Origin of the sequence: Caballeronia hypogeia (genome assembly GCF_001544875.2) — a bacterium.
In the GTDB taxonomy this organism is placed as follows: domain Bacteria; phylum Pseudomonadota; class Gammaproteobacteria; order Burkholderiales; family Burkholderiaceae; genus Caballeronia; species Caballeronia hypogeia.
The window spans coordinates 1-41,929 of the sequence record NZ_FCOA02000047.1 but is presented as its reverse complement, the minus strand read 5'-3'; the positions used below and the strand labels follow the sequence as shown (position 1 = coordinate 41,929).

Here is a 41,929-nt window from a genome sequence, read left to right as displayed (position 1 = left end):
TCGTCGTCATGATTCTGAGTGGCCCAGCCTCTAAGTGTCTCCCTCGTAGGCCTGACGCGAATTGGATCGCGCACGGTCTGACGAGCTAGAACGTCAAAGTGGCTGGTTCAGCACGAAAGAGCACCGGCACAGCGCTACGCGCTGCCGCTGGGTCTGCAAGGGAAACCGTCGGTGAGCAAATGCCGCGCGATGGCGGCGTGAGTAAGAAGCGCGCGCGGACCCGATGGACCCGTCGGCGGCGCGCAGCGCAGCGCCGGAGCTATCAGGCGCTGCACCGGTTCGTTAAACGGTGCGATGTGACAGTGGGTCCGCGATCCAAGCCCGGTTGGGCCTATGAGGGCGACACTTAGGCGAGGGCCATTGGGAAGGAATAAGCATGGCCAAATTGCGTGTGACCGCGGGCCTGAAAAGCTGCTTTCTTTGGTGACTTTCTTTGCAGCCGCAAAGAAAGTTACCCCCGCCCCGGGGAGGGGCAGAGCTAATAGACCGACACGAACGCAGGATTTCACAGAAGCACGAGCAGGCAACGCAAACAAGCAACAAGCGCAAAAGAAACGCTCCCTACCGCACAGACAAGAAAGCCGGCCGCCAAAGGCCAAACAAAGCCGAAAACCGACTCCAAACCGCAACGAAACAAAGGCATAAACTAAGCCCACGCCGGAACGGCAAAAGGCAAAAACCAAGAGGACGGGGCACATGGCAAACGCACTTCCCGACAAGTTGCTCCCGGGCGCACCCTATCCGCTCGGAGCCAACTGGGACGGTCTCGGTGTCAACTTCGCGGTGTTTTCATCGAATGCTCATCGTATCGAGGTATGCCTCTTCGACAGCACCGGCCGCAAGGAACTGATGCGCTTCGATCTCCCCGAGTGCACCGACGAAATCTGGCACGGCTATCTGCCCGGCGCGCATCCCGGCACCGTCTACGGCTTTCGCGCACACGGGCCCTATCAGCCGCAACAGGGGCATCGCTTCAATCCGCATAAGCTCCTGCTCGATCCCTACGCGAAAAAGCTCGTCGGCCCATGGCGCTGGTCCGATGCGCTCTTCGGCTATCGCGTGCATTCGAACCGGCTCGACATGTCGATGGACCGCCGCGACTCCGCGCCCGCCATGCCCAAATGCATCGTCACCGACGATGCCTTCGACTGGTCCCGCGACGTGCGCCCCGACACCCCCTGGGGCGAAACCATCATCTACGAAACGCACGTGCGCGGTGCGTCGATGATGCGCGACGACATCCGCCAGCACGAACGCGGCTCGTTCGCGGCGCTCTCGTCGCCGTGGTTCATCGAGCATTTGCAGAAGCTCGGCATCACCGCCGTCGAGTTCCTGCCCGTGCACGCGTTTCTCAACGACCGCTTTCTCGTCGAGCGCAGCCTCCGAAACTACTGGGGCTATAACACCGCCGCGTTCTTCGCGCCCGAGCCCACCTACCTGTCGACGCATCGGCTCAACGAAATGCGCATCGCCGTGCGGCAACTGCACGCGGCGGGCATCGAAGTGTTTCTCGATGTCGTCTACAACCACACCTGCGAAGGCAACGAGCTCGGCCCCACGGTCTCGTGGCGCGGCCTCGACAATGCGAGCTACTATCGCCTGATTCCCGGCGACGAGCGTCACTACATCAACGAAACCGGCTGCGGCAATACCGTGAACCTGTCGCATCCGCGCGTGCTGCAAATGGTCATGGACTCGCTGCGCTACTGGTCCACCGCGTTCAACATCGACGGCTTCCGTTTCGATCTCGGCGTCACGCTCGGTCGCGAAGGCCACGGTTTCGATCCGGGCTCGGGCTTCTTCGATGCAATTCGCCAGGACCCGATTCTCTCCACGCGCAAGCTGATTTCCGAGCCGTGGGATATCGGGCCGGACGGCTATCAGGTGGGCAATCACCCGCCCGGTTTCGCGGAATGGAACGACAAGTATCGCGATGGCGTGCGCCGCTTCTGGCGCGGCGACGCCGGCATGCGCCCCGATCTCGCCGCGCGTCTCACCGGTTCCGCCGAGTTGTTCAACCGGCGCTTCAGGAAGCCGTGGGCGTCGGTGAACTTCGTCGCGTCACATGACGGCTTCACACTCGCCGATGTCACCGCGTATTCGCACAAGCACAACGAGCAGAATCAGGAAGGCAACAACGACGGCCACAACGAGAACTGCAGCGCGAACTGGGGCGTCGAAGGCGCCACCGACGACGCCGCGATTCTCGAACTCCGCGCGCGTCTCGCCCGCTCCATGATCGCGACGACGCTGCTCTCGCTCGGCACGCCCATGCTCCTCGCGGGCGATGAATTCGGACGCACGCAACAGGGCAACAACAACGCCTATTGCCAGGACAACGAGATTTCCTGGCTCGACTGGAACGATGCGCGCAGTCCCCAAGGCGTCGTGATGACGGAGTTCGTCGCCCGCGTCATTGCATTGCGCAAAAGCTACCCGGTGCTGCGCGAAACGCGCTTTCTTTACGGCGATCGCGAAGTACTGCCGGGCCTCTACGACGTCGGCTGGTTCGACGAACGCGGCAACGCGCTCGCCATCGAAGCATGGCAGGACCCCGAAGGCCGCGCGCTCACGCTGCGGCGCGCCGGCCCGGGAATCGACGGCGAAATCGACGTGCTGCTCCTGATGTTCAACGCCTCGTCGCAACCGCTCACCTTCGCGCCCCCCGCGCCGCACTTGGAATGGAATGTGCTCCTGGATAGCGCGGAGCCCGACTCCGTGACGCGTCCGCTCGTCGGCATCGAGATCGGGGTGGCCGCGCACAGCATCATGGTGCTGCTGGCCGAGCCCACCGGCGAGGCCGACTGGCAGGCGGTATGGATGGCGGGCGCGCATCAGGGGCCGCGACTGCTGACGGCGCTGCCGCCCGACCCCGGCACGATGCCCTCGCATCGTGAGCCCGAAATCGATTCGCCTCACTGACGCACGCACAAGGCGCGTCCCCGATTAATTCGTCGACCCAGCAGCAATACAGGCAGGAAATCATGTCCGAACGTCCGATCGATCCGCACAAGCATCATCATGCGCATTGCCTTCCTTTCGGCGCTCATCTGACGGGCGCCGCGCGCGAACATCCGCGCACGCGTTTTCGTTTCTGGGCGCCCTCGCGCGACGCCGTGCAGGTCGAGGTCCAGCGCGCGGGCGGCCAGCCCGAGCTGATCGACATGCAGGCCACCGGCGACGGCTGGTTCGAAGCCGAAGCCGATGGCGGCGCGGGCACGCTCTATCGCTATCGCCTCGACGAGAAGCTCGCGGTGCCCGACCCCGCGTCACGCTTTCAGCCGCAGGACGTGCATGGCCCGAGCGAAGTCATCGACCCGCGCGCGTATCGCTGGACGCATACCAACTGGCACGGCCGACCGTGGGAAGAGACCGTGCTGTACGAACTGCACGCGGGCGCGATGGGCGGCTTCGCGGGCGTGACAGCGCGCCTGCCCGAGCTCGCGCAGCTGGGCGTCACGGCCATCGAGCTGATGCCGCTCAACGACTTCTCCGGCACGCGCAACTGGGGTTACGACGGCGTGCTGCCGTACGCGCCCGACTCGTCGTATGGCCGCCCCGAAGAGCTGAAGAAGCTCGTCGATACCGCGCACGGGCTCGGCCTGATGGTGTTCCTCGACGTGGTCTACAACCACTTCGGCCCGGATGGCAATTATCTGCACGCCTATGCGGAAAAATTCTTCCGCGAAGGCGTGCACACGCCGTGGGGACCGGCCATCGATTTCGAGCGCCCGCAAGTGCGCGACCTGTTCTTCGACAATGCCCTGTACTGGCTCAACGAATATCGATTCGATGGCCTGCGCCTCGATGCGGTGCATGCGATCGACGACGACGAATGGCTGCGCGAGCTCGCGCATCGCGTGCGTAGTTCCGTCGAGGCGGGCCGTCATGTGCATCTCGTGCTGGAGAACGAGCACAACACGGCGAATCTGCTGGAGACGCACTTCGACGCGCAATGGAACGACGACGCGCACAACACGCTGCACGTGCTGCTCACCGGCGAAGACGAGAGCTACTACGGCGCGTATTGCGACCAGCCCATCGAGAAGCTCGCGCGCGTGCTGAAGGAAGGTTTCGCGTATCAGGGCGATCCGTCGCCGATACACGACGGCAAGCCGCGCGGCGAGACGAGCGCGCATCTGCCGCCGACCAACTTTGTCATGTTTCTGCAGAACCACGATCAGATCGGCAATCGCGCGATGGGCGACCGCCTGCGCTCGCTGACCGACGACGAGTCGCTCTTCGCCGCAACGGGTCTGTTGCTGCTGTCGCCGCAGATCCCGCTGTTGTTCATGGAAGAGCAATACGGCTCGAAGCAGCCGTTCCTGTTCTTCACCGACTATCACGACCAGCTCGCCGATGCGGTGCGCGAAGGACGCCGCAAGGAGTTCGCGAAGTTCTCCGCATTCAGCGATGAAAAGCGCCGCGCGCAGATTCCCGATCCCAACGACAGGAAAACCTTCGAAGTGTCATCGCCGAAGATCGGCGACAAGCAGGACGAACAGGATCGCCTGGAATGGCTGCACTTCTACCGCTCGGCGCTCACGGTGCGCGCGAAGCTCATCACTCCGCGTCTGAAGGGCGCGAAATCCCTCGGCGCGGATGTGCTGGGCGAGAAGGCGCTCGTCGCGCGCTGGAAGCTGGGCGATGGCGAAACGCTCACCGTCGCGCTCAATCTCGATGAGGCGGGCATCGCGCTGAAAGATCAGCCCTCGGGCAAGATCGTCTTCGAGACGCCCGCGCGCGCGCAGGATCGAGCGCGTGACGGCGAACTCGGCGGGCGCACTTTCCTCGCGTGGCTCACCGGCGACGTGAACGAGTATGCGATCGCACACGACGCGCGCTGCTTCGAACCGGCATCGGTCGAAGGGAAAGTGTCGTGAACGCCACTTCCGCCAATACGGGCGCGGCCCGCCCGATGAGCACGATCGAAACACTTGCGCAGCGCGCAGGCTTCGAGGTCGAATGGCAGGACGCGCACAAGAACATGCGGCGCGTGCCTGAAACGACGCTGCGCATTCTGCTCGAAAAGCTCGGCCTGCCGTGCGGTAACGCCACGCAGATCAAACATAGCACCGCTGCGGTCGATGCCGAGTTGAGCGGGCGCAAGCTGCCGCCGCTCATCACCGCCGAAGTGGATCGCGGCATCGCGCTGCCCGTTTCGGCGGCGAAGTCGGGCGCGCGCTATCGCATCGAACTGGAAAGTGGCGAGATCATCGACGGGCGCTTCACGTCGCCCAAGGGCGAGATCGCGCTGCTCTCGCCGATCGCGGAGCCGGGCTATCACACGCTCGTCATCAACGACCATCGCACGACGCTCGCGGTCGCGCCCGCGCGCTGCTTCACCCTCGACGACGCATGGCGCACGCTCGATGAAGACGCGAAACACACGCCGCCGCTGTGGGGCGTCGCGGCGCAGGTGTACGGCTTGCGGCGCAATGGCGACGGCGGCATCGGCGACTTCACCGCGCTCGCGGCCCTCGCGACGCAGACGGCGAAGCGCGGCGGCCACGCCATCGCCATCAGCCCGATGCACGCGATGTTCAGCGCCGAACCGAACAAGTTCAGCCCGTATTCGCCGTCGTCGCGACTTTTTCTCAATGTCGCGCATGTCGATCCGGCCGCCGTGCTCGGCGCGCCCGCCGCGCGCGCCGCGATCGAGAAGGCGGGCGTCGCGAAGCAGCTTGCCGAACTCGAAGGGCTCGCGCTGATCGACTGGCCGCGCGCATCGCAAACGCGTCTCGCGATCCTGCGCGCGCTCTTCGACGTGTTCTCCGAAGATCGCGATTCGCCCTTCGCCAAGGACTTCGCCGCGTTCGTCGACGAAGGCGGACGTCCGCTCGAAGATCACGCGCGCTTCGAAGCATTGCAGGCCGCGCAGATCGCATCGAGCGGCGATGGACACTGGCGCAACTGGCCCGAGGCGTTGCGCGATCCGCGCAGCGATGCGGTGGCCGAATTCGCGCAGGCCAATCGCCGCGAAGTGGATTTTTATCTGTTCACGCAATGGCTCGCGGCAAAGGGCCTCATGCACGCGCAGCACGCGGCGCGCGACGCGGGCATGGCGGTCGGACTTGTCGCCGATCTCGCGGTCGGCTGCGACAGCGCGGGCAGCCACGCATGGTCGTATCGCGAGGAAATGCTGACGGGCGTGTCGGTCGGCGCGCCGCCCGATCTGTTCAATCAGGCGGGGCAATCGTGGGGACTCACGACGTTCTCGCCGCGCGCGATGCGCACGCAGGGCTTCTCGGCGTTCATCGACATGCTGCGCTGCGCGTTCGCGCGCGCGGGCGGCATTCGCATCGATCACATTCTCGGCTTGCGGCGGCTGTGGCTCGTGCCCGAGGGCGAAAGCGCGAAGGACGGCGCGTATCTGCGCTATCCGCTCGACGACATGCTGCGGCTGATCGCGCTCGAATCGTGGCGGCATCGCGCGATCGTGATTGGCGAGGATCTCGGCACCGTGCCGCCGGGCTTTACAGAGCGCTTGCAGGAGCACGGCTTGCTCGGCATCCGGGTGCTGTGGTTCGAGCGCGAGGTGGACGGCCCCGGCTTCAAGCCGCCGCGCGAATGGGACACGGGCGTCACGGCCACGACGACGACGCACGATCTGCCCACCGTCACCGGCTGGTGGCGCGGCGAGGACATCGTGTGGCGCTCGAAGATCGGCCAGACGATGGCGCGCGAAGACGGCCGCGACGCGGTGGAAGTGGCGCTGGAGGAACGCGGCGAAGATCGCGCGCACTTGTGGCGGGCGTTTCAGGACGCGGGCATCGCGCCCGACGACGTGGAGGCGCCCGACATCGAGAACGCGCCCGTTGACGAGGCGCTGGCCTTCGTCGCCGCGACGCCCGCGCCGCTCGTCACGTATCCGCTGGAGGACCTGCTCGCGCTCGCGGAGCAGCCGAACCTGCCCGGCTCCATCGACGAGCATCCGAACTGGCGCAGGCGCATGGCGCGGCCCGTCGACGAACTGTTTCTCGACGACGCGTTCTGCGACCGCCTGCTCGCCGTGGACAGCGCGCGCAAGCGCTCGGCGCAGACCAACGAAACCTTATCGAAACCGAACGAAACACCATGACCGTACCGCGTTCCACGCTCAGGCTCCAGCTTCACAAGGGCTTCACTCTCGACGATGCCGCCGCGCTCGTGGACTACTTCGCGTCGCTCGGCGTGAGTCACGCCTATGTGTCGCCGATCACGACCGCGACCGCCGGCTCCACGCACGGCTACGACGTCGTGGACTATACGAAGGTCGATCCCGAGCTGGGCGGCGAGGACGGCCTGCGCCGCTTCGTCGAAAAGCTGCGCGCGCACGAGATGGGACTGATCGTCGATATCGTGCCGAATCACATGGGCGTGGGCGGCTCGGAGAACGCGTGGTGGCAGGACATCCTCGAATGGGGACGCCACGCGACCCATGCGCGCTTCTTCGACGTCGACTGGCATTCGCCCGATCCGGCATTGCGCGGCAAGGTGCTCGCGCCGTTCCTCGGCGCCTCGTATGGCGACGAGCTGCAGGGCGGCAAGATCAGGCTCGCGTATCGCGCGAATGAAGGGCGCTTCGTCATCGAGTATTACTCGCATGTGTTTCCGGTGTGCCCGGTCGACTACCCCGCCGTGTTTCAGGAAGCGCCCGAGCTGGCGCAGCGCTTCACCGGCCTGACGACGCAGCCCACGGACCAACCGCGCGCCGCCGATGCGCGCACCGCGCTCGTGACCATCGCGCAGACGGAAGGCGGCCAGGCGGCGATCGAAGCGATTCTCGCCGCGCATGCGTCGGATACGCCTTCAGGCCGCGACCGCTTGCATCGCCTGCTGGAGCGGCAGCATTACCGGCTCGCGTGGTGGCGCACCGCCGCCGACGAAGTGAACTGGCGCCGCTTCTTCGACGTGAGCACGCTGGGCGGCGTGCGCGTGGAGCGGCCGGAAGTGTTCGAGGCGTCGCATGCGCTGATTTTCAGGCTCTTCACGGAAGGCCTGATCGATGGCGTGCGCGTCGATCACGTCGACGGGCTCGCCGAACCGCGCGAGTATTGCCAGCGGCTGCGGGCGCGGCTGGAGGAACTATCGGCGCAGCGGCCCGAAGTCTTGCGGCATGGCAATGGCCGCACTTATTTCGTCGTCGAGAAGATTCTGGCGCGCGGCGAGCCGCTACGCCGTGACTGGCAGGTCGACGGCACGACGGGCTACGACTTCATGAACGATGTCGGCGCGTTGCTGCACGATCCGGCAAGCGCCGCGCCGCTCGCGGAGCTATGGGCCGAGATCACCGGCAAGAGCGCGAGCTTCGCCGACGAAGCGCTCGCCGCGCGCCGCAAGATCCTCGCGGAAAATCTCTCGGCGGAACTGGACCGCGTGACGCGCGCGCTGCACCGTATCGCGCGCGATGCGCAGAGCACGCGTGATTTCACGTTCTCGTCGATGAGGCGCGTGGTCGCGGAGCTGGTCGTGCAGTTTCCGGTGTATCGCATCTATCCGGTGGGCGGCGTGCGCAGCCCCGAGGACGAGCGCTTCTTCTCGCAGGCGCTGGACGCCGCGCGCGAGGCGCTGGCGCGCGCGGATCATGTCGTGCTCGATCAGGTCGCGCAATGGCTGGGCGGCAAGCTGGCCGACGAAGCGCCGCAGGCCGAGCGCGGCGAACGCAACGAACGCAACGAACGCAATGAGCGCAACGAGCGCCCCGAGCGCGGTCGCGATCGCGCGGCCGAGCGCAATCGCGACCGCGACCGTGATCGCACTCAGGCGCAGGCGACGCAGAATCCGCCTTCGTCGAGCGCCTCGCAGCGACGCGCGGCGCAGACGCTGTTCTCGCAGCTCACGTCGCCGGTGGCGGCGAAGGCGGTCGAGGATACGGCGTGCTATCGCTATGGGCGGCTCATTTCGCGCAACGAAGTCGGCGCTGATCCGGGCGAGTTCGCGTTGTCCGTCGATGAATTTCACGCGGGCAATCGCGAGCGTTTCGAAGCGTTCCCGCACGCGATGCTCTGCACCGCGACGCACGATCACAAGCGCGGCGAAGACGTTCGCGCGCGCATCGCGGCATTGAGCGAGATTCCAGACGAATGGGCCGCGACCCTCAGACAATGGTCGACCTTGAACACGCCGTTGCGGCGCGGTGCGAGCGGCGGTCCTGCGGAGACGAGCGACGTCAACGACTGGGCGCCGGGCCCGGCCGCGGAGACGATGCTGTATCAGACGCTCGTCGGATGCTGGCCGCCGACCCTCGCTCCGGATGACGAAGCGGGCGTGCATGCGCTCGCCGAACGCGTCGCGCAATGGCAGTTGAAATCGTTGCGCGAAGCGAAATTGCGCACGAGCTGGTTCGCACCCGACGAAGCGTATGAGCAGGCGTGCAGGGACTTCCTGTTCGATATTGTCGCGCCGCAGCGGCGCAATGGCTTCTTGCAGGAGCTGTCGGCGTTCGTCGCGCGCATCGGGCCGCTCGGGGCCATCGACAGCTTTCAGCAGACGCTCTTGCGGCTCACGTCGCCGGGCGTGCCGGATCTGTATCAGGGCACGGAACTGTGGGACTTCAGTCTCGTCGATCCCGACAACCGGCGGCCTGTCGATTACGCGCTTCGTCGCGCGTGGCTCGCGGAAGTGGAGGAGAAAGGGCCGCCATCGGAACAACTCGCGAACTGGCGCGACGGACGCGTGAAGCTCGCGCTCGTGCGGCGGGCGCTGGCCTTGCGCAAGCATTGCGAATCGCTGTTCGCGCAGGGCGAATATCTGCCGCTCGAAGTGCAGGGCGAACAGGCGCGGCATGTGATCGCGTATGCGCGGCATGCGGGCAGCGCGTTCGCCATCGTCATCGCGACGCGGCTCGCCGCGCCGCTGCTGGACCGCGAGCGCGACGTACCGCTCGTCGAGCCGGAACGCTGGGGCGAGACGTGCGTCGTGCTGCCCGAGGCGCTGCATTCGCGCGCGTTGTTCGACTGGCTGAGTCCGAATGCGCCCAAGGCCGAGGGCGAGCGTTTATTCCTGCGCGACGCTCTGGCGGTCATGCCGGTGGCGTTGCTGGTCGAGGAAGGCGTGCCGAAACCTTGAGCGCGTCGGCGTGTGCGGTCACGCCTTGATCACGCGCAGCGGAAACACCACGCGTGAAGCAATCAGGCCCAACGCCCCGCCTAGCAAGGTTTCCCAGGCGCGCGCCGTCAGCAGCGAGACCGAATGAATCCCGCTCGCGGCCAGCGTCACGATCAGCACGAACGCGAACGCCCCGCACGCGATGTCGTAACGCTCCGGCAGCGCCATCGCATAGACGATCATCCCGAACGCGGACAGGGTCCACACGATCAGCGGCCAATGTTCCGCGAGCGGCAGACACACGATTCCGATCGGCACGCCGACGAGCGTTCCATAGATGCGCCGCCGCACGCGCTCGGCCGTGCCGACTGCCGACGTCGCCACGACATACACGCACGCCGTGATGGCCCACGCCGATTCCGCAAGCCCGAACGTGCGATTGAGCGCCACCACGACGAGCGCGCCGCACGCCGCCTGCAGGCCCATCGCGAGCGCGGGAGACACCGCTTCCCGCCCATAAGCCGGCTCGGATGCGAGCGCGGGCAACACGACCGGATGTTCCGCCGGCCCGGACAGCACACGCGGCACGATGGCCGCCAGCATGCCGATCAGCAGCGCGAGCAGGATCGCCCATGAATCGCCGGACGTCAGGTCCATGCCATACGCGAGCAGCTCACCGATATAAAGCTGCGAGCCCACGCCCGCGCCGGTCAGCCCGAAGCGCTTCAGATAGCCTGCGAGAAACGCGCCCGTGACGAGAATGAGCTCGACGCCGCCACGGCCGAAGCCGCGAAAATACGCCTCGAACCATGCAAACAGCAGCGCGCCGAATGCAGCGGCGCAACACAGGATGACGAGATCGCGGCTCGATTCGAAACGCGTCGTGCGCGCCTCCGACACGCTCGCCCACAACGCGAACCCGCCCGCGAGCGCGCCCACGGAGACGCCAAGCGGCACATGTTGCGTCACGTCCTGCAATGCGCCGAGCGCCGCCGCGAGGCCGTACGCGGTCACGAGCCGCAAGCCCTTGATGCGCCGATGCGTGCCCGGATCGACGCGATCGAGCCATGCAAGCGCCGCGCGCGCGTGACGCCCCGCCGCCTGCCCGACGCTCCGCGCCGTGTCCGCGAGTCGCGCGCCCGCGCCGCCCATCTGCTGCTCGTCGTCCATTGCGATCCACCGAAGGAAGCCGGTCTGCAACGCATTCTAGGCGATGGTGCGCGCGCGTTCCCCGCAAAAGCGCGCTGCAAAAAAAACGGGACGCCGCGTGGCGTCCCGTTCTTCCCTGCAAAACGTGTTACTTGCCCGAGCCGCTCGCGCTCACGGGCGCGCCCGGACCGCTCGGCGTCGCGGTGCCGCCGGGCTCGGTCGAGGGACCCGACTTCATCGAATTCTCGTGCATCTTCTTCGAGTGTGAGGACTTGTGCGAAGGCGACTTGTGCGCCGGCTGCGTCGTCGTTTGCGCGTTGTCGCCGGCCTGCATGCCCGTGGTCGAGCTCGGCGGATTGTCCTGCGCGAAGGCGGACGCACAGACCAGAGCGAAAGCGCCGGCAGCGGCGGAAAGGGCGAAACGTTTCATGTCGAAAACTCCTGTTGGCGGTTTGCGAAATGCGATTCGTGCGGCTTGTCTTGCCTGCAGGCCGCCGCGCGTGCATCGCGGCGGCGGCCGGTTCGCATCGATAAAGTCAGCACGCCACATGCCGCGGTCTGACGATTCGCAAACGCCGGGCGCATCAGGTCCTGAACACCGCCACCGCGCTTTTCAGTTCCTCGGCCTGCACGGCGAGCGCCGCGGCAGCGGCCGTCGCCTGCTCGACGAGCGCGGCGTTCTGCTGCGTCACCGCGTCCATCTGCGTGATCGCGACGCCCACCTGCTCGATGCCCTGCGTCTGCTGCGTCGAAGCCGACGAGATCTCGTTCATGATGTCGGACACGCGCGTGACGGAGCTGAGAATCTGCTTCATCGTGTCGCCGGATTGCTGCGCGAGATCCTGCCCCGCCGTCACGTTGGTCACGGATTCGTCGATAAGCGTCTTCACGTCTTTCGCCGCCGCCGCGCAACGTTGCGCCAGCGCGCGCACTTCCGATGCGACCACGGCGAAGCCACGGCCATGCTCTCCCGCGCGCGCCGCCTCGACGGCCGCGTTCAGCGCGAGAATATTGGTCTGGAACGCGATGCCCTCGATCACGCCGATGATGTCGACGATCTTCTCCGAGCTGCCCGCGATCTTGTCCATCGTCGCGACCACGCCGAGCACGACGCCGCTGCCGGACTCCACCGTCGAGGAGGCATTCGCCGCGAACTGGCTCGCCTGTCCCGCGTTGTCGGAATTGAGGCGCACGGTCGAGGTGAGCTCTTCCATGCTCGACGCCGTTTCCGCGAGCGATGCCGCCTGCTCTTCGGTACGCGACGACAGATCGTGATGCCCATCGGCGATTTCGCGCGACGCCGCCGTGATGCCGTCGGCGACGAGCTTGATCTGCGCGATCGTCGTCGTGAGGCGCGTCTGCATCGCGTGCATCGAATGCATCAGGCTCGAATCGTCGCCCGGCTTCACGGGCACGGCCTGCGCGAGATCGCCGGCCGCGATGCGCTGGCACACGATGGACGCATCGCGCGGATCGCCGCCGATGCTCTTCAGCACGCCGCGAATGATCAGCGACATCGCGAACGTGAGGGCCACGCCGATCACGCCGATGAGCATGAGCGAGCGCAGCACGATTGCGCGAAACGCGGCGTCGATGTCGTCGATATACGCGCCCGTGTAGACGTGCCAGTCCCATTCGCGCACATAGTCGCCGTAGGTGAGCTTCTGCAGCGGCTCGGTCTCGCCGGGTTTCGGATAGTAGTAGGTCGTCAGATGCGAGCCATCGAGACCATGCTTCACGATCTCGCCGGTGAAGTGCTTGCCGGTGCTGTCGATGAAATCGTTGATCTTGTTTTCCGTGTCCGGACGCACTGGATTGAGGACCTGGAACAACTTCGAATCAAGGATGCCGAGATAGCCGCTCGTGCCGTAACGGATCGCGCGCACGCTCGCGATCGCCAGCTTCTTTGCTTCCTCTTCGGGAAGCGCACCGCTTTGCGCCTGCTTTACATAGAACCTGACGACGCTCGTCGCCGATTGAACCTGTTCGGCGAGCGCGCCTTCGCGGCTGCGCATCAGCGAGTGTTTCGTGGATATCGCGTTGACGACGCACAGAAGAATCAGGCTGAACCACACGAAGCCCACGGTGCTCATGAGCTTGGTCTTGAAGGAGAGTTTTTTCACGATCTGGTCGAAGGGGCCGATAAAAGCGCCGGGCAGGCGCGCAGTGCGGCTTCGAATCGCAGGCTCCGTTTTACGTTTGCGCACGGACATGCGACGCGGCCCCGATTTCGAAAGCTGCTCGCAATTTAACGGCAGTCGGCGCTCGATCTTGAGGGACGCGCACGGCGTCGCCGGACATGAAAAAGCCCCGCGCGACTCACATCACGCGGGGCGACTCACTGCAACCACCAACACACACGCGTCGAATTCAGTGTCCGAGCGGCTCCGTGGCCTTGAGATCGCTGGCCATGGCGGTTTGCGGATGCGCTGCCTGCTTGATCAGCAGCGCCACCGCCGACACGATGCCCGCCACGGCGATCACCGCGAAGATGCCGCCGAAGGTGAAATGCCGGCGCGTCAGTTCCGCGACGAGGAACGATCCCGCGATGCCGCCGAAGCGCCCGATGCCCAGCATCCACGCGACGCCGGTGCCGCGCCCTTGCGTCGGATAGAACGCCGCGGCGAGCGCGGGCATCGACGATTGCGCGGTGTTCATCAGCACGCCCGCGACGAACACGACGACCACCAGCATGCCGACATTGCCCGCCGCCTGGCCGATCAGATACACGCTCACGGCCGTCAGCCCGTAGCACACGGCGATGATGCGGTTCGCGTTGAACTTGTCCATCAGCACGCCGCACAGCACCGCGCCGACGCCGCCCAGCGGGAACAGCGCGGAGATCAGCGTCGCCGTTTGCGGGGCGAGGCCCGATTCCTTCAGCAGGATCGGCATCCAGTTGATCGACGCGTAGAAGATCACGAGGCCCATGAAGTACGTGAGCCACAGCATGACCGAACCGACGATGTACGAGCGCGACAACACCACGCTCATGCCGCTCTGTCCGGTCGCGGCGGGCGCGGCTTCGGTCATGAAGAACGAGCCGGCCTGCATCGCATCGGCGGAAATGCGGGCGAGCGTGGCGCGAATCTTCTCGACGGGCCTGGCCTTCGCCACCATATAGCGCACCGATTCGGGCAGCGTCGCGATCAGCAGCACCGAAAGCACCAGCGGCGCGATGCCGCCGAGCAGCAGCACGCTGCGCCAGCCGAAGTGCGGGATCATCCACGCGGCGAGAAAGCCGCCGAAGGCCGCACCCAGCGGAAAGCCGCAGAACATCAGGTTGATGAGCGTCGCGCGGCGATTGTCGGGGCAGAACTCGCTCATCATCGTGACCGCGTTCGGCATGGCCGCGCCGAGACCCAGACCGGTGACGAAGCGCAGCGCCGTCAATTGCGTGATGTCCGCCGAGAACGACGAAGCGAGACACGCGACGCCGAAGATCAGCACCGATGAAAGCAGCATCAGGCGTCGGCCGAGCTTGTCGGAGAGCGGCCCGGACAGCAGCGCGCCGGCGGCGAGGCCGAACAGCGCCGCGCTCAGCACCGGCGCGAGCGCGGGGCGGCTGATCTTCCATTCGACGACGAGCGAGGGCGCGATGAAGCCGATCGCGGCGGTATCGAAGCCGTCCAGCAGCACGATCACGAAGCACATCCCGAAGATGAGCCACTGAAACGGCGAGAACGGATGGTCATTGATGAACGTCTGTACGTTCACGGCAGGGCTTCTACTCACTTCATTCCCTCATCGAAATTAGTTGACGCATTCGCATGTATCATCGCCAAATGTTCGGTATACGAACATCGATTCACATAGCGAACTCGTGCGTGAGGGTACTTAAGAAGCTTGCGCTTCGTCAACGCGGGCTTACCCGCGTATGACGAAGCGCTGACACACGGCTTCAGGCGACGCGCCGTCCCGCGCGCCAGGTCTCGCGCGGCACCTGCACCCCGTCCATCTCGGCGACGCGGACGAAGTCGGCGCGCAGTCCCGTCGCGATGGCGCCGCGATCGGCGAGGCCCGCCGCGTGCGCCGGCGCCCACGAAACGGTGGCGACCGCGCGCGGCAGCGACCAGCCCGCCTTCGCGACGAGATCGAACACCGCGATCAGCAAGCTCGACGGCACGTAATCCGACGACAGAATGTCCAGCAGCCCCTCGCGCGCCAGTTCGAGCGCCGACACGTTGCCCGAATGCGAGCCGCCGCGCACCACGTTGGGCGCGCCCATGATCGTCGCGATGCCGTGTTCGCGCGCCGCGCGCCCCGCCGCGAGCGTGGTCGGAAACTCGGCGAGCGCGATGCCGTCGCGCGCCGCTTCCTCCACATGCTCGACGAGCGTGTCGTCGTGACTCGCGAGCGAAATGTTCAGCGCACGGCAGCGTGCGACGATCTCCGCGCGATGCTTCGCAGCGTAACGCGCCTGATGATCGGAGAGTTCGGCGAGGATCTTGCTGGCGTGCTCGTCGCTCCATTTGCCGTGGCGCTCCTGATACTTGCGCCACTTCTCGTGGTCCTGCCATTGCCGCTGGCCCGGCGTGTGATCCATCACGGACGCGAGCCTGAAGAGCGGATGCGTGCTCAGGGAGTCGAATACTTCGACCACATCGGTCGTGCCTACTTCGCAGCGCAGATGCAGGAAGTGATCGGCGCGCAACAGATCGCGTTCGACGAACTTGCCGATCGACTTCGCGCATTGCACCTGAAGCTCGCGGCCGCGCACGCCGTCTTCGGGACGCGAGCCCACGCCCAGCGCATCGAATACGGTCGTGATGCCGGCCGCCGCCACTTGCGCGTCGTGCACGATGATCGCCGCTTCGTGATTCCACAGCACCCCCGGACGCGGCGCGAGATGCTTCTCGATGTTGTCCGTATGCAGCTCGACGAATCCCGGCAGCAGATAGTCGCCGCCCCAGTCTTCGGCCTCGCGCGCCGAGGTATTACCCGGCGCGATTTCCGCGATGCGCGCGCCTTCCATACGCACCGTGCCCACGAAATCCTCGTCGCGCGTCACGATGCGCGCATTCTTGATCAGCATGTCTGCAACACTCCGGAATCGGTTTGAACGTTCGCTGCCGCAGCGCTCGCGAGCCGCACGATACGCGTCGCGACGCGCTCGCGCGTGTCTTCGTCGTGAAAGATGCCGACGATCGCGGCGCCCATTTCGCGCGCTTCGACGATCAGGTCGGCGACCACGTCGCGGTTCTCCGCATCGAGCGACGCGGTGGGTTCATCGAGCAATAACAGCGGATGCGCCGCGATCAGCCCGCGCGCGATATTCACGCGCTGCTGCTCGCCGCCCGAGAACGTCGCGGGCGCGAGCGTCCACAGACGGCGCGGCACGTTGAGCCGTTCGAGCAGGCCACACGCGCGATCGCGCGCTTGCGTTTCATCGATGCCGCGTGAAATCAGCGGCTCCGCGACGAGATCGAGCGACGACACACGCGGAATCGCGCGCAGAAACTGGCTCACGTAGCCCATCGTCGTGTTGCGCAGGCGGATGATGTCGTGCGGCGCGGCTTCGGTCAGCATCGTGTGACGCGATGGCTGGCTGTCGTCGCGAATGGCGATGCTGCCGCGCGTCGCGAGATAGTTGCCGTACATGCAACGCAGGAACGTGCTCTTGCCTGCGCCCGATGCGCCCGCGAGCACGACGCACTCGCCGCGCTCCACATCGAGCGATACGCCCGACAATGCCGCGATGCGCGCCCCGCCCTGCTGATGCAGCGTGAAAGTTTTCTCGATGCCGCGCGCCTGCAGCATCAGCTTGTCGTTCGCAATGAAGGAATCGATTCTCATCAGTCGCACCTCAAACCGGCAGCACGGACGCCACCAGCGTCTGCGTATAAGGATGTTGCGGATCGTCGAGCACCTGATCCGTGAGACCGCTCTCGACGACGCGCCCGTCCTTCATCACCATCAGCCGATGCGCGAGCAGCCGCGCGACGCCGATATCGTGCGTGACGATCACCGCCGCGAGATGCAGCTTGCTCGTGAGCGTGCGCAGCAGGTCGAGCAGACGCGCCTGCACGGAGACATCGAGACCGGCGGTGGGCTCGTCCATGAACACGAGGCGCGGGCCCGTCACCAGATTACGCGCGATCTGCAGGCGCTGCTGCATGCCGCCGGAGAACGCCGAAGGCAGCTCGTCGATGCGCGCGGCGTCGAGTTCGACGCGGCTCATCCAGTCGGCGGCGGTCTCGCGCAGACGTCCGTAGTGACGCGCGCCGATCGCCATCAACGGTTCGCCGATGTTCGCGCCCGCCGATACATTGCGGCGCAATCCGTCGCGTGCGTTCTGATGCACGAAGCCCCATTCGGTGCGTGAAAGAAGGCGTTTTCGCGGTTCGGCGAGCGTCGGGAGATCGAGCGTTTCGCCATCGCGCGTGGTGTACGCGAGCGCGCCGCCGTCGATCTCGCTGCGCATCGCGAGCGCGTTCAGCAAGGTCGATTTCCCCGAGCCCGATTCACCGACGATGCACAGCACTTCGCCCGGATAGACCTCGAGATCGACATCGACGCAGCCGCCGCGACCGTCGTAGCGCTTCGTGAGGCGCGTGGCTTGCAGCAGTGGCTTCATTGCGTCACCTCTTCGTCGCCTTCGTCATCGCGGCGGCTGTGGCAGTAGTCGCTATCGGAGCAGACGAACATGCGCGTGCCCTGATCGTCGACGATCATCTCGTCGAGAAAGCTTTCATGCGAGCCGCACAGTGCGCATGCGTGCTCCCATTTCTGCACGCTGAAAGGATGATCCTCGAAGTCGAGGCTCTTCACTTTCGTATAAGGCGGAATGGCGTAGATGCGCCGTTCGCGGCCCGCGCCGAAGAGTTGCAATGCGGGGTTCATGTGCATCTTCGGGTTATCGAACTTGGGGATCGGCGAAGGCGACGTGAGATAGCGATCGTTCACCATCACCGGGTAATCGTAGGTCGTCGCAATGCCGCCGTGCTGCACGATATCCTCATAGTATTTCACGTTGATGAGACCGTAATCCGCGAGCGCATGCAGCTTTCTGCACTCGGTCACGCGCGGTTCGAGCCGGTACAGCGGCTCGGGCATCGGCACCTGATAGACGAGAATCTGCCTGTCCGTGAGCGGCGTCTCGGGAATGCGGTGACGCGTCTGCACGATGCTCGCCTCCGCCGTGCGCGTGGTGGTCGCCACACCCGCCGTGCGCGCGAAGAAGCGGCGGATGTTCACCGCGTTCGTCGTTTCATCCGAGCCTTGATCGATGACTTTGAGCGTATCGCTCGCGCCGATGATCGCGGACGTCACCTGCAAGCCGCCCGTGCCCCATCCATAAGGCAGCGGCATTTCGCGCGAGGCGAACGGCACCTGATAGCCCGGCACCGCCACGGCCTTGAGCAGCGCGCGGCGGATCATGCGTTTGGTCTGCTCGTCGAGATACGCGAAGTTATAACCTTCGGTGAGTGCGTTCATGCCGCGTTCTCCTTGTTGTCGTCCGCGCCATGCGCCGCGCGCAAACGGCGCAGCAATTCCAGTTCCGACTGGAAATCGACGTAATGCGGCAGTTTCAGATGCTGCACGAAGCCGGATGCTTCCACGTTGTCGCTGTGATACAGCACGAACTCGGGGTCCTGCGTCGGCGACCCGACCGTCTCTCCCAGTTCCTGCGCGCGCAGTGCGCGATCGACGAGCGCCATCGCCATCGCCTTGCGCTCCGAATGGCCAAAGGCCAGACCATAGCCTTGCGTGAAGGCCGGCGGCGTCTCGCCGCTGCCCGCGAACTGGTTGATCATCTGGCATTCGGTGATATCGATATCGCCGATCTCGGCCGCGAAGCCCAGCTCATCGACGAACATCTCGACCGCGACTTCGCCATGACGAATCTCGCCCGCGAACGGATGACTGTGCGCATAGCCGCGCTGCGTCGCGTAGCCGACCGCGAGCAGAAAGCCTTCGTCGCCGCGTGCGAGGTTTTGCAGGCGCGTCGCGCGATCGGCGGGAAACGACAGCGGCTCGCGCGACAGATCGCCCGGCTCCGGCGCATCGTCATGCGCTCGTTCCTGCTCGATCAGGCCTTCCTTGTCGAGCATCGAAAGCACGCGCGGCATGGCGCTCGCGTCGGGCGTTTTAGTTTCCATGCTTGCATCGCCAACGTGTTCGCCTTCAGCGAGCAACGTGAAATCGAGCAGACGTTGCGTGTAATCGTAGGTTCCGCCGAGCATCTGACCGCCGGGAATATCCTTGAACGCCGCCGAGATGCGGCGCTCGACGCACATCGCTTCCGTATTCACCGGCAACGTGTAGCCGAAGCGCGGCAGCGTCGTGCGATATGCGCGCAGCAGAAAGATCGCCTCGACGAGATCGCCCGCCGCCTGCTTGATCGCGAGCGCGGCCAGGTCTTCGTCATAGACCGAGCCTTCGGTCATCACGCGCGCGACGGCGAGCCGCAACTGCTCCCGAATCTGCGCGACGGACAGCTCGGGCACGGACACATCGCCGCGACGCTGCTTCGCGAGCACGTCCCATGAACGTTCGATGGCGCGTTCGCCACCCTTGACCGCGACATACATCAGTTCACCTCCACATGCGTCGTGCGCGGCAGGCCGACGAGCGAGCCGCCCGCCACGAAATAACAATCGATGCCGCAAGGAAAGAGGGCCGTGAGCGCCGCGCGCTGCCGCCAGAATTCGCGCGTGAGTCCCGCGATGCCGACCGTGCGCGACTCCGCGATGCCCGGGCCGCGCCACACGAGCGGCTCGCCCGTCGTGAGCGACGGCACCCGGATGAACAAGGTCGCAGCCTCTTCCGGCGACTCCGGCTCGCCGTGCGAGAACGCATCGAGCGGCGGCATGTTGCTCGCTTCGTCGATATAGGCGAACGCGGCGGCGCGTCGCTCTTTCGTGAGCGGCGCGCTCGCATGGAAACGCAACGCGTCGCCGAGCACGTGGTCATCGCGTTCGATGAACACGGGCGTCGAATAGTCCGTCAGCGCCAGCAGCGAGGCGAACGCCGCGAGCGGCACGCGCCCCGCGAGGCCGTCGCGCATCGCGTGATTGTCCGGCAGCGCAGCATCGATCGCGACGATCCTGCCCGGGCGCGACAGCGCATCGAGCAGCGCGCGGAACACGCGCTGCGCGTCGTGCACCGTGTCGTTGAAGCCGGGCACGAGCGTGGCCATGTCGATTCGCATCATTCGCCTCTCACCATCGTGAAGAATTCCACCTTCGTTGCGGCCGCCTGGCTTTCCTTGCGACGCCGTTCGTCGGCGATGCGCGCGGCCAGCGGCGCGATCAGTTGCGCCTGCAATTGCGTTGCATAACGCGGCATTTGCAGCAGCGCATCCGCGAGCGCAGCGAGCGTGGCGCGCTCCTTGTCGCGGCCCATGTGCACCGCGACGCCAACGGGCGCGCTGCCGTCATCGGTACGCAAACGCAGCGTGGCGCGCGTGACGGTCGTCTCGCCGAGATTGAACGCATCGCCCGTGCCGCCGATGCGCCCGCGCACCATCGCGAGGCCGATATCCGGCGCGCGCAGCCATTCGTAATCGGGCGCTTGCGCGCCGTCGAGCGCGGCATCGAAGGTCTGTTGCAGCACGTCGCGCGGCGTGCGGGCAAGCACCGCCATCCATTCGCGGCGGCCCAGCGCTTCGTGCGGCTCCGTTGAAAAAGTACTCATCGCTTTTCCCGTAGCTGGAAGGTTCCGGTCATCGTCATGCTACTCGTGGTCATATCTAGTCGTCTAGACGTTTGGTGGTGTAGTGAAGCTTTCACATTTCCATCACGAGTTGCGCACTACAATTCGAGAGAACGATATTCAAACCGACAGGAATGACAGCGCAATGACATCGAACGAAAATGCGGCGCCTGGCGTTGCCGTCGAGCGCGGCGCGGGGGTCGCGGTCTGGCGGCAGATCGAGCAGATTCTCGCCGCCGAGATCGCCGCGAAAAGCTTCGGCGACGAAGGCCGCCTGCCGAGCGAAGCCGAGCTGGCCAAACGCTTCGACGTGAATCGTCATACCGTGCGCCGCGCGATGCTCAGGCTCGCCGCGACGGGACTCGTCAGCGTCGAGCAGGGGCGCGGCACCTTCGTGCAGCCCGGCGCGATCGACTATCAGATCGGCAGGCGCACGCGTTTCACCGAAAACCTGCGGCGGCAGAAACACACGTCGGCGGGCGTCGTGCTCAGCTCCGAGCGCGTGAAGGCCGATCCGACCGTCTCGAAGGCGCTCGGCGTGCGCGCGGGCACGCTCGTCTATCAGATCGAGACGCGCCACGATTCCGACGGCATTCCCATGACCTACGCGCGCAACTGGTATCCGGCCGCGCGCTTCAACGACCTGCCCGCGGCGATCGAATCGACCGGCGGCGTGAGCGCGGCGCTGGAGAAGTTCGGCGTGAAGGATTACACCCGCAAGTGGAGCCGCATCGGCAGCGTGCTGCCTTCGTCGGATGTGGCGCGGCGCCTGCAGATCAATCGCCAGCAGCCGGTGCTGTGGGTCGAAAACGTCGACGTCGACGAAGACGGCGTGCCGATCAAGTACGGCATCACGCATTTCGCGGCCGATCGCGTGCAACTGATGGTCGAGCACGATCTATGACGGGCGCCGCACATCCGCGCGTCGCGTTGTATTACGCGCCGCCCGCCGCGTCCGCATGGTGGCGCGAGGGCTGCGAATGGCTCGGCCGCGACCCCGAGAACGGTCTCGAAACCGCGACGCCCGCGCGCGATCTGACCCATGCGCCGCGCCGCTACGGCTGGCACGCGACGCTGGTCGCGCCGTTTCAAATGGCGCCGGGAGTCGAACTCGCGGACGTGCTGGCTTGCGCTCGCGCGTGGGCGGGCGCTATTTCGCGCTTCGAGATGCAGGTGAAGGCCGCCGAGCTCGGCCGCTTCGTCGCGCTGCGCCCCGCGCGAGCGAGCGACGACGACGCGCTGCGCCTGCTCGCCGCAAGTGCGTTGCGCTCGCTGGTCGCGTTGCGTGCGCGGCCTTCGCGGGAGAGCATCGAGCGGCGCATCGTCGATGGCATGAGCGCGCGGCAAATCGCCTTGCTGCGCGACTGGGGCTATCCATATGTCTTCGACGAATACCGCTTCCACATGACGCTCTCCGACTCCCTCGACGACGGGAACGCGCGCGCATCGATTGTGTCGGACTGGACGCAGCGCATCGAGGAACTCGGTCCGCTGCCGATGCATGGCGCCGCGCTCTTCATCGAGCCCGAGCCCGGTGCGCCGTTCATGCTGTGGCGGCGCCTGCCGTTCAACAATGCACAGGACGTGGCATGACCGCGGTCGATAGCACGAAACTGATCTACGTGATGGGACCTTCGGGCGCGGGCAAGGACTCGCTGCTCGGCTTCGCGCGCGAACGCGTGGGCTCGCGCGTGATGTTCGCGCACCGCTATATCACGCGCGCCGTTGCGGAGGGCGAGAACCATATCGCGCTCACGCACGACGAATTCGTATCGCGTCTTTCGTACGGCCTCTTCGCGATGCATTGGGAAAGCCTCGGGCTGCGCTATGGCATCGGGATCGAGCTGGATGCGTGGCTCGCGCGCGGCATGCCGGTCGTCGTGAACGGCTCGCGGCAACATGCGGAGCTCGCGCTCGAGCGTTATCCGGATGCGCGCTTCGTGCATATCGATGCGACGCCCGCCGTGCTCGCCGCCCGTCTCGCGCGACGCGGACGCGAGGACGCGCACCAGATCGAGGCGCGTCTCGCGCGCCGTCCCGCGTTCGAATTGCCGACGGCGGCGCATGTCGTGAAGATCGACAATTCCGGCATGCTCGCCGATGCCGGCACGCAGTTCCTCGACGTGCTCGCGCTCGCGGGCCGCATCTAAACGCCCTTCCTTTCCCGAACGCGCCGCACTCCGCGGCGCGACTCTCTCCGTATAAACCCTGAGTTGCAAGTCGGTTTTCGTTCGCCGACACTTTGCAAATCGATTTGCGTTGCGCATTAAAAAGCAAATCTGATTGCGTTTTCGGTCGAAACCACTTTGCCAAGGGGTCACTCATGAAACTCGCTGCAAAATTCGCCGTGGCCGCCGTGGCCGCGCTTTCCCTCGTCAGTGGCGCGGCGCGCGCCGAGACGCTGCTCGTCGCGTGCGACACGGCCTTCGTGCCGTTCGAATTCAAGCAGGGCAATGAGTACGTCGGCTTCGACATCGACTTGTGGAAGGAGATCGCCAAGGATCTGAAGCTCGACTACAAGCTCCAGCCGATGGATTTCAGCGGCATCCTGCCCGCGCTGCAGACGCGTAACGTCGATGTCGCGCTCGCCGGAATCACGATCAAGGACGAGCGCAAGAAGGTCATTGACTTTTCAGACGGCTACTACGACAGCGGCTTCACGCTGATGGTGCCGTCGAACAGCGCGATCAAGGGACCGGACGATCTCAAGGGCAAGACGCTCGCGGTCAAGACCGGCACGTCGTCGTTCGATTACGCGAAGGCGAACTTCAAGGACACGGAGCTGCGCGCGTTCCCGAATATCGACAACGCGTATCTGGAGCTTGCGACCGGCCGCGTCGATGCCGCGATGCACGACACGCCGAACGTTCTCTACTACATCCACACGGCGGGCAAGTCGCGCGTGAAGGCAGTCGGCCCGCAGATGATGGCGCAGCAATACGGCATCGCGTTTCCGAAGGGCAGCCCGCTCGTCGCGAAGGTCAACGCGGAACTCGTGAAGATCAAGGCCGATGGCCGTTACGCGGCGATCTACAAGAAGTGGTTCGGCGTCGAGCCGGCGAAGTCGTGACGCGCGCCGACACAGGAGATCAATGATGCAGTTCGATCTGTCGGTCATCATGGACGCCGTGCCCGCGCTCATGCAAGGGGCGCGTCTCACGGTGCTGATCACCTTGCTCGGGCTCGCGGGCGGCATGCTCGTCGGCCTGCTGTTCGGCCTGATGCGCGCGTATGGCAACGCGCTGTGCCAGAAGATCGCGTTCACGTATATCGAGTTCGTGCGCGGCACGCCGATCGTCGTGCAGGTGATGTTCATCTACTTCGCGCTGCCCTTGCTGCTTCACGTTCGCGTCGATGCGATGACGGCGGCGGTCGTGTCGATCGTCATCAACTCGGGCGCGTATATCGCGGAGATCGTCCGCGGCGCGTTTCTTTCCGTGCCGCGCGGGCTGACCGAAGCGGGCCTCGCACTCGGCATGCCGGGCTGGCGCGTGCTCGCGTTCGTGGTCGGGCCGGTGGCGTTCAGACGCATGACGCCCGCGCTCGGCAACCAGTTCATCGTCAGTCTGAAGGACACGTCGCTGTTCATCGTGATCGGCGTGGGCGAGCTCACGCGGCAAGGTCAGGAAATCATGGCGTCGAATTTTCGCGCGGTGGAAATCTGGACCGCGGTGGCGATCATTTATCTCTGCATGATCGGCGCGCTCACCTTCGGGCTGCGCACGATGGAACGGCGGATGCGCATTCTATGAACACGAACCATCACAACGGCCACATGGTGCAATTCAAGGGCGTGACCAAGCGCTTCGGCAAGACGGTCGTGCTCGATCAGGTCGAACTGAACATCGGCGCGGGCGAAGTCGTCGTGCTGATCGGGCCGTCGGGCTCGGGCAAGTCCACGCTTCTGCGCTGCATCAACGCGCTGGAGCAGATCGATGGCGGCGATCTCATCGTCGATGGCATCAGCGTGCTCGGCGGCTCGAAAAAGGTGCGCGAGATTCGTCAGGAAGCGGGCATGGTGTTCCAGCAGTTCAATCTGTTCCCGCAGATGACGGCGCTCGAGAACGTCGCGTTCGGGCCGCGTCAGGTGCGCGGCATGAACAAGCCCGAAGCGGAGGCGCTGGCGCGCGACCTGCTGACGAAAGTCGGGCTCGGCGCGCGCGTCGGGCACTATGCGAGCGAGTTGTCGGGCGGGCAGCAGCAGCGTGTCGCGATCGCGCGGGCGCTCGCCGTGAAGCCCAAGCTCATGCTCTTCGACGAACCCACGTCCGCGCTCGATCCCGAATTGCGCCAGGAAGTGCTGCGCGTGATGCAGTCGCTCGCGGAAGAAGGCATGACGATGGTCGTGGTCACGCACGAGATGGCGTTCGCGCGCAAGGTGGGCACGCGGCTCATCTTCATGGAGCACGGGCATATCACGGTGGATGGCCCGCCGCGCGAATTGCTCGATAATCCGCCTAATCAGCGGCTGCGCGATTTTCTGCAACACGTCGAATAACCCAACGTACTCTTTGATCCATGGCAGCACTCGGTTTTATCGAAATCAACGGCTCGCCGCGCGAAGCGGGCGAAGCCTTCGGGCGCTTCGGCGCGAGCGCCGTGCATGCGCATCTGCTGAAGACGCATGCGTGGCAGACCGTCATGCAATGGCGCGGCAGCGAGATGTCGCAGGCGATGGCCGCGCTCGTGCGCAAACGCTTCCCGCGCGTGTGGGACGAGCTTCAGGGTCTCGCCGCCGGTCTCGCCCTGCCCTTCGAGGACGTGTTCCTCTGGAACTGCCGTGGCGATGTCTGGGCGATGGCGCCCGATGGCTGCACGACCGTGCAGCTTCCCGGCGCGGACGTGCGGCGCATCAGCCACAACGAGGATGGCGATCCCGGATTCGCGGGACATTGCGCGATCGCCGAATGCCGCATCGATGGCGGCGCGGGCTTCGCGGCCTTCGTCTATCCCGGCTCGCTGCCGGGCCATACGTTCGCGGTGACGAACCACGGTCTCGCGATGGCCGTGAACAATCTGCGTCAGCGGGATGTCGCCGCGGGTGTGCCGCGCATGGTGCTCACGCGCGCGATCCTCGATGCATCGACGCTCGATGAAGCCGTGTCCATCGTGCGTGACAATCCGCGTGCGGGCGGGTTTCATCTGACGCTCGGCGCATGCAAGGAAAACGCCTTGCTGAGCCTGGAATTCAGCACGCATGCGTGCTCGGCCGTCGAAATCGAGAAGCCGTCGCTGCATGCGAATCACGCGATCCATCCATCGATGCATGGCTTCGCGCAGGTGGTGACGGACTCGTCGCGGCATCGTCAGACGCGGGGCGACGCGATGCTCGCATCCGGTGAAGCGCCGCATCCGCTCGCGATCCTCGCGGATCGCGAAGACGCCGCGTTGCCGATTCATCGCACGCAGCCCGACGATCCCGACGATGAAAACACGCTCGCCACCGCCGACATTGCGATTCGCGCGTCTCACATAGAATGGGAGGTTCACGAACATCCCGGGCAGCCCGCCCGGTATCGGATGATCAATGGACACAGGCAAACGGAAGGCGCCGCGCGCGGGCGAAACTGAAGCAGGCACGAAGATGCCGCCACGCAGCGTGGATGGCCTGCGCGAACTGGTGATACGCATCGGCCGTGACGAGGCCGGCATGTCGCTCGGCGGCAAGGCGCATACGGTGCTCGCGAAGCTCCTCGAGCGCCCGGAAGAAGTCGCGGTGCGCACCATCACGGATCTGGCCACCGCGCTCGATGTCAATGCATCGACGCTCACGCGCCTGTCGACCAAACTCGGCTATGCGGGATTCGCCGACTTTCAAAGCGTGTTTCGCGACACGCTCGCGGAACGGCATCGGCATTTCTACAGCCAGCAGGCGGAACGGCTCGTCGCGAGCAGCAAGACCCACGCGCACGATCCCGCGCCCGAAGTCGACATGGTCGTGAAGCTCGCGCGTGAATCGATCGGCAATGTGGAAGGCTTCATCTCGCAACTCTCGCCCGACGATCTGCGCGCCGCCGCCGCCTTGCTCGCCAACGCGAAACGCGTGCGCGTGCATGGCCTGCGCCAGTTCAGCGCGCTCGCGAGTTTCATCTGTTATGGGCTGAGCATGATCCGCACGGATGTCGCGCTGCTCGATGCGCAAGGGCTCGGCGTCGCGGAAGGACTCGCGCAACTGCAGCCGGGCGACGTGGTGATCGTCACGAGCGTCGCGCCCTACACGCGCAGCGTCGCCGACGCCGCGAACGCGGCGAACGATGCCGGCCTAGACGTGGTCGCCATCACCGATACGCTCGCCTCTCCGCTCGTTCCGCCCGCGCGTCACGCATTCCTGATCCCTCACGAAAGCAGCTTCTTCAGCAACAGCATGGGCGCGTATCTCGTGTTCGGCGAGGGCTTGCTCAATCTCGTCGCGGCGCAGCTCGGCGAGCGCGCGCTGCATGCGCTCGAGCGACGCGAAAAGCTCATCACGTCGCTTGATATCGAAATGTCGTGACGTGGATCAGATCACGCGTTCGCGCACCCATCCGGACACGAGATCGATCAGCGACACGATCAAGATGACAATGATCATCACCGCCGCGGTCTGCGCGTAGTTGAACGAGCGGATCGCCTCGTACAGCACGACGCCGATCCCGCCCGCGCCGACCATGCCGACGACCATCGCGGAACGCACGTTCGATTCGAAGCGATACAGTGCGAAAGAGATCCACAGCGGCAACACCTGCGGCAGCACGCCGTAGACGATTTCGTCGAGACTGCTCGCGCCGGTCGCGCGCACGCCTTCGGCGGGACGCGCATCCACGGCTTCGACCGCTTCGGCGAACAGCTTCGCGAGCACGCCCGTCGTATGCACCCACAACGCGAGCACGCCCGCGAACGGTCCGAGCCCGACCGCGACGATGAAGAGCATCGCGAACACCATCTCGTTGATCGCGCGGCATGCGTCCATCAGGCGGCGCACCGGCTGCGAGATCCACGCCGGCGCGATGTTCTGCGCCGAGAGCAGGCCGCACGGCACCGCGCAGATCAGCGCGAGCGCCGTGCCCCACACCGCGACCGCGAGCGTCACGATCATTTCGTGCGCATATGTGCGCCATTCTGTGAAGTCGGGTGGAAAGAAGTCGCGCGCGAACTGGCTCATGTTGCCCGATGCGCCGAGCAGGTCGAGCGGACGCATGTCCGCGCTCGTCCACGAAAGACCGAGCGCCGCGATGACGACGATCCAGCCGAGCATCGATGTCCAGCTTCGCTTGGGCGCCGTCGGATGCGCGGGCCGGACGACGCCGGCCTCGAACGTGGTGACGTCGAGCGGCTTCATTTACTTCGCCGCCGTGCTGGCCGTGTTGTCCAGCGCGGCGATCTTTTGGTCGAGCGCTGCGATTTGCGCCTTCTTGTCGGCGTCGTCGAGATGCGCGTCGTTCTGAACCTGCTGCTTCTTCTGGAACAGCGCAATCTGACGAATCGGCACGAGCTGCGCGTTCGACGAATCCGCGAAGCCCGAATAGCCGGAGATCGCCGTCATCACCTGCTGTTCGCGCGGGTCCTTTTCCGCGTAATGGTCGAAGAAATTGCGCAGCTTGTCCTTCGTCGCTTGCGGCAGATCGCGACGCCACACGAGCGGGTCCGACGGAATCAGCGGCGACTTCCACAGCACGCGCACCTTCGGATACAGCTCCGGATGCTGCGCCTTGATCGTGTCGAGCATGTCGGTGTTGTTGGTCGCGACATCGACCTTGTCGTTCACCACCGCGAGCATGTTCGCTTCATGGCTCGAAGGCAGCACGCTCTTGAACGCGGTCCTCGCGTTGATGCCGTTCTTCGCGAACAGATAATACGAAGGCACGAGCGTGCCCGAGGTCGAGTTCGGATCGCCGAAGCCCAGGTTGATGTCCTTCGTGTTCTTCAGCACCTGATCGAGCGACTTCCACTTGCTGTTCGCGTTCGTGATGAGCAGCGAGTAGTAGCCCGCTTCGCCGTTCTTGTACTTCACCTTCGCGAAGACTTCGCCGTTCGAACGGTCCACCGCTTCGATCGCCGACGCATTTCCGAAGAAGCCGATCTGCACCTTGTTGAAGCGCATCGCTTCGATGATGCCCGCGTAATCGGTCGCGAAATACGCCTTCACGTCGAGGCCTGTCTGCTTGTTGAGATCATCGATGAGCGGCTGCCAGCGCTGCTTGAGCGCCGCGGACGAATCCGTCGAGATGATGCCGAAGCTGATCGTTTCGGCGAGCGCGGTCTGTGTCAGAAGGCACGACGCGAGCGCGGCGCCAGCCAGGAAGTAACGGGCTGATTTCATGGTGCGATCCAGGGTTGATGATTGAATTCGGTTCAGGAACCGGCGAGGGCCGGCGACGTTCGCGCGTGTCCTTTGGGCGCTTCGCCGCGTTCCTGCGCAGCTTGATGCGTGAGCAGCTCATCCGCCGACGAGCCGTACAGTTCGTGCAGCACGACGGGCGTCAAACGTTCGGTCGCGCCATCGAAGACGACGCGGCCGTCACGCAGCGCGATCGTGCGCGGGCAATACTTCATCGCGACATCGATCTGATGCAGCGAGACGACCACGGTCAGCTTGTGCTCCCGGTTGAGCGTCTGCATCAGCTCCATCACGCGGCGCGCGGATTCGGGATCGAGCGAGGCGATCGGCTCGTCCGCGAGCACGATGCGCGCGCGCTGCACGAGCGCACGCGCCAGCGCGGCGCGTTGCTGCTGTCCGCCCGACAGGTTGCTCGCGCGCTCGAACGCATGTTCGCCGATGCCCATTGCTGCAAGCGAATCCATCGCGAGCGTGCGTTCGCCGCGCGGAAAACGGCCCGCCAGACGACGCCAGAGCGGCACACGCGACAACGCGCCGATCAGCACGTTGGTGAGCACCGACAGACGCCCGACCAGATTGAACTGCTGAAACACGAAAGCGACATCGCGGCGAATCGAACGCACTTCGCGCACGATCTTGCCGTTCTGCTGAATCGGTCGTCCGAGCAGCGTGACGTGCGAAGGCGCGGGGTCGGATGCCGTGAAGCCGGCGATATGCCGCAGCAAAGTCGACTTGCCCGAACCCGACGCGCCGATCAGCGCGACCATTTCGCCCTCTTCCACGCGCAGATTCACGGAGTCGAGCGCCATGCGGCCGTTGCGGAACGTCTTGGTGAGACGCTCGATGCGTATTGCGTCCATAGCTTCCCTCGATGGGCGCGCTCGAAAGGCGCGCTGAAAACGTTCGGGAGATTCTAGGAAGCCAACATGACGAGAAAGTGACGCTGATGAGACGTCTAGATGAATACATGACTTGCGCTGCGTGACGCTTGAGACGATCGAGCAGGAAAACGATCCGCACGGGCATTCACGCGCGCGGCGCCGCGCTTCATGATTCGTTCATGAATGCGGCAATCATTTTTCAGGACGACATCATGAACACGATCAAGACTGACGTGGCGATCATCGGTGCGGGCAGCGCGGGCTTGTCCGCGTATCGCGCCGCGAAAGCGGCGGGCGCGGCGGCGATTCTCATCGAAGGCGGCGCGCATGGGACCACCTGTGCGCGTGTCGGATGTATGCCGTCGAAGCTGCTGATCGCGGCGGCCGAGGCGGCGCATCATGCGATGCATACCGATGCTTTCGGCGTGCATATAGAAGGCACGGTGCGCATCGACGGGCGCGAGGTCATGGCTCGTGTGAAGAGCGAGCGCGACCGTTTCGTCGGATTCGTCGTCGCGGGCGTCGATGCAATGCCCGGCGCGGACAAGCTGAGTGGCTATGCGCGCTTCATCGACGATAACCTGCTGCAGGTGGGCGAGCACACGCGCGTGCATGCGAAGAGCGTCGTCATCGCGACGGGATCGAGCCCGGTCATGCCGGCGATGTATCGCGCGCTCGGCAACCGCGCCGTCGTCAACGACGATGTCTTCTCATGGGACGATCTGCCCAAGCGCGTCGCGGTGATCGGCGCGGGTGTGATCGGGCTCGAACTCGGGCAGGCGCTCGCGCGGCTCGGCGTGCGTGTTTCTGTGCTGGGCGCGCGTGGACGGGTCGGTCCTTTGACCGATCCGGAGGTGCGCAACTATGCAGAGCGCGTGTTCAGCGAAGCGTTCCGCTTCGAGCCGCGTGCGCAAGTGCAAGCCGCCGTGCGTGACGTCGATGAAGTGCGTTTGCGTTATGTATCCGGGGCGGACGAACTCGTCGAAGATACGTTCGATTACGTGCTGGTTGCAGCGGGACGCAAGCCGAACGTCGCGGGCCTCGCGTTGCACAACACGTCGCTCGAACTCGATGCGAACGGCTTGCCCGTCTACGATGCATCGACCTTGCAGGCGGGCGCGCATCCGGTGTTCATCGCAGGCGATGCGAACGGCGTTTTGCCTCTGCTTCACGAAGCAGCCGACGAAGGGCGCGGAGCGGGCACGAATGCGGCGCGATATCCGAATGTCGAACCGGTCGAGCGTCGCGCGCCGATTTCGATTGCTTTCACCGATCCCGGCATCGCGATGGTCGGCGCGCGTCATGTCGACCTCACCGCGGAGTCGTTCGTCACGGGTGAAGTGAGCTTCGAGGATCAGGGACGCAGCCGCGTGATGCTGAGAAATCGCGGGCTGATGCACGTGTATGTGGATCGTGCGAGCAGGCGCTTCGTCGGCGCGGAATGGATCGGGCCGGAGGCGGAGCATATCGCGCATTTGCTCGCGTGGGCGCTGCAAATGAAGCTCACGATCGATGAGATGCTGCGGATGCCGTTCTATCATCCCGTAGTCGAGGAAGGGCTGAGGACTGCGTTGCGGGAAGCGGAAGTGAAACTGCGTTAATGCGGGTGACATTTGGTCAAATCGAAACGGTGACCCGGGGTCGGCTACTCCGGTCGTCATCGCGACACCCGTAAAATGGCTGCATGCAGACACCACACTCGGACCAACCCGACCTCCCGCTCCCCGCGCCCAGCACCGCGTCCCTCGCGGTGGCCGCGGCCATCGCGATGATCGCGTGGCTCGCGTTCGCGGCGCAGACGGACATCACCATAGCGCGGCTGGTCGGCCGTGGGTTCACCGTACTCGACGGCCTCGCCCGCATGAGCAGCTATCTGACGAATCTGACCGTGCTGCTCACGGCGTTCTGCTTCACTTGCGTCGCGACGCGCGCGCAATGGCCTATTGCGCGCTTCTTTCGCAAGCCGACCGTCGTGACAGCGGTGGTCGTGTATATCGTGTTCGTGGGCATTGCTTATAACGCGTTGCTGCGTTATCTGTGGGTGCCTTCCGGCTATCGCGCACTGGTCAATGAATCGCTGCACACCGTCGTGCCCGCGCTCGCGGCCCTATACTGGTTCCTGTTCGTGCCGCGCTTTCACTTGTCGTTGCGGCGCTGCGCGCTCTGGCTCGTCTATCCGATTGCCTATCTTTCCATCACGTTATGGCGCGGAAGTCTTTCCGACTTCTATCCCTATCCGTTCATCAACGTATCGGAGCTGGGCTATGAGCGCGTGTTCATCAACGCGACGATGCTTGTGATCGCGTTTCTGGTGTTGATGAGCGTGTTTCTCGTGATCAATCACCGGCGCGAAGATCTGCGCGTGGCCGATCCGGGAGCCGAATCCGGCGACGCCGATTAAGCCGTCACGCGTGCCCTTCGGGGATGCGCTCATCCCCGAAGGCTGGGAAGAATCAGGCGGGTTTCGAATCGAACATCAGCAGCTCGACGCCGGCCTGTGCGAAATTCGCGAGATCTCCGGCGGTCTTCTGACCTTCAGGCGAGGCGAGCGCGCTCTTGATCGCATCGAGCGAATCGAACTCCAGCAGCGCGACGAGGTGATACGGCGATTCACCCGAAGCCGTCGCAACCGGTCCCGTGCTGATCTCGTAGCGCCGCAGGCCCGGCAGCGTTTTGGCAAGCGGCGCGTGGGTCGAAGCATAGTAGTCGTCGAATGCCTGCGTGTCGGTCGGGTTCTTGTATAGCGCTACGAGCTGGGCCATCGTGGTGTCTCCTTGTGGTGGGTGGCGGGAAGGCTACTGCTTTTCGAGCTTAAGGTAGATGCGCTGCACGTTCTGCGGCTGCGCGATCGTATAGAGCTTGTCGTTGCGGAACGCCGGCACCTGCACCGTATGCATCGCCTCGGTCAGCCCGACGCCGTTCGTGTACGCACGCTTGACGGACGCTTCGAGTTCGCGCAGATACACGCCCGTCCGCAGGATGTCGTCGCCGCGCAAGGGCGCGCCGAAGCCGGGAATCACGGTCTTGAGGTCCAGCGCGTGCAGGTTTTCGAGCGCGGCGAGCCAGCCGGGAATCTTCTCGTTGCGCAGCTCGGGAATGCGTCCGTTCGACACGAGCCCGCCCGCGAACAGCACGCCGGTTTGCGTGTCGAGCACGGCGAGATCGCCCGGCGTGCTCGCAGGCCCGAAGTGCAGCAGTTGCAGCTTGCGCCCGCCGCTCTCGATCTCGGTCGTGCCGTTCACCGTCGTGTCGGGCACGGTTACGCGCGAGCCGGCCATTTCGTCTTCACCGAGCGTCTTGCGCAGATTCGCGAGACAGATCGAGCAGCGCTCGCGGATCAGTTGCGCGGTGCGGGCGTGCGCGAGGATAGGCACGTCGGCGTCGCGAAATGCTGCCGCGCCGAACACGAACTCGGGCGCCTGATGCGTGATGATGACGAGCTTCACCGGCAACGGCGTAATCTTGCGAATCGCCTCGATCATCGCGCGACCATAGCGATACGACGGCCCGGTATCGATCACCGTCACGCCATCCGTTCCGACGACGAAGCCGTTATTCGCGACGATGCCGTGATTCGCCGGCGCGACCGCCTCGCTGTCGCCGATGAACGCAAACACGCCCGGCGCGATGGCGACGGGCGCGGGCATGCCGCTCATCGCCGCATGCGCGAGCGTCGCCGCGAACAGTACATGAGCGACGAAGAGCCTCCGGACACGCGAGCACCAGGCGCCCCGCGTCATTTCATCGCCGATGTCTGAGCGTTGGCGGGTTGCGCGCTGATCGCGACCGCGCCGTCGAACTGCTTGTTCTTCGTGTCTTCGATACGCGCCTTCAGTTCGCCGCTCGCGCCCGGCACGAAGTAGAAGCGGAAATTCGGGTTCTCGCTGATCGAGAAGTTGACGTTCGCGGTCATCACCGGTTTGTCCGCATAGGTGACTTCGACCTTGCGGACGAAATACGCCGTCGCGTAGTTGCGCGTCACCTGATTCATCGCCATGCCGGTGCGGTTCGGATGGCGCACCATCAGTTGCGCGAGCTCGGGCTTGCCTGTCACCGCCTGGCCTTCGGCCTGCAGGCGCACTTGTCCCGCCGTGCGTTCCGCTGCGTCTTCGTCCTTGTCCGCCGGCGCCGAGCAGCCGCCCGACGCCTTTACGAAACGGATCGAGCTATAGAGCTTGCCGTCATTGGTTTCCGCCACGACGCGCATGAAGGTGTAGTCCTCCACGCGCACGCGCGTCTCGATGGTCGCGAGACCCGACTCCGGCGTGAACTCGAACGAGCCCGCATAGGGCTCTGGATTCTCGTCGATGAAGAGATAGACCTTCCTGATGTAGTGCGATGGCGTTTGCGGGAACTGCGCGTTGATCGCGATCGGCACGACAGCGGCGTCAGCGGCGCGCATTGGCGCATCGAGCTTGATGACCGCATCGCCATGCGGGTCGATCGTACGGCCCTTGAACGTGCCTTCCTTGAAGTCGAGCCAGCGCGCGTTCTTGTTGGGATCGTCGTCGGGCTGCGCCGCCTTCGCGGCATAGGGCGCGAGCGTCGCGGCGACGAGGCACGCGAGCTTCAGCACGCGATAACCGGACCATGCTGTATTCATGATGTCCCTCCAATTGCGCTGTCGCTACTGCTCCCACTCCAGCTCCGCGTACGCGGCCGTCACGTTGCGGCGGTGATAGATGTCGTACAGGAGCCATTTGTCCCGCTCTTCGAGACCGATGCTGTCGACGGCCTGCTGTATCGTTTGGCCCTTTTTGATTGCTGCACGCACATCGCGCGCCAGGTGGGCGAGATAGCGCGTCTCGTCGTCGAGCGCCTGTGGCCACGGCGGGTCGAGCGGGCCGTGCCCCGGCACGACGTGACGTGGATTCATCTGTCGAATACGCGCGATGTCGTCGAGCCAGCCCGTGACGCTGCCGTCCACCACGGGAATACAGCCGACGAATAAAAGATCGCCCGTCCACAACGTGCCGCTCTTCTCATCGTATACCGTCAAATCGTTGTTGGTATGCGCGGTTTTCCATGTGCGCAGCGAGAGCGTGCGGTCGCCGAGATCGAGCGTGCCTGCGCCATCGATGGTCTTCGTCGGCGGGATAATCTCGCTGCCCGACGCCGCGTTGCCGAGTTCCCGATTCAGCGCGCGCATGTAGTTGTCGGCGCGCGAGGCTTCCGCCTGCGCGAGTGTCGCGCTGCCGACGAATTGCGGGTGATCGTCCTTGAACGCCGCGTTGCCGAAGATGTGATCCGGATGCATGTGCGTGTTGATGACATAGCACACCGGCAACGGCGTGACCGCGCGTATCGCGGCGCGCAACGCGCGGCCTTCGGCGAGCGTGCCGCCCGTGTCGATCACCGCGACGCAGCGCGTGCCGACGATAAAGCCCACGTTCGCGATATCTCCGCCGTTCGCCCGTGTCGCGACATCATCGTGACCGCGATGCGCGTAGTTGCCCGGGGCGATCTGCTGAATGGTTAGCGGATCTGCGCCGCGCGCGATCGTTGCACATGTAATCAGTATGAAGAACGTGAGGAGACGTAGTCGCGGCGTGAGGTTCATCGGACGCCGCCTGCGTCGGCGAGGCGTTTGGGTCTGCGCAGGCCGAACGGCGCGTACTCGCGTTCGAGAAACGGCTCGGCGTTTTCGAGCAGGAAGCGCCGAAACGCGAGGCAGGTCGGCGAGAGTTGTTTGGAGCGCGAATGCACGAGCTGCCAGGTGCGTTCGACAGGCGTGCCGTTGACATCGAGCACGGCGATTTCGCCGGTGCGCAATTCGAGCGCGAGCGTATGCAGCGAGATGAGACTTACGCCCATGCCGGCCATGACGGCCTGTTTGATGGTTTCGTTGCTGCCGAGCGTGACGCTGCGCGCGGGCACGAAGAGGTTTTGCCGGAATACGTGTTCGGCGACGGCGCGCGTGCCGGAGCCTGGCTCGCGGAGCAGGAACGTATCGCTTGCCAGTTCCTGCAGGTCGAACCCTTTCGCGTGGCGCAACGGATGCGAGAGCGGTGCGACGATCACATGCGGGTGATAGGCGAGCGGTTCGGCGGTCGTGCCGAGTTCGGGCGGCGGACGACCCATGATGGCGAGATCGGTGGCGTTGTCCTGCAGGAGCCTCAATAGCGTCTCGCGGTTGCCGACGGAGAAATGCACATCGACTTTTGGATACTGCTGCGAGTAGAGCGCGAGAAGCTTCGGCGCGAAATAGGTTGCGGAGCTGACGATGCTTACCGCTATCGAGCCGCTGTCGGCTTGGGTGAGCGACATCATCGCGTCTTCTGCGTCTTTTATTTCGCCTAGTATGCGGCTGGCGTGGTGCGAGAGTCTTTCGCCGGCTTCCGTCAGCGCGAGGCGGCGCGCCACCCGTTCGAATAATGGCAATCCGATAGCTTCTTCGAGCTGGCGGATTTGCATCGATACTGCGGGCTGCGTGAGGTGCAGTTCCTCGGCTGCGCGGGCGAAGCTCGGACAGCGGCTCGCTATCACGAAGATTTGTAGCTGGCGCAGGGTCAGGGAACGGATGAAATTCACGGGGGATATGGCCTGATTTTTTGTGCAACTGCTTCCATGAAATCCTGCGTTCGTGTCGGTCTAACGGCGCCATCGCGCGGCATTTGCTCACCGACGGTTTCCCTTGCAGACCCAGCGGCAGCGCGTAGCGCTGTGCCGGTGCTCTTTCGTGCTGAACCAGCCACTTTGACGTTCTAGCTCGTCAGACCGTGCGCGATCCAATTCGCGTCAGGCCTACGAGGGAGACACGTAGAGGCTGGGCCACTCCGAACGATAACGACGAGCGAGATCGAAGCACTCCGGGTCCAAAAAGCTGCTTTCTTTGGTGACTTTCTTTGCAGCCGCAAAGAAAGTTACCCCTGCCCCGGGGAGGGGCGACACTAATAGACCGACAACAAAGCAGGATTTCACGAAAGCACAAGCGAGCGAAACATCAAGCGCCAGCAAAGACCCTACCGACTGGCCCGAGGCGCATTAGAAGGTTTGGCAGGCGCGCCCCCCGCCGGCGGGGCGGCATTCTTCAACGCCCCCTGATAAGCGATCGTCTCCTTCTGCAACGGATGAGCAAAATCATTCCCATCCCCCGGCACTTCGGTGCGAATCATGAGCAACTGCCCGGGCACATCGTCGGCCATGACGAACGTATATCGCTTGCCCAAATACCTGGTGAATCGCTCCGCATTAGGATCATTCAAGAAAGGCTGAATAACGATCTGCTGAGCCTTGGCATGCTTGCCCAACCCAAGCGATTCGCTCGATACCGGCGTGATCGCCGGCCCCGCCGCAAGCGCCATCCGCACACGCTGCTGAAAATAGCGCCGCTGACCGCCCGTCAGCTGCGCCATCTCCGTAATGTCGTGCTCGAGAAAATAGATGATCGCCGGATTGCACGGCAGCCCGCCCGGAATATTCACGCTCCCGGTGCGATCCGTCACGCGCGCATCGTTCTTGTTGTTGCCCGGACTCACGACGAGCACGCGCAACGTATCGTTCACCTTCGATGGCGGCCCGGAATAGTCCACCGCATAATCCAGCTCGGTCTGCGGCTCGATGCCGTTCAAATGCGGCTGCATGAACAAGAGCCGCTCCGCCGGCGCGATCTCGACGTTCGGCGCCGAAGCCGCGGGAGCATCGGCGGCCATCGCGCCGGCGGACGCAAACAATCCCGCGCACGCAATCGCCCACGCGCAAATGGAACCCCCGTACATTCTCTTCATTGCGCGGACACCGGCTGCAACGGCAGCAATGGAACCTGATAGCTCGACAGGATCTGATCGATCCTCGGCTGATTCGACGCAATCCACCCATCGACCTTGTCGCGCCACGCCTTTTCGCCGTAACGCACGCCCATAGAAATCTCATAGTCGAAGCGGATCGGCTGACCCGCCGGGAACGGCACGAGCCGCACCTTGTTTTCCGAGCGATTCGCGAAGTAGCCCGCAATCGGCCCCCACACGAAAGCCGCATCGACATCGCCCTTCGCGAGATCACGTTCGATCATCTCGCCGGGGAAAGCTTCGGGATCGCCGCTCTGCCCCTGATACGACACCGCCTGGCCGATCAGGTTTTGACTGAGCAGCCAGTCCACCGCCGGACTCTTCACGAAAATGCCGAGCTTCATTTTCTTCAGTTGCTCGGGCGGCAGGTTCACGAGGTCCGAAGGCGCCTTGATGCTCGCGTATTCGGGCTTGTTCGGGAACACCATCGCGTAAGTGGAATGCAGATACGGACGCGTCGTCGCGGTGAGCTCATAGCCCTTCGGCACGCCGATGATCAGATCGCATTTGAAACGCTCGGTCTGCGGAACCTTGTCGCGCAGCGTGTTGCGCACGAAACCCATGCGTTGCGGCCAGTACGTGTATTCGAGCTTGTAACCGAAATCGTTCGCCATCTGGCTCGCGATCTTGTTCTCGTAACCTTCGCCCTTCTGGTTCGAGAGCGGCATGTTGTTCGGATCGGCGCAGACGCGCAACACGCCATCCGCGCCGTCGTTGTTCGGCAAGCTGGGCGGGGGGCCGCCCGCTCCCTGCGCGAAAGCCTGTTGCGCCGAGAACGTCGCGAATGCCGCGCATAGCGCGGCCACGAATCGGAACGAAGCGGCGCGGCTTGCATTACGATCAGACATCTACACCTCCGGGTATGAGAGCAATCATCGGACGTCCGCGCATCACGCGCGCGACATCCTCATTTTGCATCGATCGCCTGCAGGTCGCCCGGGTTGATCTTGCCATCGGAGCGCCCCTTCAGATATGCATAGAGGTTCTCCCAGTTCTTCTGCATCATCTGACTGGTGCTGAAATCGGGCATGCCCTTGTCCACGCGCCCGCCGAACACGGTGCGATGGAATTCGTTCTTGTCCAGTGTCTTGAAAGCATCGATCAGCGACGGACCGACCATACCTTCCTGCTTCGCCCCGTGACAGCGTTCGCACGCGAGTGCACGCCACGTTTTCCAGCCCTGTAGCGTATCGCTGTCTACCTTGTTGCCATCGACGACCTTATACGCGACCGGCTTCAGTTGCGCAGGCATCGCAGGCGGTGTCTGGGCGAACGAAGCGGGCGACGCGGCGAGCGTCATCGTCAGCAGCAAGAGTGATCGGCCTTTCATACGTCTGACTCCTTGAACATGTCTTGTATTGGGGTGTTTCCGCGCGGCGGCCATTGCGGCCGCCGCGCGTTGCTGCGTTTCAGCTAAAACACATTAATGGGAGGTTTCACCACCGGGAATCGCAAACACGAAGAGCGTGCCGCCAAGAGCCGTGTACTTCGCGAGGTCCTTGTAGCCGCCAACCGCGCCGAGGCCTTCCGTCGACTTCTCGAGACCCGCCGCCATGCCGATGCCGGCCCAGCCGCCGATGCCCGAGTACACGCCGACATACTGCTTGCCCTGGTACTGGTACGTGAACACGTTGCCGATGATCCCGGACGGGGTCTTGAACTTCCACAGCTCCTTGCCGTCCTTGATGCGCACTGCCTTCAGATAGCCTTCGAGGGTGCCGTAGAACACGATGCCGCCGGAGGTCGCGAGCGCGCCGGACCACACCGAGAAGCGCTCCGGCTTGGACCACACGATCTTGCCCTTGGCCGCATCCCACGCGATGAAGTTACCCATCGCGCCGTTCTCGTTCGGGCCCGGATACATCGAGAGCGTTGCGCCGACGAACGGCTGACCCGACACGTAATCGACCTGGAACGGCTCGTAGTCCATGCAGACGTGATTCGTCGGCACGAGGAACAGCTTCGAGGCCGGATCGAACGCGGCCGGCTGCTGGTCCTTCGAGCCGAGCGCCGCGGGGCAGATGCCCTTCACGTTGTGATCGGGACCGGCCTTTTGCGTCGAGTAGCTGGCGTTGCGGATCGGCAGGCCGCTCTTCAGATCGACGCTATCGGCCCAGTTCACCGCCGGGTCGTACTTCTGCGCCACGAGCAGTTCGCCGGTTACGCGGTTCAGCGTATAGCCGAAGCCGTTGCGGTCGAAGTGAACGATCGCCGGCACAGTCTTGCCGCCGATGTTCAGGTCGGAGAGGATCATCTCGTTGACGCCGTCATAGTCCCACTCGTCGTGAGGCGTCATCTGATAGACCCACTTCGCCTTGCCCGTATTGAGATCGCGGGCGAAGATCGTCATCGACCATTTGTTGTCGCCGGGGCGCTGCGTCGGGTTCCACGTGCCCGGATTGCCCGAGCCGTAGTACACAAGGTTGAGCTTCGGGTCCCATGCGTACCAGCCCCAGGTCGTGCCGCCGCCGTACTTCCACTGGTCGCCCTGCCAGGTCTTGAGCGACGAGTCGGCGCCGACCGGCACCATCTTGCCGTCGGACCAGGTCATGGTCGTTTGCGGGTCGAACAGCATTTCGTTGTCGGGGCCCGTGCTATAGGCCTTCCACACTTCCTTGCCATCCTTGATGTTGTACGCGATCAGGCGACCGCGCACGCCGAACTCCCCGCCGGAGATGCCGGTGAGCACCTTGTCGCCGAAGACGTGCGGCGCGTTGGTGTTGGTTTCGCCCTTCTTGGAATCGCCGTTCTGCGCGGTCCAGACGACGTCGCCGGTTTTGGCGTCGAGTGCGACGAGCTTGGTATCGGCTTGCTGGAGGAAGATCTTGCCGTCGCCATAAGCGAGACCACGGTTGACCGTATCGCAGCACATCACCGAGATGACCTGATTGTCCTGCTTCGGCTGGTATTGCCAGATGAAGGTCTGATCCTTCAGGTTGATGGCGATGACCTTGTTGGGAAACGGCGAGTGGATATACATCGTGTCGCCGATGACGAGCGGCGAGCCTTCGTGGCCGCGCAGCACGCCGGTGGACATGGTCCAGGCAACCTGTAGCTTGCCGACGTTGTTTTCGTTGATTTGCTTGAGCGTGCTATAGCGGTGATTCGAATAATCGCCCGCTTGCGCCGCCCAGTTCGAGGGGTTCTTGATCAGGCTGTCGAGTTGCGAGTCGGCCTGTGCCATAAGCGAGTTCAGGCCAGCCGTTGCGACCACCGCCAGTCCAAGAACCAGGGTGCGTAAGTTCATGTCTCCTCCAGAATGGTGATGCCTCCGACCCAGGATGACCACGCTACCGGTTGCATCGTGCGCGCCTTCTTAATGCAGGTAACGAGCTGCGCTGCGTCCGATACGTAGCCGGGCGCTTGCGTAGAGAGGCCAATTGCATATTCCATGCCGGTTTTGCGCGGACGCTTCAAATCGGGAATTTGGCGGGGGTGGCTGTCGCGTTCGAACTAATTCGTGTCGGGCAGCGACACATACTGTGTCAAATACGCGAAAAACTGAACGGGATGGAACACGCGTACGGAACGCGTGACATGACGCATCGCAGCATGTTTTCTTTGGCGCATACTTGGGCTTCGTGGTTTCTTTTTCTGGAGGCTTCGCCATGGCTCAAGCCGAAAAGGTCTATTCCGATGATGAGGTCAAGCAACGTCTGACAGGCGCGCTCAAGCACTGGTACATCGAGGATGGATGGCTCAGGCGCAAGTTCAAGACCGAGGGCTGGAAGGGCACGTTGATGGTGGTGAACACCGTCGGGCATCTGGCGGAAGCCGCCTGGCATCATCCGGATTTGACGGTTTCTTATGCGTTCGTCGTGGTCAAGCTCAAGACGCATTCCGCGAAGGGGATTACGGATAAGGACCTTGCTCTCGCTTCCAAGATCGAGGACGTCGTGCAGTGGCAACCGGGAAAGGAGGATGGGCCGCTCGATGGCACGCCTTCCGATGATCAGCGGTTTCGCTATATCAAGTATGACGAGGTTTGAGGGGGTTTTTGGTTTGCTTGTGCCTTCGTCGTGTAATCCTGATTTCGTGTCGGTCTATTAGCTCTGCCCCTCCCCGGGGCGGGGGTAACTTTCTTTGCGGCTGCAAAGAAAGTCACCAAA

General features: G+C 64.3%; 38 protein-coding genes. 15 read left to right on the top strand and 23 right to left on the bottom strand.

The features are described from left to right. Positions 1–696 precede the first annotated feature (696 nt). From glgX to treY, 4 genes are all read left to right on the top strand, one after another. Positions 697–2,922, top strand: a complete 2,226-nt coding sequence (gene glgX / locus AWB79_RS35720; RefSeq protein WP_061172181.1) for a glycogen debranching protein GlgX — start codon at positions 697–699, stop codon at positions 2,920–2,922. Between the two features lie 62 nt (positions 2,923–2,984). After that, the gene (gene treZ, locus AWB79_RS35715) at positions 2,985–4,883 is read left to right on the top strand and encodes a malto-oligosyltrehalose trehalohydrolase (protein ID WP_061172180.1); all 1,899 of its coding nucleotides are present in this window, start codon (positions 2,985–2,987) and stop codon (positions 4,881–4,883) included. Positions 4,884–4,918: 35 nt separating this feature from the next. Beyond that, complete coding sequence (malQ, locus tag AWB79_RS35710; RefSeq protein WP_061172185.1) at positions 4,919–7,081, top strand: 4-alpha-glucanotransferase; 2,163 nt, start codon at positions 4,919–4,921, stop codon at positions 7,079–7,081. Further along, positions 7,078–10,050 carry a malto-oligosyltrehalose synthase gene (gene treY / locus AWB79_RS35705; protein WP_061172179.1) on the top strand — a complete coding sequence of 991 codons (2,973 nt, stop codon included), beginning with the start codon at positions 7,078–7,080 and terminating at the stop codon, positions 10,048–10,050. The genes malQ and treY overlap by 4 nt, the downstream gene beginning before the upstream one ends. Positions 10,051–10,068: 18 nt before the next feature. On the opposite strand, the gene AWB79_RS35700 is transcribed toward treY, so the two are convergent. From AWB79_RS35700 to phnG, 11 genes are all read right to left on the bottom strand, one after another. After that, positions 10,069–11,199 (bottom strand): FUSC family protein, encoded by a 1,131-nt coding sequence (locus AWB79_RS35700; RefSeq protein ID WP_082862569.1) that lies wholly within the window; start codon positions 11,197–11,199, stop codon positions 10,069–10,071. Positions 11,200–11,326: 127 nt separating this feature from the next. Continuing rightward, positions 11,327–11,608 (bottom strand): hypothetical protein, encoded by a 282-nt coding sequence (locus AWB79_RS35695; protein ID WP_061172178.1) that lies wholly within the window; start codon positions 11,606–11,608, stop codon positions 11,327–11,329. A gap of 154 nt (positions 11,609–11,762) precedes the next feature. Continuing rightward, the gene (locus AWB79_RS35690; protein WP_061172183.1) at positions 11,763–13,301 is read right to left on the bottom strand and encodes a methyl-accepting chemotaxis protein; all 1,539 of its coding nucleotides are present in this window, start codon (positions 13,299–13,301) and stop codon (positions 11,763–11,765) included. Positions 13,302–13,548: 247 nt separating this feature from the next. Beyond that, entirely contained in the window at positions 13,549–14,913 is a 1,365-nt protein-coding gene (locus AWB79_RS35685) for an MFS transporter (protein ID WP_061172177.1), read from the bottom strand. Positions 14,914–15,079: 166 nt separating this feature from the next. Next, the gene (locus AWB79_RS35680; protein WP_061172176.1) at positions 15,080–16,213 is read right to left on the bottom strand and encodes an alpha-D-ribose 1-methylphosphonate 5-triphosphate diphosphatase; all 1,134 of its coding nucleotides are present in this window, start codon (positions 16,211–16,213) and stop codon (positions 15,080–15,082) included. Continuing rightward, positions 16,207–16,974 carry a phosphonate C-P lyase system protein PhnL gene (gene phnL / locus AWB79_RS35675; RefSeq protein WP_061172175.1) on the bottom strand — a complete coding sequence of 256 codons (768 nt, stop codon included), beginning with the start codon at positions 16,972–16,974 and terminating at the stop codon, positions 16,207–16,209. Before phnL ends, AWB79_RS35680 begins: the two co-directional genes overlap by 7 nt. A gap of 10 nt (positions 16,975–16,984) precedes the next feature. Continuing rightward, entirely contained in the window at positions 16,985–17,755 is a 771-nt protein-coding gene (gene phnK, locus AWB79_RS35670; RefSeq protein WP_061172174.1) for a phosphonate C-P lyase system protein PhnK, read from the bottom strand. Further along, positions 17,752–18,615 carry an alpha-D-ribose 1-methylphosphonate 5-phosphate C-P-lyase PhnJ gene (locus tag AWB79_RS35665; RefSeq protein ID WP_061172173.1) on the bottom strand — a complete coding sequence of 288 codons (864 nt, stop codon included), beginning with the start codon at positions 18,613–18,615 and terminating at the stop codon, positions 17,752–17,754. The genes phnK and AWB79_RS35665 overlap by 4 nt, the downstream gene beginning before the upstream one ends. Beyond that, positions 18,612–19,712, bottom strand: coding sequence for a carbon-phosphorus lyase complex subunit (locus AWB79_RS35660; protein WP_061172172.1), 1,101 nt, complete (start codon positions 19,710–19,712; stop codon positions 18,612–18,614). The genes AWB79_RS35665 and AWB79_RS35660 overlap by 4 nt, the downstream gene beginning before the upstream one ends. Then, positions 19,712–20,335, bottom strand: a complete 624-nt coding sequence (gene phnH, locus AWB79_RS35655; RefSeq protein ID WP_061172171.1) for a phosphonate C-P lyase system protein PhnH — start codon at positions 20,333–20,335, stop codon at positions 19,712–19,714. Before phnH ends, AWB79_RS35660 begins: the two co-directional genes overlap by 1 nt. Beyond that, the gene (phnG, locus tag AWB79_RS35650) at positions 20,332–20,817 is read right to left on the bottom strand and encodes a phosphonate C-P lyase system protein PhnG (RefSeq protein ID WP_061172170.1); all 486 of its coding nucleotides are present in this window, start codon (positions 20,815–20,817) and stop codon (positions 20,332–20,334) included. Before phnG ends, phnH begins: the two co-directional genes overlap by 4 nt. 163 nt (positions 20,818–20,980) lie before the next feature. Between phnG and phnF the strand changes: the two genes are divergently transcribed. From phnF to AWB79_RS35610, 8 genes are all read left to right on the top strand, one after another. Continuing rightward, positions 20,981–21,739 (top strand): phosphonate metabolism transcriptional regulator PhnF, encoded by a 759-nt coding sequence (phnF, locus tag AWB79_RS35645; protein WP_061172169.1) that lies wholly within the window; start codon positions 20,981–20,983, stop codon positions 21,737–21,739. Further along, the gene (locus tag AWB79_RS35640; protein ID WP_061172168.1) at positions 21,736–22,428 is read left to right on the top strand and encodes a DUF1045 domain-containing protein; all 693 of its coding nucleotides are present in this window, start codon (positions 21,736–21,738) and stop codon (positions 22,426–22,428) included. The genes phnF and AWB79_RS35640 overlap by 4 nt, the downstream gene beginning before the upstream one ends. Continuing rightward, positions 22,425–22,985, top strand: coding sequence for a phosphonate metabolism protein/1,5-bisphosphokinase (PRPP-forming) PhnN (phnN, locus tag AWB79_RS35635; protein ID WP_061172167.1), 561 nt, complete (start codon positions 22,425–22,427; stop codon positions 22,983–22,985). The genes AWB79_RS35640 and phnN overlap by 4 nt, the downstream gene beginning before the upstream one ends. A gap of 173 nt (positions 22,986–23,158) precedes the next feature. Continuing rightward, positions 23,159–23,905 carry a glutamine ABC transporter substrate-binding protein GlnH gene (gene glnH, locus AWB79_RS35630; protein WP_061172166.1) on the top strand — a complete coding sequence of 249 codons (747 nt, stop codon included), beginning with the start codon at positions 23,159–23,161 and terminating at the stop codon, positions 23,903–23,905. 25 nt (positions 23,906–23,930) lie between these two features. After that, the gene (gene glnP, locus AWB79_RS35625; protein ID WP_061172165.1) at positions 23,931–24,587 is read left to right on the top strand and encodes a glutamine ABC transporter permease GlnP; all 657 of its coding nucleotides are present in this window, start codon (positions 23,931–23,933) and stop codon (positions 24,585–24,587) included. Then, on the top strand, positions 24,584–25,333 hold the full coding sequence (glnQ, locus tag AWB79_RS35620; protein WP_061172164.1) for a glutamine ABC transporter ATP-binding protein GlnQ: 750 nt from the start codon (positions 24,584–24,586) through the stop codon (positions 25,331–25,333). The genes glnP and glnQ overlap by 4 nt, the downstream gene beginning before the upstream one ends. Before the next feature lie 20 nt (positions 25,334–25,353). Next, entirely contained in the window at positions 25,354–26,406 is a 1,053-nt protein-coding gene (locus AWB79_RS35615; protein WP_061172163.1) for a C45 family autoproteolytic acyltransferase/hydrolase, read from the top strand. Then, the gene (locus tag AWB79_RS35610; RefSeq protein WP_061172162.1) at positions 26,363–27,328 is read left to right on the top strand and encodes a MurR/RpiR family transcriptional regulator; all 966 of its coding nucleotides are present in this window, start codon (positions 26,363–26,365) and stop codon (positions 27,326–27,328) included. The genes AWB79_RS35615 and AWB79_RS35610 overlap by 44 nt, the downstream gene beginning before the upstream one ends. A 6-nt stretch (positions 27,329–27,334) precedes the next feature. Here the strand turns inward: AWB79_RS35610 and phnE are convergent, their stop codons facing one another. From phnE to phnC, 3 genes are read right to left on the bottom strand one after another with little or no spacing between them, the layout of a single operon-like run. Further along, on the bottom strand, positions 27,335–28,153 hold the full coding sequence (gene phnE / locus AWB79_RS35605) for a phosphonate ABC transporter, permease protein PhnE (protein WP_061172161.1): 819 nt from the start codon (positions 28,151–28,153) through the stop codon (positions 27,335–27,337). Continuing rightward, on the bottom strand, positions 28,154–29,134 hold the full coding sequence (gene phnD / locus AWB79_RS35600) for a phosphonate ABC transporter substrate-binding protein (RefSeq protein ID WP_061172160.1): 981 nt from the start codon (positions 29,132–29,134) through the stop codon (positions 28,154–28,156). Positions 29,135–29,166: 32 nt separating this feature from the next. Continuing rightward, positions 29,167–30,012 carry a phosphonate ABC transporter ATP-binding protein gene (gene phnC / locus AWB79_RS35595; protein ID WP_061172159.1) on the bottom strand — a complete coding sequence of 282 codons (846 nt, stop codon included), beginning with the start codon at positions 30,010–30,012 and terminating at the stop codon, positions 29,167–29,169. Between the two features lie 233 nt (positions 30,013–30,245). Here phnC and AWB79_RS35590 point away from each other — a divergent pair, with 233 nt between their 5' ends. Continuing rightward, positions 30,246–31,634 (top strand): dihydrolipoyl dehydrogenase, encoded by a 1,389-nt coding sequence (locus AWB79_RS35590; RefSeq protein WP_061172182.1) that lies wholly within the window; start codon positions 30,246–30,248, stop codon positions 31,632–31,634. A gap of 83 nt (positions 31,635–31,717) precedes the next feature. Continuing rightward, positions 31,718–32,434 carry a Pr6Pr family membrane protein gene (locus AWB79_RS35585; protein WP_061172158.1) on the top strand — a complete coding sequence of 239 codons (717 nt, stop codon included), beginning with the start codon at positions 31,718–31,720 and terminating at the stop codon, positions 32,432–32,434. Between the two features lie 52 nt (positions 32,435–32,486). Here AWB79_RS35585 and AWB79_RS35580 read toward each other — a convergent pair whose 3' ends face one another. The 9 genes from AWB79_RS35580 to AWB79_RS35540 form a co-directional block, all read right to left on the bottom strand. Beyond that, the gene (locus AWB79_RS35580; protein WP_061172157.1) at positions 32,487–32,795 is read right to left on the bottom strand and encodes an EthD family reductase; all 309 of its coding nucleotides are present in this window, start codon (positions 32,793–32,795) and stop codon (positions 32,487–32,489) included. Positions 32,796–32,828: 33 nt separating this feature from the next. Then, complete coding sequence (locus tag AWB79_RS35575) at positions 32,829–33,773, bottom strand: MBL fold metallo-hydrolase (protein ID WP_061172156.1); 945 nt, start codon at positions 33,771–33,773, stop codon at positions 32,829–32,831. Beyond that, positions 33,770–34,636 carry a quinoprotein dehydrogenase-associated SoxYZ-like carrier gene (locus AWB79_RS35570; RefSeq protein ID WP_061172155.1) on the bottom strand — a complete coding sequence of 289 codons (867 nt, stop codon included), beginning with the start codon at positions 34,634–34,636 and terminating at the stop codon, positions 33,770–33,772. Before AWB79_RS35570 ends, AWB79_RS35575 begins: the two co-directional genes overlap by 4 nt. A gap of 24 nt (positions 34,637–34,660) precedes the next feature. Further along, positions 34,661–35,593, bottom strand: coding sequence for a quinoprotein relay system zinc metallohydrolase 2 (locus AWB79_RS35565; RefSeq protein WP_061172154.1), 933 nt, complete (start codon positions 35,591–35,593; stop codon positions 34,661–34,663). Then, positions 35,590–36,564, bottom strand: a complete 975-nt coding sequence (locus AWB79_RS35560) for a LysR family transcriptional regulator (RefSeq protein ID WP_061172153.1) — start codon at positions 36,562–36,564, stop codon at positions 35,590–35,592. Before AWB79_RS35560 ends, AWB79_RS35565 begins: the two co-directional genes overlap by 4 nt. Before the next feature lie 431 nt (positions 36,565–36,995). Beyond that, positions 36,996–37,760, bottom strand: a complete 765-nt coding sequence (locus tag AWB79_RS35555; protein WP_061172152.1) for a hypothetical protein — start codon at positions 37,758–37,760, stop codon at positions 36,996–36,998. Further along, a complete protein-coding gene (locus AWB79_RS35550) occupies positions 37,757–38,668 on the bottom strand; it encodes a substrate-binding domain-containing protein (protein WP_061172151.1) in 912 nt (303 codons plus the stop codon). The genes AWB79_RS35555 and AWB79_RS35550 overlap by 4 nt, the downstream gene beginning before the upstream one ends. Before the next feature lie 59 nt (positions 38,669–38,727). Then, entirely contained in the window at positions 38,728–39,150 is a 423-nt protein-coding gene (locus tag AWB79_RS35545) for a c-type cytochrome (RefSeq protein WP_061172150.1), read from the bottom strand. A gap of 93 nt (positions 39,151–39,243) precedes the next feature. Beyond that, positions 39,244–41,067, bottom strand: coding sequence for a methanol/ethanol family PQQ-dependent dehydrogenase (locus AWB79_RS35540; RefSeq protein WP_061172149.1), 1,824 nt, complete (start codon positions 41,065–41,067; stop codon positions 39,244–39,246). Positions 41,068–41,428: 361 nt separating this feature from the next. Here AWB79_RS35540 and AWB79_RS35535 point away from each other — a divergent pair, with 361 nt between their 5' ends. Continuing rightward, positions 41,429–41,809 (top strand): 4a-hydroxytetrahydrobiopterin dehydratase, encoded by a 381-nt coding sequence (locus AWB79_RS35535; protein WP_061172148.1) that lies wholly within the window; start codon positions 41,429–41,431, stop codon positions 41,807–41,809. Positions 41,810–41,929: the final 120 nt, after the last annotated feature.

What these genes read in the sequence shown, in the direction of transcription:
- AWB79_RS35535 (WP_061172148.1), top strand. Translation starts at nt 41,429, where the DNA reads ATGGCTCAAGCCGAAAAGGTCTATTCCGATGATGAGGTCAAGCAACGT.
- glnQ (WP_061172164.1), top strand. Translation starts at nt 24,584, where the DNA reads ATGAACACGAACCATCACAACGGCCACATGGTGCAATTCAAGGGCGTG.
- AWB79_RS35640 (WP_061172168.1), top strand. Translation starts at nt 21,736, where the DNA reads ATGACGGGCGCCGCACATCCGCGCGTCGCGTTGTATTACGCGCCGCCC.
- AWB79_RS35590 (WP_061172182.1), top strand. Translation starts at nt 30,246, where the DNA reads ATGAACACGATCAAGACTGACGTGGCGATCATCGGTGCGGGCAGCGCG.
- phnD (WP_061172160.1), bottom strand. Translation starts at nt 29,134, where the DNA reads ATGAAATCAGCCCGTTACTTCCTGGCTGGCGCCGCGCTCGCGTCGTGC.
- AWB79_RS35580 (WP_061172157.1), bottom strand. Translation starts at nt 32,795, where the DNA reads ATGGCCCAGCTCGTAGCGCTATACAAGAACCCGACCGACACGCAGGCA.
- glnP (WP_061172165.1), top strand. Translation starts at nt 23,931, where the DNA reads ATGCAGTTCGATCTGTCGGTCATCATGGACGCCGTGCCCGCGCTCATG.
- treZ (WP_061172180.1), top strand. Translation starts at nt 2,985, where the DNA reads ATGTCCGAACGTCCGATCGATCCGCACAAGCATCATCATGCGCATTGC.
- AWB79_RS35550 (WP_061172151.1), bottom strand. Translation starts at nt 38,668, where the DNA reads ATGTCTGATCGTAATGCAAGCCGCGCCGCTTCGTTCCGATTCGTGGCC.
- glnH (WP_061172166.1), top strand. Translation starts at nt 23,159, where the DNA reads ATGAAACTCGCTGCAAAATTCGCCGTGGCCGCCGTGGCCGCGCTTTCC.
- AWB79_RS35565 (WP_061172154.1), bottom strand. Translation starts at nt 35,593, where the DNA reads ATGAACCTCACGCCGCGACTACGTCTCCTCACGTTCTTCATACTGATT.
- phnG (WP_061172170.1), bottom strand. Translation starts at nt 20,817, where the DNA reads ATGAGTACTTTTTCAACGGAGCCGCACGAAGCGCTGGGCCGCCGCGAA.
- AWB79_RS35695 (WP_061172178.1), bottom strand. Translation starts at nt 11,608, where the DNA reads ATGAAACGTTTCGCCCTTTCCGCCGCTGCCGGCGCTTTCGCTCTGGTC.
- phnF (WP_061172169.1), top strand. Translation starts at nt 20,981, where the DNA reads ATGACATCGAACGAAAATGCGGCGCCTGGCGTTGCCGTCGAGCGCGGC.
- AWB79_RS35700 (WP_082862569.1), bottom strand. Translation starts at nt 11,199, where the DNA reads ATGGACGACGAGCAGCAGATGGGCGGCGCGGGCGCGCGACTCGCGGAC.
- phnK (WP_061172174.1), bottom strand. Translation starts at nt 17,755, where the DNA reads ATGAAGCCACTGCTGCAAGCCACGCGCCTCACGAAGCGCTACGACGGT.
- AWB79_RS35610 (WP_061172162.1), top strand. Translation starts at nt 26,363, where the DNA reads ATGGACACAGGCAAACGGAAGGCGCCGCGCGCGGGCGAAACTGAAGCA.
- phnN (WP_061172167.1), top strand. Translation starts at nt 22,425, where the DNA reads ATGACCGCGGTCGATAGCACGAAACTGATCTACGTGATGGGACCTTCG.
- AWB79_RS35585 (WP_061172158.1), top strand. Translation starts at nt 31,718, where the DNA reads ATGCAGACACCACACTCGGACCAACCCGACCTCCCGCTCCCCGCGCCC.
- glgX (WP_061172181.1), top strand. Translation starts at nt 697, where the DNA reads ATGGCAAACGCACTTCCCGACAAGTTGCTCCCGGGCGCACCCTATCCG.
- AWB79_RS35570 (WP_061172155.1), bottom strand. Translation starts at nt 34,636, where the DNA reads ATGAATACAGCATGGTCCGGTTATCGCGTGCTGAAGCTCGCGTGCCTC.
- AWB79_RS35555 (WP_061172152.1), bottom strand. Translation starts at nt 37,760, where the DNA reads ATGAAGAGAATGTACGGGGGTTCCATTTGCGCGTGGGCGATTGCGTGC.
- AWB79_RS35665 (WP_061172173.1), bottom strand. Translation starts at nt 18,615, where the DNA reads ATGAACGCACTCACCGAAGGTTATAACTTCGCGTATCTCGACGAGCAG.
- AWB79_RS35615 (WP_061172163.1), top strand. Translation starts at nt 25,354, where the DNA reads ATGGCAGCACTCGGTTTTATCGAAATCAACGGCTCGCCGCGCGAAGCG.
- malQ (WP_061172185.1), top strand. Translation starts at nt 4,919, where the DNA reads ATGAGCACGATCGAAACACTTGCGCAGCGCGCAGGCTTCGAGGTCGAA.
- phnC (WP_061172159.1), bottom strand. Translation starts at nt 30,012, where the DNA reads ATGGACGCAATACGCATCGAGCGTCTCACCAAGACGTTCCGCAACGGC.
- AWB79_RS35575 (WP_061172156.1), bottom strand. Translation starts at nt 33,773, where the DNA reads ATGACGCGGGGCGCCTGGTGCTCGCGTGTCCGGAGGCTCTTCGTCGCT.
- phnE (WP_061172161.1), bottom strand. Translation starts at nt 28,153, where the DNA reads ATGAAGCCGCTCGACGTCACCACGTTCGAGGCCGGCGTCGTCCGGCCC.
- phnL (WP_061172175.1), bottom strand. Translation starts at nt 16,974, where the DNA reads ATGAGAATCGATTCCTTCATTGCGAACGACAAGCTGATGCTGCAGGCG.
- treY (WP_061172179.1), top strand. Translation starts at nt 7,078, where the DNA reads ATGACCGTACCGCGTTCCACGCTCAGGCTCCAGCTTCACAAGGGCTTC.
- AWB79_RS35680 (WP_061172176.1), bottom strand. Translation starts at nt 16,213, where the DNA reads ATGCTGATCAAGAATGCGCGCATCGTGACGCGCGACGAGGATTTCGTG.
- AWB79_RS35660 (WP_061172172.1), bottom strand. Translation starts at nt 19,712, where the DNA reads ATGTATGTCGCGGTCAAGGGTGGCGAACGCGCCATCGAACGTTCATGG.
- phnH (WP_061172171.1), bottom strand. Translation starts at nt 20,335, where the DNA reads ATGATGCGAATCGACATGGCCACGCTCGTGCCCGGCTTCAACGACACG.
- AWB79_RS35545 (WP_061172150.1), bottom strand. Translation starts at nt 39,150, where the DNA reads ATGAAAGGCCGATCACTCTTGCTGCTGACGATGACGCTCGCCGCGTCG.
- AWB79_RS35540 (WP_061172149.1), bottom strand. Translation starts at nt 41,067, where the DNA reads ATGAACTTACGCACCCTGGTTCTTGGACTGGCGGTGGTCGCAACGGCT.